The organism is Leptospira mtsangambouensis, assembly GCF_004770475.1.
GTDB lineage: Bacteria > Spirochaetota > Leptospiria > Leptospirales > Leptospiraceae > Leptospira_A > Leptospira_A mtsangambouensis.
The window spans coordinates 230,687-288,357 of record NZ_RQHK01000003.1 but is presented as its reverse complement, the minus strand read 5'-3'; the positions used below and the strand labels follow the sequence as shown (position 1 = coordinate 288,357).

The following is a 57,671-nucleotide window of genomic DNA, read 5'->3' as shown; positions in this document are numbered from 1 at the left end:
TTGGAAGACATAGAGTATTTAACAGATATTTAGGGTTACAACAAACCCCAGATGTTCCAGATAAATATGGCTTTATGGATACAAGATTTGGACTCCGTTACAAAATCCTAGACGAGTTCGATTCGAAATACCGATGGATGCCCACAATTTCTCTTCGTGTTGGAGGAATCAAACGAGGAGATTATGATCGTAACCCGCAATCACTTGGAGATGGTGCAAGTGGCGGAGAAGTAAATCTCTATTTAGCAAAAGATTTTGGAGTATGGGGACTCGGTTCTTTAGGTGAATTTTCCTATCGTAAACGTGAGAATCCAGTTCCAGATGATATTCTTTACTACTCTGCGATTTATAAACGATTTTTCGAATCGCTTTTTTTAACGGTAGGACTTCGTGGACAAGTTGGACAAGGAGGGTATGCGTATGCCGATCCAAGGCAACAGCCTCCATTGAATATGGTTCGTTATCCGCAACCATCCATCTACGGAATCAATCCATATGATCTTTACGTACAAAATGAACGGCCCGCATGGGGAAGAAAAGAAGATTTCCATAATGCTGAAGTTGGTTTGAGTTATTCAGACAGTTTTGGAAATTTTTATACCCTATTTTATTCGGAAACAATCGCCGGCTATAACACAGCTAGACTTAAAACTGTTGGTTTTGCTGCGACACTACCATACAATCTCTGAGGTTATCAATGAAACTTAAATACTTAGCTATATTCACTGTTTTATTCATCCAAATACTTGGTTGTAAAGGTCTGCCAGAATATCTGTTTTTACCACAGAGTATGAAACTAGACTTAACTCCTTTTTTATTTCGAATTTATTCACCTGGAGAACTGGCAACTTTATCCAATTCTGATTATAATGCAAATGAAAGTGGACTCATTACATCAACTAAGTTCTCTCGTTTTTTATCCAATTGGAGTAACAATCGACCTGTTGGAGTATCTGGAAATTTGATTGTTTTTCAGGTGCAAACATCAGGTGTCGCAAGTGGGCGTTATGTTTTCTTTGATGGAAAACAAAGCTTCGCTTATCCAATTGCAAATTTACCTGAATTACTGACAGACACAAGAGATGACGGAGTGTTATCAATTGATGGAATTGTTCCTAAAGGAAAAAAAATATCTGATTTTTTTGCCATATATGGAATTGATCCTGCGATTGATTATGTTGTATTTGCACAAGATACATCTTCGCTAACCAATTTATCTTCTGCAACTTTTGCTTATTATTCCTTACTTTATTGGGGGTTTCCAAAAGAAAGGTTAGCCATTCTAAATGGTTCCATTGCAGATCTAACAGTAGCAGGGAGTATATTTACAACTCCATCCTATACGTATGCTAATAGCAATCGAGCAGGGAGTATCAAAACTCTTTACCGGGACCATACTGTTTTGCAACTCACAATTGGAGATTTAATTCATGCCATTAAAAATGGGAACACAAATCTGGAAGAGGTAGATCCAATTCCAACAGAAGGTTTTTTTCTAATTGATGGCAGACCAAATGCTTCTTATACGGGGACTACCAACTCGACTGCATCTGGATCTAAGTATGCAAACTGTACAACTAAAACAAATTCAACATTTGTTACGAATACTTGCGTGGTTACTTATGAAGGACGAGTGAAGTCTGCGACAAATTTGATCCCTACCGATTTGTATGACGGAACAACCTTCCAATTCAAATCCTTTGCCCAACTCCAAACGTATCTAAACAATACAGGATACCCAACGAACAAACAAATCTATGTTTATGGGGAAGACGCAAACAAAGGATCTCTAGTTTGGTTTGTGTTACACCAAATTCTTGGCAAACCAACAAGATTATATGAAGGAGGATGGAAACAATTTGGTGCCCTGGGACTTCGAACTCCGCCTTCTGGATCAAGCCCAAGTGCCATCACACAGCCGGCTTCTTATTGGAGGACAGACATTGTTACACTTTCGGAAAGTAATACAGCAAATGCAGACAACAATGTTCCCAATTACCAACTGGATATCTCAAGACAATATTCAAAAACAGCAAACAAACTGAGAACTGAAGACAAGGCATTTTTACGAGGAACTTCTACTGGTGGATCGTCTGGTGGCAGTGGTGCACCTTCCGGCGGCGGTGGAAATGCTTGCGGGGGATAATCCTTATCGTATTGTTTACGAATAGGTATGCAATATCTGAACTTCCAACTTACGAACATTCTCATTTTAGTCCCAATGTTCGTAAGTTGTTCTGACTCAAATTTTTTGGAGTCTCACTGGAACCATCCCATCCAAATACAAGGGCAACCTCCTTCGCATTTTTCTCCATTAGAAAAGAATATGGATCCAAATGCTTGTGGTACTTGCCATACGGAACAATTCCAAAATTGGCAAAATAGTTTCCACGCAAAATCCATTGGCAAAGGTTTTTTATGGCAGAAAGAAATTCTGAAATCTGAGGAATACAGATCTTGTTTTAGCTGCCACTCACCTCTTCCTGAGACTAAATCAGAACTTGCGACTGAATTTTTAACTCCTGAAATCCTCAGCTCAAAATCCCATAACTTCCCAAATGGAATTAAAAATCCTTCGATTCTATGTGCCTCTTGTCATATCAGAAACCAAATTCGATTTGGACCACCGCCAAAATCAAACTTAAAAATAGAATCAAACAAGGATATTCCAATCGAAAAACTTCCACATAACGGTTATATTGTGAAAGAAGATTTTGAATCATCAAAGTTTTGTAAATCTTGTCATGAAAGTAAAGAAGAAGGAGTGAAACTTAACGGGAAAAAACTGATGGAAGTGTATTCCGAATGGGAAAAAAGCCCTTTTGCAAAACAAGGAGTACAATGCCAAAACTGTCATATGCCAAACAGGGAACACTCCTGGAAAGGGATTCATGATAAATCCTTTGTTCAAAACTCGATTTTGCCAAGTTGGAAAATCATAGAACATAATGGACTTTATTCAGTAAAAGCTGAAATCAAATCCATCGGCGTTGGTCATATGTTTCCTACTTATGTAGTTCCGAAGATCTATTTACGTTTTTATGCAATCACAAAGGAAAAAAATAGAATTCTTTTGGATGAATCGATTGTGGGTAGATATGTGAACACCGATTTGAATGAAGAATACTTTGATACAAGGATCAAACCAAATGGAACTCTAATGGTTCAGTTTGATTATTTACCTAAAAATAAAATCCAAGAATTTCTTTGGGAAATTGAAGTAAATCCCGATGAACAATATGTTCGTAGTTTTGAAGAGCAGTTGGTTACAAAAGCTGACATCATCTCCAAACAAACTAAAAAGATGTTGCAAGAGTCCTTATCAGAAAAAAAGAACTCTCGTTATCTATTATTTACTTTGAATTGGCGAGTGCCTGCTTCACTTCCGCAATAATATCGTCAATATGTTCTAAACCAACAGACACTCGAATGAGTCCAGGTAAAATTCCTACCGCAAGTCTTTCCGCTTCCGTTAGTTTAGAATGAGTCGTTGAAGTCGGATGGGTCACAGTGGTTCTTGTATCTCCCAAATTGGCAGTGAGAGAAAACCATTTTAAAGCATCTAAAAATTTTCTTGCTCTATCTACTCCACCTTTGATCACAAAGGAAACAATTCCTCCACCCGATTTCATTTGTTTTTTTGCAATCGCATAACCAGGATCATTCGGTAAAAAAGGATACCTAACTAATTCCACATCGGGTGATTGTTCTAAAAATTCGGCCAACTTCATTGCATTTTCAGAATGTCTATCCATACGCACAGCAAGAGTTTCTAAACTTTTCGAAATGATCCATGCATTCATCGGAGATAAAGATGGGCCAGTATTACGGGCCATATAACGAATCGGTTGGATGTATTCTTTTTTGCCTAAAATAATACCTGCGATCACACGGCCTTGCCCATCCAAATATTTAGTAGCAGAGTGAACGACGATATCTGCTCCAAAATCAGCAGGCCTTTGGATATAGGGAGAACAAAAACAATTATCAACTATAAGAATTGCTTTTTTCTTTTTACATAATGCTGCAACCCATGCCAGATCTACAATATCAAGGCCTGGATTAGAAGGTGTTTCTATATAAACGATTTTAGTATTCTCTTGGAAAGCAGGTTCCCATAACTCTGGTTTGTTGATATCAACGTAAGTAGTTGTCACTCCAAATCGTGGCAATATGTTCGCAAAAATCTGATGAGTGGATCCAAAAATGGCGCGAGCAGATACAATATGATCCCCTGACTTAACCAGGCCAAACACAGAAGTAAAAACAGCAGACATTCCCGAAGCCGTAGCGATTCCGTCCTCTGTGTGTTCCAAAGAACATAACTTATCAATTAACTCGGTTGTATTCGGATTAGAAAATCTTGTGTATTGATTGCCGGTCACTTCTTCTGCAAACAGCGCCCTTGCATGTTCTGCATCATCAAAAACAAAACTAGAAGTTAAAAATAGTGGGGTGGAATGTTCTTTTTCCCCGGTTCGTTTGGTTTGGATGCGGATGGCGTCAGTTTCAAAGTGTTCAAACATACTTCTACCAAGTTTGGCGATGAACGCTCGAAAACATCATTTTTTTTAGAAAATATCTGCTATAGAATCGGAAATAAACCAATATAGCAGAATTTTTAAGAAATTTCTGCAATTTTACCATCAATCATATGAACACGACGGCTAGCAAGGCCAGCATAATCAGGATCATGAGTGACAAATAGAATGGTGGTACCATCCACCTTGTTGATCCGTTTGAATATTTCCATCACCTTATCTCCATTAGCTGTATCTAAATTCCCCGTTGGTTCGTCAGCAAAAAGAAACTTTGGTTTTTGAACGAGAGCACGTGCGATGGCAACCCGCTGGCCTTCCCCACCAGACATTTGGCTTGGAAACTTATCCTTACAGTGTAATACGGAAAAACTTTCCATCAAATGCAAAGCATACTCTTCGATCATTTTATGTGATCCAGTTTTTCTTGCAGGCATGGTTATGTTTTCAAGGCCGGTGAGTTCAGGAAGTAAGTAGTGAAATTGGAAGACAAAACCTATCGATAAATTTCTTAAAGTGTGAATTTCTTTACTTCCCATACCCACTAGGGAACTTCCATTCAATTTTACATCGCCACTTGTTGGATTGTCTAAACCACTCACGATATAAAGTAAGGTTGATTTTCCCGATCCAGATTTTCCAGTCAGAGCCACAAAATCTCCAACTGCAATCTCAAGTGATACATCTTTCAATACATCTTGAGGTGGTTCTCCGAAAGATTTAAAAATATGTGTGGCTTCGATTCCTAACATTTAAGTAGCTCCTCGAATGATATCTACAGGAGAAAGACGACTTGCCATACGAGCAGGAATATAACTCGCAATCGACGCACTAAGAACTGCGATTGAAAAACCCTTTATATAAATCATCCAGTCCCAAGAAATCATCATTGTTTTCATCAGGGCTTTTGAATTGTGTTTTGGATCTCCAATTGGAATTCCATCAATATAATAACATCCTAAAATTCCTACAAAAATACCGATGATGGCGCCAAGTGTTCCTAAAAACAATCCTTGGAAAATAAAAAGTTGGATTGTATCTTTTTCATCAAAGCCAATGGAACGAAGGATGGCCACTTCCTTTTTCTTTTGATTCACAACCATATTTAGAATATTATAAATTCCAAATGCTACAACGAGAATAATAGTAAATGTTGTTGAGTTTCGCACTATATCCTGAGTCCTAAAGACTTGAAGTATACTTGCGTTAACTTCATCCCAACTTTCCACTTTATCTTTGCTAAAGTAACGAAAGTCCTCGGCGATTGCTGCTGCAGACCGAATGTCTTTAATTTTTACAATTATTTGTGAGACTTCACCACTTGATTTGGTAATACTTTGGACAGAGGATAAAGAAGAATATACCGTGACATCATCAACCAATCGGTTCCCGGTACTCAATACTCCTACAACTTTCACAGGGATCAAATCAGTTCCAGGAATATAAACAGAGATAGTATCTCCAATTTTTGCACCTAGTTTATTCAAAACTCCTTCTCCCATTATGGCAAGGGAAGTTCCTCTAGATAAATCCGCAAGTTTTCCCTCAACAATGTAATCACTCAAATTGGTGACTTTGGGTTGGATAGTCGGATCAACTCCAACAAAACGAGCCGGTGCTGTTGCTTTCCCATTCACAAAAATTACTTCTTTTGTTAACTGTGGTGCAAAGGATACAACTCTGTGGTCATTCGAAAGTTTATCCATCCACCCAAGAACATTGGTTAAACGAGAATTATCAGTCCGCCCCGATGGAGGAGATAACCAACGAACCATTTTGTTTTGAAAAAAAACATCTTCAAATGTTCTTTCCGTAATGAGTTCGTCTTTCGGAGAAATTTTAATTTGACCATCCGAATTCACCAATTGGTCAGTAATGACTGCCTGGAATCCTAACATAATTCCAGAGAATACAATATAACCTGCAGTACCCAAAACAATCCCAATCAATGTTAAAATTGATTGTTGGGGTCTCGAAAGAATTTGTCTAATGGCAAGAAACAACATATTAGTTCTTAACCAATACTTCGTCGCCTTCTTTTAAATCCCCTTGGATGAGTTCCCCAAACTCAGAATTGATTGCCCCAATTCGAATTTCTATCTTATCACGTTTCCCATCTCGAAAACGAGTTAATTTCCCTCGATCCACGGCAACTAACGGAACCAATATGACATTTTCTTTTGAAGAAACCTCGATGGCAACATCGGTTGTCATATCTGGTAAAATCCCTTGCGGGAGTTCATGAGGTTCAATGCGTACTAAAAACTGGCCATTGGATGGATAAATTCTTTCCACTTTTCCTTTATAAACGTTTCCACGAATGGATTCAAAACTAAGTTGGACTGCCTGGTCTGGTTTGACTCTTAAAGCCGACTCTTGGTCCAATGATACTGAAATATATACTTCTTTTAAATTCTGAATCTCCAAAAGAGGAAGTCCAGGCATTGCTGTTTCATTTTTAGCAACATTTAACTTTGTTAAGGTGCCAGTAAATGGAGATCGAAAGGTGATTCCTGAATCGTTGGTCAGAAGGGCTTGCCCTTTTGTGACCATTTGGCCTTCTTCCACAAAAATTTCTCGAACGGAAGCAGCAATTCCAAACTTTAAACTAAAACTTTCCACTGGTTTCACAGTTCCCAAAGCATAAACGGCTTCTACCAAAGATCCTTTTTCGATTTTCAATCGATTGGATTGGGAATTTCTAAAAAAAAGGTAAATTGTAACGATTAGAACCATTACAACGATAAAACCAATGATAGATAACTTTTTGCGGTCCATGATGACCTAATAGTCAATGATCGAAAGTTTTTGAAAATTCTTTTTCTATAAAAAACTAAAGGGACAAACCGAAAACGAACTCACCTTCTTTGTCTTTGGCGGGTTTGTATTCCAAGCACCTAACATCAACGAATTGGCCTTTTTGTAGAGTATGAAAGATACTGGAATTTTCCAATCGTCCTTTCAAATAATTATCAGTCACTAATCTGCCATCACTTTCGAGAATGGCTTCATAGGTTTTCCCTATGACCGATTCTGCATATTTTGTATGGAGTGTGGAGCTAAGTGACATCAAATCTAGCACTCTGCGTTTTTTCTCATCACCAGGGATTGGATCTCCAAAGGTTTCAGCAGTAGTTCCTTTACGAACTGAATAAGGAAATACATGTAACTTTGCAAATCCAAGTTCGACCAATAAATCCTTTGTTTCTTGAAACTCTAATTCGGTTTCCGATGGAAATCCAACAATTACATCTGTTCCTAAAAACAAGTTTGGGAGTTTTTCTTTGGCAAGTTCGATCCTGGTACGAAATGCATCAGGATGATAAGTCCTTCGCATATCCTTCAAAACCTTACGACTCCCACTTTGGATGGGAACGTGCAAAAATTTACAAAACCGTGGATGTTTCATTAAGTCCAACAAACCGGAACCCACATCTGGTGGTTCAATCGAAGAAAGGCGAATTCTAGAATATTCTAAAATCTTTAGAATATCTTCCAAAAGATTGAGAAATCCTTTTTCGCCATTTTCCAACCGGTACCAACCCAAATTAACACCTGTTAACTGGATTTCCCCAACCCCATTGTCTTGGAGATACCGGACCTGGTCTAAAACATCATTATAATTTCGGCTAACACCAATTCCACGAGCCGCAGGTATTTTACAATAAGAACATTTCCGATTGCATCCATCTTGGATTTTTAGATAAGAACGAGTATGACCTTCTGGTAGAACATCGGAATAAGCAAAACGATCGAGTGTTTTTTCTGGATAACTATCCTTACCTTCCCAATCTTCTAAGATTTTGTAAGGAAGGGCACTTTTTTCGGAATTCCCAAAAACACCGAATACTCCGGGGATATTTTGTAAAATTTCTTTATCAGTCTCCGCATAACAACCAGTGACATATACCTTGGCACCAGGATTTGTACGGATGGCATTGCGGATGATATTTCGATTTTTTACATCAGCTTTATTTGTCACAGTACATGTATTCACAACAATGTACTGAGCCTCTTCCTGTGCTTCCGCCAGAGAAAAACCTTTGTCTTTTAATACAGAATACATACCATCGGTTTCAAAAAAATTCAACCGACAGCCAAGTGTATGAAACTTAATTTTCACAAGTCGTTCAGTGCTACAATCCGTTTAGAATTTTCTTTGATTGTATTACTTTCGCCATTTAAATCAGAAGCTTTTCGGATACAATCCTTTGCTTCCGCCAAATAGGTGTTCGCCTGTGATTTTTTTCCCAACTTTTTATTAGTTTTAAATAATGATTCTTGAACGAGAGCCAAGTTGTTCCAAATTTCAGCTGAATTTTGGTTTAAAGAAGATGCCCATCTCAAACTAACATCTGCTTTGTCATAATTTTTTAGATTATAATAAATTTTCCCTTCCAACTCTAACATTCGAAAATCATTTGGGCTTCCTGCCTTTGCTTTTTCGATTTGAGAAAGTGCTGTTTTGGACGCACCTTTTTCGGAAAGAGCTAAGGCATAAAAGTATCTAACTTCTGGGTTTTGTGGGTATAAAGGAATGGTTTTTTCAGCAAGTTCAATTGCTGGTTTCCATTTTTTATGGCGTGTTAGAATCGCAAGACTTGCTTGAAGAAGGTCTTCATCGTCGACTTTTCGTTTTCTTGCTTCCAACATATTTTTATAAGAATTTTCAAAGTCGTTCAACTTATCATAGTTAAATGCAAGCAATGCATAAAACTCATAAGAAGACTTCCCATCAGTCAAAAGGCTTTTGACTAGTTCAATCGACTTGTTATAATTTTTAACCTTATATTCATCCACAGCTTGGAAATAAGCGGAACCAACTTGTTCTTTTTCTTGAGAGTAAAGGGATGTTACGAGAAGACAGGTAACGGCAAAAGCATAAATCAAATGTTTCATAAAAGGTCCGATGGAACTGTAATGGAGTTCAAATTGACCGAATCAATCCTGGAATGGTAAGGTTCGATGGGGTCCAGGTATAGGAAAACGCTTCCCCCCTTGGAAAGCAAGTAATGTTCGATATGTTCTTCGGTGATGATTTCGGTATCTGCGGTGTAAAGAATGGGGTTTTCTCCCGGACCCATATGGACGTGGAATTCCTGGTGGGAGAGGAAATCCGAAAGGTTGAGATACCCGGACCCAAAATAGAGTCCCGACTGGAAGTAGTATTTATAATAGACTTTTACTTCGGGAAGGATGAGATTCGGGCGAATGAATCCCAATTCAATCCGTTCAATTGTGCCTACAGTACGGATTTTTCGGAGTTGGAACCAAATTTTGCGGATAAAAAAATAAGAAAACAGAAAGACGAGGGGAATGAGGATTGCCATTTCCGTTCGCCTTTCCGAAAGGCTCTCTAAACGAGAGCCAAATCTTTTTCCTCTGTGTTTGGAGAAGAACCATCGTCTTTTTTCGGAATTTCTTTGTAATCAGACCAAGGAGTTTCTGAATACACTAGTTTTCCTTCTGCAAGATCAACGAAGATCTTTGTTGGGTTGTCATAAACACCTTTCAAAGATTGTACTGCCATATAATCTTCCAATTCTCTTTGGAACACACGTCGGAGTGGTCGTGCCCCATAGTTTTGGTCGTATCCAATGGTAGCAAAATGTTCCTTTGCCAATTGAGAAAGGTCCACAAGAACTTTCTTCTCAGTCAAACGTTTGTTAAAGTCTTTTAACATGATATCCACAATGTTTACGATCTCTTCTTTTTTGAGAGGAGAAAAGTAAACTACCTCATCCACACGGTTGAGGAATTCTGGATTAAAATGTTTTTTCAACTGTTCACGAGCTTGTTCTGCTTTATAAGTTTCTCTCTCTTCTGCGAAGTCTTCAAAACCCAATCTTCCACCTTTCGAAATTTCTTTCGCAGCGATGTTCGATGTCATGATGATGATGGTATCGCGGAAATTTACCTTACGACCTTTCGTATCAGTTAAGTTTCCTTCTTCCATGATTTGGAGTAGGATGTTAAAAAGATCATGGTGTGCCTTTTCGATTTCATCAAGAAGCACCAAACTATATGGTTTTCTTCTGACAAACTCAGTGAGTTGGCCACCATCATCATATCCTACGTAACCTGGAGGAGCTCCAATCAAACGGGATACTGCATGAGGTTCCATATATTCCGACATATCAATGCGGAGCATATTGTCCTCTGACCCAAACAACTGTTCTGCGAGTGCTTTTGCAAGTTCCGTTTTTCCCACACCAGTTGGCCCAAGGAAAATAAACGATCCAGTAGGACGTTTTTCACTTTTGAGACCGGTCCTTGAACGTCTGACGGCACGAGCCACTTTTTCGATGGCATCAGTTTGGCCAACAATACGATTTTTGATGTCTTCTTCCAAATTGAGAAGTTTTGTGTTTTCGGACTCTTCCATTTTTTTCAATGGAATTCCTGTCCAAAGGCTCACAACGGAAAGTATGTCCTCTTCTTCAATGGAAACAGCATACCCTTCCATTCGTTCTTGCCATTGTTTGGTTTTTTCTTCCAACTGGCCTTTTTTACGATTCACTTCATCGCGAACCGCTGCCGCTTTTTCATACTCTTGGCTACGAACCAAATCTTCTTTTTTAACAGAAAGGCCTTTGATTTCTTCTTCGATCTCTTTGATTTCGTTTGGACGTTGGCAATTTGCAAGACGAGCCTTAGCACCTGCTTCATCAATGATATCAATGGCTTTGTCTGGTAAAAAACGATCGTTGATATAACGGTGAGATAACTTCACAGCTTGTTCGATCGCTTTTTCCGAATAACGAACCTTATGGTGAGCTTCGTATGCTTTTTTCAAACCATCGAGGATAAGAACCGCATCATCTACAGAAGGTTCTAAAACCTTCACCATTTGGAATCTTCTTTCCAAAGCAGAATCTTTTTCGATGTATTTACGGTATTCGTTGTTAGTGGTGGCACCAATACATTGTAATTCCCCACGAGCAAGCGCTGGTTTTAAAATGTTTGCCGCATCCACAGCTCCTTCAGCAGCACCGGCTCCAATGAGAGTGTGCAACTCATCAATAAAGATGATGATGTTTTGAGAAGTAACGATTTCTTTCATGATTTTTTTCAATCGTTCTTCAAACTCACCGCGGTATTTTGTACCTGCAATGAGACTTGCTAAATCAAGAGATAACACTCGTTTATCAAAAAGTAGATCAGGAACCAATTTTTCGATTACAGCTTGCGCAAGACCTTCAACGATTGCCGTTTTTCCCACACCTGATTCTCCCACAAGAACTGGGTTGTTTTTGGTTTTACGAGAAAGGATTTGGATGACTCGTTCAATTTCTTTGGAACGACCAATCACCGGATCCAATTTTTTCTCACGTGCGAGTTGGGTTAGATCCCGTGCAAACTCATCCAAAATCGGAGTTTTACTCTTTTCTTGTCTTGGAGCCGCTTGTTGTTGTGTTTGGCCTTGGGTTGCACCTTGTGTTCCCGTATTTCCACCCACAGCACCAGAAGGCGGAGCTCCGAGAAGTCGTAAAATTTCAGATTTAATAACGTTATAATTTACGCTAAAAGATGATAACGATCCGCCTGCGATATTATTATTATCACGTAATAATGCCAATAGAATGTGTTCGGTTCCTACATAGTTATGTTTGAGGCGTTTTGCTTCCTCTTTAGAAACTTCGATCATTTTTTGATATTTGTCTTGTCCTTGGCTTACATCCAAAAGCAAGGCACCCGAACCCTCACGAGTTCTTTTTTCGACTTCTTTACGAAGTTCGTTTAAATTGATATTTAGATTCGTTAGAATCTTGATCGCGACAGAGTCCTCCTCCCGGAGAAGCCCAAGTAGAATGTGCTCAGGACCGATAAAATCGGAACCCAAACGTTTTGCCTCATCTTGGGCGATTTCGTTGATGACTCTTTTTGCTCTTTTTGTGAATTCCAACATGCCGCACCCTGCCTTTTTTAATTAGACGAACGTTCTTTGTTCCCATCACGACCGTACCGGTTTAATACGAGCCTAGTAAACCAAGAATTTTGTAAAACTGACGTTTTTGAACCACTGAGGCGTTCTTCCACGAGATTTTTACGATAAGAACCCGGTCTTTTCCGATGTTCCTGAATCTATGATCGGAGGAAGGAGCAAATTCTATACCAAATTCATACAATGTTTGTAAATTTGAAAAAAACCCAATCGCCAGTTCGGGATCCACTCCGAGTAGGACAGAATCTCGCCTTCCCATTCCCAAATTGGTGGGGCAGGAAGAAACAAATCCCCATTCAGGAACATGTGCCCAGTAAGATTTTTGGAATAAAAAACGAAAAAGGGAAATTTTCTTTTTTTCTCTTAGGGGGAAAAGAAGCGAATTTTTCGGTGGGAAAACCCAGATGGATTCCCAGCGGATATGGTCTTCCGATCCCAAATAAAAACCCATTGTCCGTTCCGGTTCCGCAGTCCTTGGGGGATTCGAAAAAATACCATCTGGATACAGATAAAAATCCATTTTATTGTCAACTAACAACCGTTTCAACTTATCTTCATAAGTTTCATAAAAAGGGAAAAGATTTGATTTTAGATTTCTTGTGATGCGAGTTCGAAAAGACAATAAAGAGAGATGGTTCGTATTTTCTTTTACAAAATTTTCCAAATCTTCACTTAAGTTTTTTGGGATGATTTTGTTTTTTTTTGGTTTTGGGAATTCAAAATTGGAAACACAATGAACACAACCAAACTTGCCGCTTTTACGAAACTGAATTTCTGTGGTTCCGCAAAAACGACAAAAGCTCATCTCAGGTAACGGACGTTAGCTGCCCAGAAACAATTCGATTTCGTTTGTGAGCCATAGAGGCAAGCTCCAAGTCGTGAGTCACAAGAATCAAAGAGAACTTAAATTCATTCTGCAGTTCTTTGATTAAATCCATCAAATGGCGAGAGTTATCCCGATCCAAGTTTCCTGTTGGTTCATCTGCCAAAATGAGTTGCCTCCTTCCCACAAGTGCCCTTGCCACACCGACCCTTGCACTTTCTCCACCGGAGAGTTGGGATGGGAAACTATCTGTCCTTTCGCCAAGACCTACCTTTTTTAAAATTTCAGTGGCCTGTTGTTTTGCCAAACCTGGATTCATTTTTGCAATGAGAAGTGGCATCATTACATTTTCTAAAGCGGTAAAATCAGGTAACAGAAGATGTTGTTGGAAGATAAAAGAAATTTTTTCGGCACGAAAACTTTCTCTTTGTTTTTCGTTTAGATTTTTTAGACTCACTCCACAAACTTCCACCTCACCGTCGTCAAACGAATCCATAGCACCAAGGATATTGAGAAGAGTGGACTTCCCCACTCCCGATGCTCCTTCTACAGAAACAATTTCGCCAGGCAAAACTTCAAAATCTAGGCCAGAAATGATATGGTATCTTTTATCAACAACTTGATAGTATTTTTCTAATTTGCGAACGGAAACAGTTGGTTTTATATTCATATCAGTCATTTCGGATTGTATCCACAGGGTTTAGATTCGCAGCCATACGTGCAGGGAAATAACCAGCAAGACCCGAAAGAATGGTCGCAGCCGTTGTCACCATAAAGATAAAAGAAATATCAATGTCCACAGGGATATGATCAAAATAATAAATATCTTTTGGTACAAGTTCTACTGGATCCCAATCCCCAGGGTTTAATAGTCCACCAATTCCATTGATGATCTCAGAGATTACGTTGATGATGACTTCTAACTTAGTCGCAATAAAGATCCCAGCCATTCCACCGACGAGCGAAGACAAAATCCCTACGATCATTGCATTTAATGTAAAAATCAAAAGAATATCATTGGAAGCAAGGCCAAGAGCCTTCAGAGTTCCAATGGATCTTCTTTTTGCTCGAATCAATGAATGGACAGTAGCAACCATCCCAAGTGCAGCAAGGACAATAAATAAAAATACAATGATGGAGATGATTGTTTTTTCAAGCCTTAGTGCAGCTAAAAAGTTTTCTTGTTCTTCAGCGATCGTTCGAACAGACCATGATGTTTCATCTTGAATTTTTTTGTTCCAGTTGTCTTCGTTTAACCTTGATAAGATTCTATGTTTGGTTAGTTTTAAATCATCCAAGGAACGAACCTTAATAGCAACCTGATTGACTGCTCCACTCATCTTAAAAAATTCTTGAGCTTGCGGAAGAGACAAAAACACAAACTTAGAATCGTAATTATAATAACCTGTTTTAAAAAGTCCGGTCAATCGAAAGGTTTGGACATTGACTTGGACACCACGTTCCACAGTGAATCTTCCACCGGGAACAGCCATTGTGATTTCACGACCAAGCCCATACCCGTAGATGGCACTCATTTCTTTTCCCACAACAACCAATTTCTTCGTGTTGATCGATTGGATCTCATCCCGATCGTATTGCAAAATGCGAGGGAAGTTTGGTAACCCATTCTCCACTAGTTTTTCGACAAAGTCCACAGGGACTGCTCGAATCATAATGGGGTTAAAGTTGTTATTACTTTGAATGAGTCCATGACTCGTTATGTTTCCTTCGACAGAAACAAAAGACTCTGCCAATTTCGGATCTGACTTTAGGTGAGCGATAACCTTTTCATAATCATAAATCGCTCCAGACCCATATGAGTTTTCGATCGTGATATGTGGTCCCCCTTGCCAAAGAGATTCTTTCACTTGTTTTTGGAATCCGTTGAAAATGGAGAGGACAACCACTAGGAGCCCCACTCCCACCGCCATAACAATGAACGACAGCCTGGATTTGATGGAGAGGAATCCTAGTACTCTGGACCCTCGGATGTAACGGATAGTGATTAAAGAGACAATTCCCATGATGACCTAATCTTTTTGACAGCTTTATTCAAAAGATGGATACTGTCAAAAAAGAACCTTATGCCTGAGACACCAAACTATTATTCTGTCAAAGTAAACCTTCGAGACGAAGCCAATATGGTCTACACCATGATTGCGGCTGTCATTGACCCGGTTGAAACCAAATCGGTGAAGTTTGAGGGAGTTTCGTGTACAAGCCCACTGTCCCTTTTGCCAGTTCGGTCCACATTTCAGGACTTTTATAACCGAATGCAACGGGTGATTTACAAAGGGGAACAACAAAAAAACATCACAAAGTCCCTCCAAGAGCTGATCAAAACAAAATTTGGATCAGAAAGTTTTTTGGAAGAGATCCTTCACTACATGGATCACAACCTAACAGACCGTTTGGACTTTGTTTTTAGCGAAATTCACAAAAGAACCTCGGGAAACACAGAACCAAAAGTGGAAATCCATTTTGAACTCATTGACCCGAGTGAAGTTTCAAAAACCACTGTGGACGAGGAAGAAGTTGCAAAAAAAGAAGCACCTCCTCCAACACCAGTTCCCCAAGCCTCCGGTTTTTTAATCCCAGCTGACAAACAAATTGTTCAATTTAAGTTCCAACTTTCCCCAGTGAATGGAGTCCCTCTCGTTGAACTGAAAGCAGGCGACAATGTGTACATTCGTTTGGTTCCTGGTGATGGAATCACAGATTCCATCATCAATACTCTGGAACTCAAAGAAGAATCTGGTGCAATTAAACAAATTCCCGCAAAAATTGTAAACATCTCGAATAACAAAAATTTTTCTGAAGTTGTCATCAAAATCAATGAACAAATCTACGGAAAAATCATTGAAGAAGAGAATTCTGTTAAAATCAAAACAACAGATGCACAACAAGGGGCAGCCAATATCATAGGTTCAGTTGCTTCTCCCACTGCAGCCGTAACTAAAGCAAAACAGAACCAAAAACTTTCTGCTGATGAGAGTTTTCATTTAATGCCTTATATCATTATGTTAATCGTTCTTGCGATTGGTATGATGACTATTTTTGTAATCTTATAAACTTCTATGGAAAAAATAAAAAAACGACTTCCGATCATCACTTCGGCATTTATTGCCATCATTCTCATTCATTCCCTCTTTGTTGATTATACGGTTCAGCTTCCCGATTATATCGCCACAGAAAATTCCGAATCGGCAATGGAATCAATGAAACCTCAAGTAGTTACTGAGAATGGAGTTCTGAATCGAATTTCCTATTTGGAATCATTTTTGGTTGAGCTGGAATCAAGAGAACTTCCTGTCGATACAGAGCAGGAAGATACAAAAGAAAATATCAAACGAGTCTTAGTTGGTCAAAAATTATTACTCGGACTTTCTTTGTTTTATTTGTTATTAGCATTTTCAACTGCAGTTTCCTATGCCTACCGAGCGTGGTTTCATAAAACATTGGCAAATGTTTTTTATCCTGTGTCTTTTGTTGTTTTGGCACCAAAAGTTTTTTACCAACTCAACCTGGCAATGCAGCAGGAAATTTTATCCTATTTTTATTTCGTTTTTATAATCATCACATACGGAATCAGTGTAGTTTCCTATCGATTGATTTTAAAAAATAAAGAACTAGCAGAAGGATTCCAATCACTACAATTTTCCTCTTCCTTAGAAGAAGAAGGGAGATCACCAAGTAACACAAAAACTGGGTCTATTTTTGCTCCCGTGTTTCATGTGGCCATCATCATCTTAATTGGGATTTTAATCGGAAACTTAATTTATATTCCGCTTTTCCTATTACAAAAACACTATGTAACAGAGTTTAGTTACTTTATTTTCATTTTACTTGGGATTTTATCTTTATTTTATATCTTCAATTACAAAAAAGTGGGTGGGGAACCAAACAGTAGCAATTGGAAAAATCTGACTGTTAGTTTTGCTTATTTACAATTTCGTTTTTTAAGAAATGGGTTTTTGTCTTTATTTAGTACAATTCTTATTGTTTTCTTTGTAACGTTTTTGTTTAGTTTATTACTTTTTAATATTGATTTGATCCAAAATCATTTGGGGCTTTTTGGAAAAGCCACAGAATTTTGAGTGCCTAGCTAGTGGCACTCCGATTCTTTTCCTTTGCGCACCAAACACCAAACCTTTCCATTCGGATAGAATGTAGATCTTGAAATCAATTCTCCTTCATTGGAGTAGATTTCAGATGCTTCTTTTGCACCAGTTGGGTAGTAATAAAACCACTCACCCACCTTCTTATCGTTTTCGTAACTACCCTTTTCTTCTACTTTTGTATCTGGATAATAACGAACCCAATCGCCTGTACGCAAACCGCCATCAAAAAAACCTTTTTCGTTCACCCGACCACTACGAAAGTATCTATGGTAAGAGCCGGTTTCATTTCCGAGTTCAGCAGATCGAATCCATAGCTGTTTTTTGCGATTCCCTGCTTGGTAATTTTGTTCAATGTATAATTTACCATCTGAGAAATAAAACTTCCAAAGTCCATCTCGCTCACCGTTGATCATATTCCCTTCCATGATGGTAATCCCAGTGAGGTAATTTAACTTTTTACCATATCCATTGGGTTGGCCAAGAGCATCAACGGGCACTTCAGTGATTAAATTTCCATTTTCATACCATTCACGGTAAAACCCATCCCCTACCAAAAGGTAGAGATTTGTTTTTTTTTCGTAGTTTGCATCTTTAGGAATAGAACCAGGTCTTGCGGCAGTTGCTTTACAAGGACCGAACAACAAACCGGAAACTAAAACCGCAACTAATAAGGATACAAAGACCCAGATCGAACTGTCTTTAATGTGTGTGGATGTAGATGTCATTTTCATTTTTGAACTTAGTTAGGATTTCTTTCGAGATAAGAATTCGATTGAGCCTCTTTGACCGAATGGGAGTTAAATAACGTAAACACATCAGGATAGTTCCTTCAGGTTCTAAAGAAGTGTATACGATAGGAGTTGTTTTGCCAAGTCGAACCAGATAGTTTTTAGACATCTCTCGAATTTTTGATTCTACCAATTCAGGAGCCAAAACCAATTCTTCATGAAGGATTTGGGAACAAATTTTTTCTGCTTTTTCCCAATTGGAATTGATCTCAAGATAAACCTTAAACTCATCCCAAACAAAATCCATAGTTTCCGAAACAATAAAGAATCGATACAAAACAATATTATAGTTTGGAAAGTGAATGAGTCGATTTGTTGATTGTTCAAATCTTGGGTCTGAAGCAATTTCTAATAGAGTGAACTTAAAAAAACCTATATTAACAACATCACCTTTGATATTATCCAGTTCAATCCGGTCTCCCACCTTAAATCCATTGGCACCCATAATCATAAACCAACCGACCATATTCAACCAGACTTCTTTCAGTGAAATGACAATCCCGGCACCAGCAAGACCAAGCACCGTTGGCAAAAGCGACAAACTTGAAAACACAATGGGAAGGTAAGCAATTCCAAACACCAAAAGAAATCCCATACGGGCTACTTTTCTACGATTGTATTCATGAACCGCATCGGGAGCTGGTTTGATCCTCTCCACAAGAATCATGGTAATTTTATAACAAAATATAGCAACAATGACCATGTATCCAAACAGAATCATGGTTTCCGCAAAATCACGGTTAGCACTACGAAGTAAAGTTAATGGATTTAAATCCAAATAGAATTCTTTTAGGCTTCCCCTACCCATTCTATAGTTTTCCTTTTTGGCGTTTTAAAATTTCGAGGATCATCTTTCTTTCTACAGGAACACCAAATTTTGGTTTTCCAAAATCCTCTAAGAGAACAAATTTTAAGGAACTACCTTCCTTTTTTTTATCATGTTCCATATGTTTTAAGATTTCTTCCGGTTTTTCTTCCAAACGAGTGGGAAGTTCCAGTTTTTTCATAAGGGTGATAGCCTTTTGAAAATTTGATTCTGAAAATCCAACCAATTCTTTCGATAACAATAGAGCAGTCACAAGGCCCACAGAAACCGCTTCCCCGTGAGAATATTTTTTGTATTGGGTTAACGATTCAATGGCATGACCAGTTGTATGCCCTAAATTTAGGACCGCACGAAGACCTGATTCTTTTTCATCTTGGCCAACAATCCCGGATTTAACTCGCACAGACTCCTCTATCGCATAACGAAGAATTGGTGAATCTGCAGAGTATTCTGAACGTATTGAATTGGATATTTTTTCTAAAAAATCTCCACCATCGAGAAATGCGTGTTTTGCGATTTCTGCCAAACCACAACTCCATTCTTTATCTGGGAGAGTGGAAAGTGTAAAGAGGGGAGCAAAAACAAACTCTGGTTGGTAAAACGCTCCAACCATATTTTTACCGGAATCAACATTTACGGCAACCTTTCCCCCTACTGAGGAATCAACACAAGCTAGTAGTGTTGTCGGAACCTGTACAAAACGTACGCCTCTTTGGTAGGTAGCAGCAATGAAACCCGCGAAGTCACCTACCACTCCACCACCAAAGGCGATGACAACAGCTCTTCTATCTGCATCCGTTTCAATGAGTTGGTTGTAGACTTTTTTTACCCGATCGATATGTTTATTTTTTTCACCAGGTTTTAGATAAATAAAGGAAAATGGGAAGTTTAAGGACTTTAATTCTTTGGTAATGTATTTTTCATAAATTCCCGCTATTTCTCGGCTCGTGAGCACATAGATTTTTGAAACCTTGGGAAGTGAATTTAATTTTTCAGTGAGGCCTTGGAAGTCTTCGTGTAACTCAATTGGGTAACGAAATCCCTGTCCAATAATTTCACGTTCTGACAACTTCATGGTTCATTCACCCATGGGCTGGAAATATATCTAGGTTTATTTGTTGTTTTTGCCCGGAAGTAATGTTTTATATCGGGACGAATGTCCATAGACAAAATTTCTTTGGTAGTAAAATATCCAAACCCAGAAATTGCTTTTTCTTTCGGATTGAGAACGGGTAACAGATCTTTGACCTTGGTTAAAAAAACAATTTGAATGAGATGACGTTTTTTATTTGGATCGATGGATTCATTTAGAAATAAAAAATCCATTTTACTCACTTCCAGAGACAATTCTTCATTCAGTTCTCGTTTGAGTGCTTCTTCTCCCGACTCACCAAATTCAATCCCACCACCGGGAAGTAACCAATACCCCGACTGTTTTTTTTGCTGTTGTACAAGCAAAATTTTACCCTTGGGGTCTTGGATGAGAGCGGCAACCCGAACTCTCATCGATTTGGATTTTAATAAAAAATCGATCATAGTATTTTTAAAAAACGTAAGGCCGCTTTAGCTGCCATCTGTTCTGCCCGACGTTTGTTTTTTCCTTCCCCATTTGTTTGGAAATTTTTATCGCAAACAACAGAAACGAGGAACTCTTTATCGTGGTCAGGACCCTCTTCTTTCATAACAGAATATTCAGGTAATTTTTTCCATTTCTTTTGGCAAAATTCCTGCAAAATGGTTTTATAATCTTTTGTTTCTTCGGCATCTTCCACTGCCTTTTCCATCGTTTGGAAATGAGGAGTGAGGAACTTGCGACAACTTTCTAATCCTTGGTCCAAATACAAAGCACCAAGGAAAGCTTCAAAACAGTCTGCTTGTAAATTGGCATTGGCTTCCCCTTTGTCCCTTTCGCCTTTGCCGAGGAGTAAATACTCAGGGAACCTGTACACACGCGCTAATTTCGCAATGGCGGGCGCAGAAACCATTTTGCTTTTTAGTTTAGCAAGTTTCCCTTCTTTACCTTTGGGTAAGGATCGATATAAAAATTCGGCAGCGAGGATTCCGAGGACCGAGTCACCAAGGAACTCCAAACGTTCATTGTCAGATAAATAACGATCTGAGTCTTCGTTTGCGAATGACCTGTGAACAAATGCTAGGTGGAGAAGAGAAATATCCTTAAATTGGGTCTTTGTTAAAACTTGGAGTTCTTTAAGAGAGGAAATTCTTTCAGGTGGGAGTTTGATACGAATCGAGTCGGACAAGGGTTCAAAGATCCGGGTTCCTCTATTCGGGGAACCCGGTTTTTGGATTGGGAATTACCCCTTAAGTTTATCGATGAATTTAATTACATCGCCTACGGTTTGGATTTTTTCTGCGTCTTCGTCAGAAATTTCCACACCAAACTCTTCTTCAAGAGCCATTACTAGCTCAACTGTATCAAGAGAGTCAGCACCAAGATCATTGATGAAGTGAGCTTCAGGTGTAACTTCTGACTCATCAACACCAAGTTGTTCTACGATGATTGACTTAATTTTTTCGAAATCTGCCATTTTATATCCTCCAGGCCACTGTGAACAGTGGGGCAAGTGTTAAATCGTTTTCCGCCAGGTATATATGTACGCCTAGCGTTTTTTTAAAATGAAATTGTCGGAATTTTTGGCAAGTCTAAATAGATTATTTTCCTCTTGAAACCTTTGACATCATTCTAACATCACCTAACGTAAATTAATCTAAAGAAATTTCCTTCGATTTGTTCAGAAAACCCAGTCCACACCCCAAAGGACCATGCCAATTCCAAAATCCTGACCTGATTTCCAATGCTTTGTTCCATTTTAACAGATTTACTTTCTGTTATAGCGGAATTGACTTCCCCCAATCCCTTCTATTTACGAAAACAATCCCAAGAAAATAAATAAAGGAGAATTCCATGACTCAAAAATGGATCCATTCATTCACCACTTTCCTCCTACTTTCCTTCTCGATATCTTGTGCAGAAAAGAAAGAAGACAATAACACACTACTCGCGGGCCTACTTCTCTTTGCCGCAAACCAAGTGAAAGTGAATACGGCCACTGATTTAGCGAACGAATCGGCAGCGGACTACAACCAAAACAATTGGGGACTCATCACTCCGCAAACTTTGGCTCGATTTGTAAACAATTGGCAAACAAACAAACCAAGCCACATCACAGGAAACCTCATCATCTTACAAACAGATGCAGCTGACCGTGTAGCGGGAGGTGCTGCTTCCCCCTACATTGCAGAAAATCCAAGCCAAGGTGTCTACGTATACCTATTAGATGATTATAAAACTGTCGATTTACCGAGTGGAGGATTCCGTTTCAATCAAACAAGAGACACGGGCTTATTCTCCAATTCCGTTCGTTACCAAGCCAATGGACAGTTTGTCGATGATTGGCTAAAAACTTTTGGAATCAATCTCTCTAAAGACTTAGTTGTTTTTACCGTTGGTACAGGGAATGGAATCTCCGCAGGAGCTTATCCAGCAAAAGCAGTGGGCGCCGGAGCCGTACAAGATGTAACAAGAGCCGTATATTGGTTACGTTATTGGGGAGCCGATATCAAAAACTTGGCAATTCTCAATGGAAACCTGAACAAAAAAGCAACTGGTGCAGGGATTCCGCTTTCTGCAAGTCGGTCAGGAATCAACTTAGAAAGGAATGCAGGATTTTCAGTGAAACAACTACGAGTTGATAATACTGTGCTTACCCTTGGATTGGAAGATATTTATGAGATCGCAAAATCTGGGGGCACTGCAAATCTTCCTGGCCTTACCGCCAAACAGCAGATTATCGATGCAAGGCCAGCCACACAATACAATGGGACAGCGGATGGTTTAAATGTAGCACGAAATGCACTTCTAACAAACCCAGGAAACCAAGCCTACATCACAACTTCCTTTCAATCATCAGGTGCTCCTTCTGCCAGTGCAGGGAACCAAACATTTGTTCCTTTCGAAGGGAATATCAAATCTTCCAAAACATTTCCATGGGCCGACCTACTCAAAGACAATGCGGATGGATATGAATTCTTAGACAAAGCAGCCATCAAAACATTGTTTGATACAACAAGAGCTGTTTACTCACCAGGTACCACAATTGTCAGCCAATGCCGTACAAACTTTGAAGCCCAAGTCAATGGATTTGCCTCGTTGAATATCCTTGGATACCCAACAGTCTATTATGATGGATCTCTCGTGGAATGGACGGCACTAGTAGCGGGACATGGAACAAATTCCGTCAACCAAGTGCCAACTGACTTCAAATGGAGAACGGATACTTCCAATGTATCAACTTTCCTTTGGTACAATGAACCAACCCATGTGGTTCGCCCTGTTGTAAATCTCACGGCAACGACTACAAAAAAATTCATCCAAGAAGATAAGGCTTATAAGTACTAATCTCTTTCCCAGTTTACACTTCGTCTCCCTGCGAAAGTAGGGAGACATTCTTTTAGAAATTCCCTTTCCAAGAAAGTTTTTCCTAGTCAGTTTGTATTTATGGCAAGGAACGAAAAAGAAGAATCCATCCACATTGGGTTTCGTGAGACCATTACCTTAATCCTCCCCTACTTTCAAAAAAAAATTTGGGACCAAATCAAAGCCGTCATCTGGATTGTTCTGTATCTTGCTCTCTTTCAATTATTCATTTTGCGAATTCCCATCAAAGAAGCAGGTCTCATTGCCTTAGGAATCTCTGCAGTAGTTCTTGGTTTGGCTTTCTTTTTGGAAGGACTGTTTTTGGGCCTTATGCCCTTGGGTGAGGCATTGGGACTTCGCCTTCCGCAGAAATTAGGAATTTTTAGCATCATTCTGTTTTCCATATTGATGGGAGTTGGTGCCACCCTGGCAGAGCCAGCCATCGCCATCCTTCGCGCCTGCGGGAGTAAGGTGGCGCCTTGGGATGCTCCCCTACTGTATTTTTTGTTAAACGAAGGGTCTTTTTTTCTTTACCTTTCTATTGCCATAGGTGTTGGGATCTCCGTTGTCTTTGGGATGTTACGATTTTTATTTGGATTTTCCTTAATGCGAATCCTTGTGCCAACCATAGTGATTCTGTTAGGTGTAAGTATATATGCATACTTTGATGAAAATTTAAAATTTATATCTGGCCTTGCTTGGGATTCGGGAGCTGTGACAACGGGACCGGTCACTGTCCCCCTGGTTGTGGCACTGGGGATTGGGATTTCCAAAGTAGCAGAAAAAAATGACCAAAGTAGTGCTTATGGAGTCGTGACCCTTGCTTCTCTTTTTCCCATCCTCTCTGTGTTTTTAGTTGGAATGTATTTTTCTGGAAAACTACCCAAACCAATGTCGGAAGAAGTTTTTTTTAAACAAGGAATCAAATTGGAAGAAGCCAAACTGCTGCTTGGTGATTCATACAAAGTCCCTTTCACAAAAGAAGTATCATTGCCAAAAAAAATTAGCCCACCTGAATTTTTCAAAAAGGCAAAAGAAAATATTTTTGATGCTTTCGAATTAGCAATTCGGGCCATTTTACCTTTATCGATTTTTTTACTTTTGTTTTTGGGATTAATTCTTAAAGAAAAAATATCCTACCCCGAAGAAGTATTTTTGGGGATTGGATTTTCTATCATTGGCCTTAGCATTTTTAACTTTGGAATCATCTTCGGATTAAATAAACTGGGGGACCAAGTAGGTGGAAAACTTCCCTCCACGTTTCGTTCCATTGAACTCATTGACTCTACAAAATTTATTCCTAACTTTAACCCAAAATCTGTTTTGAAAGCAGTCAATGAAGATGGAAAGGAAGAAAAATTCTTTTATCTAAAAGAAAGAAAGTCCTACACAGGAATCCCATACCATGAAGAAAACTGGAATCAAAAAAACAAAGTGTATGAATATGTTCCCATCCATGGACCAATTTTTGGGAAAGAAGACAATTTATTAGGTTACTTAGTAGTTCTTGTATTTGCTTTCTTTTTAGGATATAGTGCCACACTCGCCGAACCAGCATTATCTGCCTTAGGAAACACGGTAGAAGAAACAACTGTTGGTACATTTCGAAAATCATTATTAATTCAATCTGTGGCGGTTGGAGTGGGACTTGGAACTCTCCTCGGTATGTTAAAAATTTTATTAGAAATCCCTTTGGTTTGGATTGTTGTTCCCATTTATCTTTTACTTCTTTTTTTAAATACATTTAGCAAATCAGAATTTATTGATATAGCATGGGATAGCGCCGGAGTAACCACAGGCCCCATCACTGTTCCACTGATCATCGCCATGGGACTTGGGATCGGCAACCAAATGGGAACTGTCGATGGATTTGGAATTTTAGCCGCAGCTTCTGCTTTTCCGATCTTATCTGTTTTGATTATGGGTATGTTTGTTGAGAACTCCCGCAAACTTTCGTTACGTGATTCGGAACTAAAAGAGAAATAAAATGCATTTTAAACAAAAAGCGATACGAATCACTGCAATCGTTCATAGAGATTTAACCGACCTTGTTGTTTCGGCCTTAAAACGAAATAATATCCACTATTTCCATATGGAACCAGGAAGGTATCCAGTCCTTGCCAAACGAGGTTGGCTTCTTTTTGATTTTTATCAAAATCATTCTATCATTGATACACCTGTTACGATCTTTGAAGTTTCCTGTGAGGCCTCTGCTGAAAACTTTTTACTTTCTCTTTTCCGAGATGCGGCCGAACTAAACATTCCAGGCCACGGCAGTGTGTATTCAGAGACGATTGAATTCCACAGTCCTCTCCCAACCGACTACATTGTCACAACAGAAGAAAAAACCAAAACTGTTGGTTTTTCAGGACTCACTGGAATTTTTTGTATTTTACCTCGCGGGTCAGCAGAACCCATTGCTCGTTTGATTTTACAAAACGGTGTGGCCGTTCCTACCATTAGTTATGGAACAGGGACAGGATTAAGGGATCAGTTGGGGCTTTTAAGAATCACAATCCCAAAAGAAAAAGAAATTTTAAAATTGGTTGTCCACTCATCGGATGCGGAACATGCGATGGACTTTATCATCGAGGTGGGTCGATTGGATTTACCAGGCAGAGGATTTATTTTTGAATTCCCAATTGGCCGCGGTTTACTCAATACAAAAGTCAGTTTGGAAGGACCCAAACAAGCAGCCAGTATGGACCAAATCATTTCCGCATTAGATCAGTTATATGGAAATATGGAATGGAGAAAAAAATCCAATCAATTCAGACAATCGGCTCGTCATAGAAATTATTTTGAAGGGGTAAATGTTGTCATCAACTGCAAAGAGGAATCTATTGAATCAAGCCTAGCCAATCTACGAAAAGTGGGAGTTTCCAGTTCCACAATCTCCCTCAATAAATTGCTTCATTCCCAAAATGAAAAAAACGCATTTACACCGGCAAGAGAGGCAGCCAACATTCTGATCCCTAAAAAAAATCTTTCAGAAGTACTCAGCGTATTGGAAGAAACTGGTTTTTTTGGAGAAGAAACAGAAGGGATTGTTTACACAATCGAAATCCCAAGAGCCTTCTCTTACCAATCGAAACTCGGTAAAAGAAAATAAAAATCCCCTCATCTCGAAGTATCGAAATCAGGGGATCTGTTATCACCAAAGGATGGTAAGATGGTAAACTTAAGATCAGTCTTCAATAAACCAGAGTGAAAACTGATGAAAGTCTTAAGTCCTAAATCTTAGTGACCGCCACCTGGTAAAAATCCACCACCATTGATATCAAGGATATGACCTGTGATAAAAGAAGATGCATCTGATGCAAGGAATGCGATTCCGTTTGCGATGTCTTCAGGAAGACCAGCACGTTTGAGTGGAATTGCTTGCACCATACCGTGTCTGATGTTTTCAGGGATTGCTTCTGTCATTTCTGTTGCAATAAAACCTGGAGCGATTGCGTTACAACGAACCTTTCTAGATGCCATCTCAAGAGCCACAGCTTTTGTGAAACCAATCACTCCTGCTTTAGATGCAGAGTAGTTTGTTTGTCCAATATTTCCGTTTTCACCAGAGATAGATGAAAGGTTGATGATGGACCCACCATTTTCTTGTTTCATCATAACTTTGATGGCTGCTTGTGTACAAAGATAAGTTCCAGTAAGGTTTACTGCGATGACCGAATCCCACTGCTCTTTTTTCATTCTCATAAGGAGAGTGTCACGAGTGATCCCAGCGTTGTTCACTAGGATATCAACAGATCCAAATTCTTTTTTTGCAGAATCAATTAGTTTTTGAGCATCTTCTTCAACAGAAACGTTTGCTACAACTGCGATTGCTTTATAACCTTTGGCTTTTAATTCTTCAGCGGTTGCATTCGTTGCTTCTGGGTTCATATCCGCTACAACGATATTGGCTCCAAGAGAAGCAAGTTTCAAACAAGTTGCTTTTCCAATTCCTCTTGCTCCACCTGTTACGATGGCTGTTTTTCCTGATAAACTAATCATTTGGTTTTTCCTCTTTTTTTCTAATTCCTAAAAACATTTTTAAATCTAAAATCTATTAAAATGAATCCTTCTATTTAAACCGAATCACTAAGGATCGTTTTGTATTCACTAAGTCTTGTCCGAATTCTATCGTTGATTCCGTGTTTGGCGCACTCTGAAATGACTCTGACTGCATTTTTAACTGCCAATGCATTGGATGAACCATGACCAATCATACAAATCCCTTCTACACCGAGTAGAAGAGCACCACCGTATTCCGCATAGTCTAAACGTTTTTTCACAGCGTTAAATGTTGATTTTAAAAGTAAGGCACCAGTTTGTGCAAGACTGGATTGTCTGATGGAATTTTTTAAAACATTAAAAATAGATTTTGCAAGGCCTTCTGTTGCTTTGAGAACAATGTTTCCTATAAAACCATCACAAACAACAACGTCCACTTCACGGCCACCACCATAAAGATCACGACCTTCCACGTTTCCTACAAAGTTAAATGGTATTTTTTTTAAAAGATCGAAGGTTTTGACAGAAACCGTATTTCCTTTTTTGTCTTCTTCCCCATTGGAAAGAATACCAACCTTAGGATTTTGGATTCCAAAAAGTTCACGGGAATAAATTTCACCCATCACCGCAAATTGTGCTAAGTATTCGGGTTTACAATCCACATTGGCACCGGCATCTAACAAGAGTACAGGTGGTCCTTCTTCTCTCGGAATATGCGCAGCGATGGGTGGTCGTAAAACGCCAGGTAGGCGGCCGAGATGTAATAAGGCGGCGGCCATAGTTGCACCAGTGTTTCCCGGAGAAAACACACCGATACATTCTTTATCTGCCACCAAACGAACTGCTTTGACTACGGAAGAATCCTCCATAGCGCGGACTGCTATCGAAGGAGAATCATTCATACCGATGATTTCGGAAGAATGAATGACACGGATTTTCTCTGTGTCATAATCAAATTTTAACAGGATATCAAGTAACTCTTGTTCGTCGCCAACGAGATACACAGACAGCCCGAATTCTCGAACTGCCAGTACCGCGCCCTCGACGATACCTTCAGGGCCGTAATCTCCGCTCATCGCGTCCACGGCGACCCACATAATGGTTAGTTATCTTCGGTCGTTTTTTTAACTTTTTGAGCGACTACGAGTTTTCCCTTATAAAAACCGCAATAAGGGCAAACACGGTGGGATAGAACAAATGATCCACAATTGGAACACGGGTTTAAGTTAGGTTTGCCAATCGCGTGATGGGCTCTTTTCGTTCTAACTTTCGATTTTGATTTACGTCTCTTTGGGACTGCCATGGCTATCCTCTATGGAATTATAACTGGTTTTTACTATGTTTTGGAAAACCAATGTGAAAACAATATTTTAATTTTCTAGGCTCTCGATAAGAGACCGTAATTCGGTGTGTTTGTGATAAAAAGAGGAGCGATTGCAGACCAAACGGGCTGTACTGTATAAAATCGACTCAAATTCCTTGAGACCATTGGCTTTTAGTGTGCCACCAGTGGAAACTAAATCCACGATACAGTCAGATAGACCTACAATTGGTGCCAGTTCAATCGAACCATAAAGTTTGATGATTTCGCAGGAAATCCCTTTGGAAAAAAAATATTCCCTAGTTAGGTTGGGGTATTTGGTCGCCACTCGCACTTTGGAGCGTTTGGCAAAGAGATCAAAGTCAGGAAAAGAGGCAAGAGAGAGCCTACATGCCCCTAATTTTAAATCCACAGGAGCAATGAGGTCAAATCCCCCTTCTCGGAGGATGTCCCAACCGACGATTCCGGCATCAGCCGCAGCTTCTTCCACATAGGTGCAAACATCTTGGGATCTGACAAATAAAAGGCGGAGGCGTTTGTCTTCCGAGACAAAGGTGAGTTCTTTGGAACCCTCGGATGGCAATGTTTTTAACCATCCTTTGGATAACAAAAGAACCGCAGTTTCTTCGGCAAGCCTACCTTTCGGAAGAGCCAAAGTTAACATAGGTTAGTTTTTCCCGAGTTTGAGGAGTAAATAACTAGAGAGAAGTTTTACATCTTCCCCAGATTCTGCCACGTCTAGTTTGACTGCTTTTTCTAGATACTCTTTGGCACCCGCCTTATCTCCGTTAAGGTAAGACAATCGACCTGCTTGGTAATAAGACCATGCTTTAAATCCATTGAGTTCTCTTGCAGGTTCGATCACCGTAGCAGCAATCTTATAGTTTTCTAAAGACTTGGCATTATTTTTTTCACGTTCTCTATAGTTCCCAGCAACGTAAAAATAAAGTGCTTTGATTTCTTTGGGCGTATCAATTTTTTTAGCAGCGTCTTCTAAGTATCCGGCAGCTTTTCCGAATTCACCTTTTTCAGCATAAAGTTTAGAAAGATCTTTCCAAACTCGAAGTTCCATCTTTCCGGTACTTTGGTTTTGTAAAAAAGCTTCTAAACTTTGGATCTGAACATCGAGACCCACTTTTGATTTTTGGTGGGTGAGTTTCAAATCTTCTAAGGTTACCGTTTCTTTCTCAAAAAGATATGCACGGTATTCAAAAAATCCAATGACACAAGCTAACACAACAATGGCGGAAGAAAGGCTGATAAATACAGACTTACGATTGCGCGCTAAAAAATGTGTGAACTTTAAAAATGCGAGTTCAGCTTTAGAACCTTCAAAATCAGCGAACTCATCCTTTTGGATGAGTTCTGCTTGTTTCTTTTGTTCGATTTGGTTTTTTTTATGAAACTTATCCATGGACCTATCGGTTTTGGTTTAAATTCATAAAAGAACCGATGGATTCACGTGAAGGTTGGTTGTCTTCCTTCATGTATTTTGCCATCTCTTCACGTTCTACTGCTTTATCAAAATCTTTGATAGAGAGAGAAATCTTTTTGTTGTTAGGTTCAATTTTAACGACAACTGTGCGAACAGAATCGCCCACTTTGTAAAGATCTTCTAACTTAATGTTACGGCCATCTGGGATTTCGGAGATATGAACTAGGCCTTCGTAACCTGGTTCCACTTCTACGAAAACACCAAAACTAACAATCGACTTCACTCGACCTTCTACAAGGGTACCCGGTGGGTATTTTTTGCGAAGAGCTTCGTATGGATGTTCAGAAAGTTGTTTTAATCCACAGCTGATTCGTTGTGCATCTAAGTTCACATCTAGGATTTTGTATTGAACCGCTTGGCCTTTTTTAAGGAGGTTTAATGGATTCTTTTCTTTTTCATCCCAAGTGATGTCAGAGATATGAATGAGTCCTTCGATTCCACTTTCCACTTCTACGAAAGCACCGTATTTAGTGATTCCTGTGATTTTACCTTCGAGTACATTTCCGGCACGAACGTTAGCAGAAAGAGCTTCCCAAGGGTTAGGAAGGAGTTGTTTGAGTCCGAGAGACAATCGTCTGGCTTCGAAATCAATGTCTAAAATTTCAGAGTCAACTTCTTGGCCTTTTTTCAAAACATCTTTTGGATGAGGTGGTTTTTTTGCCCAAGAAAGTTCAGTGGTATGAATCAGACCTTCGAGTCCTTCTTTGAGTTCTACGAAAGCACCGAAATTGGTAAGGGAGGTAACGATTCCGCGAACCACCATTCCTTTTTCGAGTTCTTTCTTTGCCCAAATCCAAGGATCTTCGTAAAGTTGTTTGATTCCAAGAGAAAGTTTATTGTTCTCTTTATCTACTTCCAAAACAACCACTTCTACTTCGGCACCGATGTTGAAGTATTGTTTGAAAGGAGCAAATTTTTTATAAGAAATATCGTTTTGGCGGAGAAGTCCAACCACTTCGTAAACAGAAAGGAAAACACCAAAATTGGCAATTTTCACAACCTTACCGTTCACTTTGTCCCCAACTTTTACTTTGCCGAGGAGTTCTTCCCACTTCTCTCCGTTGATTTCGTCGAGGAGAGTTTTACGAGAAACCACACCGGTTCTTGTTTTTTCGTTGAGTTCAATGATTTTGAATGAAAACTCTTTTCCACCTTCGGTGGATTCTTTGAAACGAACCCCTACATGAGATGCAGGAAGGAAAAGTTGGATGCCTTCGCTTTCCACAAGGTATCCCTTGTTTTTTACTTCTCCAACAATTTTACCAGAGAGAGGATATCCGTTTTGGCTTGCATCTTTGATGGTTTCCCAACCAACTCGTTGGTCCGCTTCTTTTTTGGAAAGGACACAATATCCGTCGACCCGCTTTTTGATGATCGCACTGACTTTTTCACCGCGTTTTGGCGTTTCAGAAAAGTCTTCACGTGAGACACGAGCTTCCAATTTTTCTCCAATATCAAGGAAAACAGTGTCACCAATGACATCGACTACAGTCCCTTCGATGAGGGTACCTTTTCCTGCGGAGTTTTCTTGTTCTTGTGCTTGTGACTGCGATTCCCACTTCTCTAATAATTCGCCGAAGGAAGTGGTCTCATTTTTGGGGGAGGATGGGTTGGTTGAATTCAATGGTTACCGGGATACAAAACCTAGATTTGCCCAGAGGATGAAACCTTGGACAGGATAGTATTTAGGACAGTTTCCGTGTCGAGGGTGCTCGTGTCAATCAGGATTGCGTCGGAAGCCTGCTTCAGGGGAGCCACAGTACGAGTGGTGTCACTTTCATCCCTTGCCACAATCTCTTCTTTGATGTGGTCTAGGTCGGCTTTGAAGCCTTTTGTTACTAATTCATCGTATCGGCGTTTGGCCCTCACTTCCACAGAGGCGGTCAGAAAAAATTTAAATTTGGATTTGGGAAAAACTTCTGTCCCAATGTCCCGGCCATCCATCACCAATTGGTGGGTTTTTGCAAATTCTCGGATATGGTGGTTTATAATTTCGCGAAATGCACGCCTAGGGGCAATGTACCGAATTTTTTTAGTGATCTCTGGATCGCGGATTTCCAAACTTATGTCCCTTTCGCCCAGGAACATTAAATTTTCTCCCGTGGAAGAAAGTTCACAATGTACGGGAATTTTAGCCACAGAAATACCGAACTCTGCTTCGTCTTTTTCTAAAAGAGTGGCATCAGCAAGTTTTTCCGTATAAAAAGGAAATTTAGACTCATCCTCTTTTGTTTCTAAAAACTTTTCCCATATAGCAAGAGTTAACGCACGATAATAGGCCCCCGAATCCAAGTAAAGATACCCGATTTTATGGGCGATCATTCGTGCAAGTGTACTTTTTCCGGAGCCAGCAGGCCCGTCTATGGCAATGACTTTTTCTATGTTCGATAGACTCATGGTTTTATATTCTAAAATTAGAACAGGAATTGATTTCGTCCAGAGGAATTCTGAATGGAAGGAAAGGCTAACCGAGGGTAAACGATTTTCCCTTGACATAAGTTTTTTTCCTCCTTAGTGTAACGACACTCGGGTGGGATGTTCGTGAAGCTTAGAAATCGCAATCTTGATCCAGAACGAATTGCCGACTTTGAATGTTATCGAAGTGGGATTTTAGAACTCATTGTAGGAAATGCTCCGCTCACCGATGTACTAACCGAAATTGTATTGGGAATTGAAACTTTAAATCCCACAATGTTATGTACTGTTGTTCTCATCGAAAATTCTAAAATTAAAATTGGGGCTGCCCCTTCTCTTCCCAAAATTTATAATGATTCCATTGAAGGCGTTACCATTGGACCTGAGGCAGGTTCTTGTGGCACAGCGGCATACACTGGCAAACGAGTTGTGGTTGAAGATATAGGAACAAGTCCTTTATGGAAAAATTATAAAGACATAGCTTTGAGTGTGGGTCTGTCCTCTTGTTGGTCTGAACCCATCCGCTCCCATACAAACGAAATCATTGGTACCTTTGCCATTTACCATCATGAAATTGCAAGCCCTACAGAATTTGATATCTTTATCATTACGGAAACAGCAGATCTTGTGAGCATCGCGATCGAAAAATCCATTGTTTCCGAAAAACTAACAGAAAGCGAAAGAAGGTTTCGGGATTTTTTTGAAAAAAATTCATCTGTAATGCTCATCATTGAGCCAAACTCAGGGGATATCATTAGTGCCAACCAAACAGCAGTTCAATTCTATGGTTATCCTCATGAAGTTTTAACAAAGATGAAAATTGAAGAAATCAATATTTTACCTCCTGAAGAAGTAAAAGCAGAAAGGCTGCGTGCACTTGCAGAATCGAGAAGTTACTTTGCTTTCTCGCATAAACTTGCCAGTGGGGCCATCAAACAAGTAGAAGTTTACTCCACTCCAATTGAAACAAGCAACCGCCATCTTCTTTTTTCCATCGTTCATGATGTCACAGAAAGAAAAATCGCTGAAGAAAAAGTTAAGTCCCTACTTTCGGAAAAGGAAATGATTTTAAGAGAGGTCCATCATCGGATCAAAAACAATATGACCATCCTTTATAATCTTTTGGATTTACAAGCAGGGTCACAGGAAAACGAAGAAATCCGAAACTCATTAAAGGATGCAACCAGTCGCATCAAAACCATGTCCCTTCTCTACGACAAATTGTATTTGGGGAAAGCATTTCACGAATTACTTTTAGATGAATATCTAATCCCTTTATCAGGGGAAATTATTTCTTTATTTCCTTACCCAGTAAAACTGATTACGGAAATTGATAGTCTCCAATTGTCCGCAGAACAACTCCAAGCCATTGGCATCATCACAAACGAACTGCTCACCAATAGTTTAAAGTATGCAAGAGATTCATCCAAAGAGTTGGAAATTAAAATCAAAGTCTGGGCAGAAGAAGAAAATTTCTTTTTACTCATCAGTGACAACGGAAAAGGATTTGATCCGGAAATATCAAACCCAGATAAACTGGGTTTTGGATTGACCTTAGTGTCTATGTTAACCAAACAACTGAATGGTACGATTACCTTTCAAGGTGCCTCTGGCGCAGAATATAAAATCAAATTCCCGATCCATAAACCCCATCCTTAACAGCGGGGAAAGTGTATCGAAATCTTTTTTTAGAATTACCTAAATAAGCAAATTCCATACGGATGGTATCAATATGGCTGGCATCATTACCGCCATCCAAATACAATCTCACTTCTTTCTCCATCGTTTTACGATAAAAATAGTTATCCTTAACGTAATTGACCATCTGAAGGTATAAAACTTGATTTTCTGTTGAAAGCTTAGGGTTTACTTTGTCTGCATTTTGGCTGGCAAATTTCAACTTCCCGTTCAAAAAATGCAAGTTAGATGAAAACAAATAATTCATTGGGTTTGTTTGGTCCATCTGGATGATGAGTGGGAGTTTAACTGAATTACAATTCCAGTAAAATCTTAGTGTAGGTTCTTCTAAATTCACTTCCTTCCAATAGAATTCTAATTCATTCTTTTGGCCGCAAAACTCATTTGACTTTTCATCTGAATTGGAAAGCCGAACCGATGATTTTGGAAATACAGAAAATACAGACTGGTTTTTGCTTAATTTCGAATACACTCCATGTGGAATCCAAACTTTTGATTCTAATTGCATGGCCAATGATTTTGCTTGTTCTTCTCCATTTCTCTTTTTTACTTCGGTAAAGAGAGAGTCAGAAAGTGTATTGATAAACTCCGGAAAAAAGCGATCTCCTGCGTTGGTTTTTGCAATTGCCTGAAAAATGGTTACATCTGCTAACTCACTTCCCACCAAAGCCCGATACTGCCATAACAAAGAAGGAATAAAGGCGAAATCTTTTTTAAAATCGGATTCTATGTTTGCGTCATAAATTCCAATTTCTTTATCCAATCGAAAAGCAGAAACAATCAGTTGGCGTTTGACTGCCTCACAAGTTTTGTGCGTATACAATTCAGGATGATCCAAAAGAGATGCTGCATAATAATCAGATATCCCTTCTGCAAGGGAACGACCTATGGCATTGTTCCCAAGATACTTTCCTGTGATCAAATGAGTGTATTCGTGATAGATGGCATCAGGACAAGAAGCTGTATCAATGATTCGTTCAAATGCAAATGTTCCAAAAACAGGTAAATCCCATTTAGGAGCAAACCACAATTCACTGTTCCAAGTTCCGTTGGATTCAGCTGGTGGGATGGTCAAAGCAGTGTTTTTTAATGAAACTTTGGAATCATAATAATCCGTAGGTGAATAAGCAAATGGGGCATCCACTCGGATTCGAACCTTGGGATTAAATTCTGTATTTTTATCTTTTATTCCTGCATTTGTTACGATTGTTTTAAATCTAGATTCAATTTTCCGAAGTTGGAATCCTAACGTCAGTAATTTCAAATTCCCTTCTACTTGTTCAAGTGGAATAGGTTCTTGTTCTAACTTAGAATAAATGGAAAAATTTTCTAATATATAATTTGTTTTGGATTTGAGACCTAGGTCTTCAAATGTTATATTCTTATGGACAAACTGTTTACGGTTCCCATCCCAATCCAATACTTGGTTTTCTTTTTTTACTTCTGCTGATAGGTTCACACCGAAGAGGAATGTAAAAAGAGAAAGTAAGATGTAACATTTTTGTTGCCAATGATTTTTATGAAACTCTAAACTCTTCATTTTTTATACTCTATGGTTCTGTTGTAGGAAAAAAGGGATCTTGTTTCTTTTTGCCACTAAGAGTGGATAGAAACAAGATCATTAAATTTGTTTTATAGTCAGAAATATGGATTAGAACCCAAGTCCTACGGAATCATACATTCCGCCAGAAACCACGTTACCAAATCCACCACTATGAATGACCAAACCAACAACAGCGACTACAGTCACAGAAGCTAAAACGTTTTCAAAAACTCTGAAGTTTGTTCCGTGTAAGTAGTTACCTGTTGATTTTTTCAATTGAATAGAAGAAACAATTCCTTCTAAATCTTGGTCAAGAGTTCCTGCGAATTCAGCATTTTTAATTTCTCTACTGATTCTTACAAACTCTTGCGGAGTGATATGAGCTTTTAGATACTCATGTGCTTCTTTGTTTGTCATTCCATTGGTTACTAATATTTTCGCTGCTTCCTTTACGCTCATTTGGTTAGCGGGTGCTGCAAATGCTGCTTGAGTGGCAAACGCGATAGCGAGTACTAAACTGATTTTCTTTTTCATGGGATTATCCTTTCGATCAAATTTGTTCTTAGTGGGATTTTTTTGAACTCCCCTCTCAAACTTGAATCCATCCTACTACGAAAAAGAATCCAGATCGTCTGGATCGATCGAATTGGATTGAAAACTACGACCGACTGGATCGAACTGGATGTTTTTTCAGAATTTTTTCTCTATATTCTCTTGGAGTGGTTCCCGTTTCTTTTTTGAAGGCTTCATTGAAGGTAGATTTGGACCCAAATCCTACATCATAGGCAATGGCAAGAAGGGACCGGTCTGGTTCTTTTTCGATTTTTTCCTTTGCTTCACTCACTCGGTAAAAATTTGTATATTGGTAAAAGCTTTGTTTGATTTCCGTATTTAAAAATTCGGAGAGTTGGTGCGAACTTAAGTCCACTCTTTCTGCTAATTCACGTAGGCTTAGTTTTTCTTCTCGGTAAATCTTTTCTTTTTCGAATAAATTCACGAGTTTGTTTCGCACTTCATTGTGGTCTAGTTTGGAAATCTGTGAGATCTTGGCCTTTTTTTCATCTTCCACAATTTTGCGAACTTCCAAAAAGAAATCCGGGTAAGTTTGTCTCAATACATACAAAAAACACAAAAAAAATCCAATGGCAATCCCTGACAATTGGTGAGCGGTTTGTCCACCTCTTGCCAAAGTGATGAGTCCATGAAAAGATAAGGCCAAACAAAATCCAACAATGAGGATTCCAATTCGTAATGTATAATTTTTTCGGAACGTACTCCATCGAATTTGTTTGGATATCCTTCTAAAGATTCGAAGCAAACACCAAATATAGATTAGAATGGTGGGCAAAACTAAAAACAAAGGTCTAGATAAAAATGGATTCAATCCGAGAGCTTGGATTTCGAGGTAATTGGTTTTGTTCCAAATATTCCAAAGAACAATCAAAACAAATAATGAAGTTAAGGGAACAATCCGGTAAGAAAGCCTTCGAAACGATCGGAATTTTCCTTCTAAAATCATAAGAAAGTATTCATCCAATAGGACCCCAAGGCAGGCAACAATGGGTAAATCGGTTAAGAATAAAGGATAAAGCCCCTTGATTTTTCCAGAAGATATTAGGTAAAAGTTAAAAAGTAAATAACTAGTTCCAAGGAAGATGATTCCTAAAAGAATTTGTTTTCTATTTTTATGATAACTAAAAAATTCTCCGATTGCATATAGGAAACCGAGAAGAGAGGAAAACAGGAGGAAAAAATTTAAGTATTCACTGAAATATTGGAAGGGAGAAGCCATACATATACCACGCTAAAAAGCCGAAGCACCACTTGATTGTTACAATTAGACGAGAAGTAGAATTGATCAATCATTACTAATGACTGATTCCGGAAGAAACAGAAATATTTTTCCATTTGCTTCAGAATGATTTTAGAATTTCAAAAAATCCAGGGAAACTGGTATCAACCCAACTGGTATCATCAAATGTTAGTTCTACGCCCGAAAGTTTAGAGAGAATCGCAAAACTCATAGCAATCCGATGGTCCATAAATGTTTCGATCGCAGAAGTTTTGATTTCTTTTACTTCTCCAAATTCATATCCATCTTTGGACTCCATAACTGTTACACCAAGTCTTTCTAAATTGGATACCATCGATTGGATTCGATCAGATTCTTTTGCTCTCAGTTCTTCCGCATGCGAAATTTGGAATCCCCCTTCGGAAAACAACCCAGCAATGGTAAGGATCGGAATTTCATCGATGATGGACGGAATCAAATCTTCTGTAATCACTGATCTTTTTAATTTGGAAGGATAAACAAGTAAATCTCCGATTTCTTCACCACATTCTTGTCGTTTGGCGGTAACTTCTATTTTTCCACCCATATTTCTAAGAACTGTGATGATCCCCACACGTGAAGGATTGAGTCCAATGTTACGAATGAGAAGAGGTTCTGTCCCACCCGCACAAAGTCCAAAAACAATATAAAAGGCAGCACTGGAAATATCTCCAGGGATCACAAACTTTGCCCCTTCAAAATGATAAGGTGGCTCAACAGTAAAATGAACTGGGGAATGGTGTTTGATGTTTCCTCCGAGGAATCGAATCATATTTTCTGTATGATCGCGGGAAACTTCCGACTCTTTGTAATCAATAGAAATCTCAGAAGCAAGAGCCGCAAGCACCAAAGCACTTTTAATTTGTGCCGAAGCAATGGGACTAGTATAAGAATAAGATTTGAGTTGTTTTCCCGTTACGCGAAGAGGAGCCCGATCATTCCCTTCGACCGATACAATGTCTGCTCCCATTTCACGAAGTGGATTCATAATCCTTGCCATGGGGCGTTTGCAAAGAGAGGCATCCCCTGTTAGAGTGGCAGTGATTTGTGGAAGTCCGGCAAGAAGTCCTGCAGAAAGGCGGATCCCCGTTCCCGCATTCCCAAAATCTAGAACACCCTTGGGAGATTTTAAGTTCTGTTTTCCTGGGCTTTGTACGGAATAACTACCTTTCCGTAAGGGCTCCACCGAAAGCCCTAAACTGGCAAAACAATTTAAGGTATGAAGGGGATCTTCTCCTTCTAAAAAACCATGAATTTCCGATTTTCCTTGGGAGAGTGCACTAAAGAGTACCGACCGATGTGAGATGGACTTATCTCCGGGGACATAAATTTCTTTTTTTGCACTTAATTTAATTTGGGGCTTCAACATGATGTATTTTTCTAAAAAGTATTTTGCAATTTGGTGCTTCTTTAGTAGGTTTTGACGGAAACCAAAGTTTCGCAAAACGAACAACCAAATGCCTCTAGATACCAGTAAAAATAACCAAAAGATCCCAGTCAATCCAGGTGAAGTCCTTTTCATTGGAGGCAAAGCCTCAACTTCCATGAACATCCTCCATGAAGGATCGGTTCGTATTGAAACCACTTTGGGAGATACAAGCATTGTTCTCTACAGTTTGGACGGTGCCAATCTCACTCCCGGTATCTTTGCACTCCTTGAAGGGACACCATACCCATATACCATCCGAGCCAAAACCTCTTGTGTGATTTCCACTTATGTGATGAACCAAGCCAATGCAAAAAAAACTCTTACTTCCAAAGTTTCTGTGGGAGTGATGGCTGTTCGCACTCTACTCAAAGAAATTGGAGAACTCTACAAACGAGTGTTATCGATCAAAGGTCTTGCGGCTAAGTTCGAACAGACCATGGATAACTTAGGAGCAGTGTATTATATTTTAAATCCTTCTATCTTTTCAGATGTCAGCCCAGGGGCACTCATCACACGAGATGAAAACATCATTGATCCAGTGATGAGACTCATTCGAAACAACTTGGCTGGGTTCCAAGAACATGGAGGAATTTTACCAGACAAACCTACGGTTCATTTTTTAGAAGAAGACCATGGCGAATTTTTTGAACGTAATTATAGTGAATCCATAGAATGGAATGATGCCGAATTTCATTTTATTCGAAAAATTCTTTCGGTGAACCCAAAAATTTCACAAGCCTTATTTGAGTCCGATCCAAGCCTACTTCAAAGTGCCGCAGAAAGTTATGTTAAAACCTATCGAGAGTTGTTCGAAATTCTAATCAAAGAAACAAATGAACTCTCTGAGATGATGAACACTATGTTTGTGGGAGAGAACGCCCTTGTTGAAAAATTCAACTTAACATTGGATTTGTTTAACACTGGATATTCTACAATCCCATCTACAGTGTTATTGCCGATTACAGAATGGGCACTTAAAAAATCCAAAACACTTTTAGATGAATACAAACAAATTTTTGGTTCTCCTTATGCTTCCCTTGGGAACAATCTAGACAAACTAGAAACCAAACAGACCGAACTCACAAACAAATATGGCCATGAACTTGCTGCAGGAAAAAACAAAGAAGAAAGTGCGCAAGGAAGCGGAACCATTCATGCAGGAATCGATACCAAAGCTCTCAAAGTAGAACTTTTAAACTCAGCAAGCCAAATCCTAAATTATTCACAAGCAGATCCAGAAGCCGTAAAAGAGTTTTCTACACTTATGGTAAAACTCAAATCCTTCAAAAACCCCTTGGATCCAGAACCAGACAATCGTAAAATCAGAAGGACCATTGCAAAAACCTATTGGGAAGTATATAAAAAATCTTTTACCAAATGGTTACAGGCTGGCAAACAAGCACCAAAGGCCGTTGAACTCATGTTACGATATGGATACTTTGATGAAAGCCTTTTGGATGAAGGCCATATTGTTGAACTCGTGGGTAGGTTATACCAAGGAGGGGGAAACCCAAGTGCTCCCATCCATTACGGAACCGATTGGTTAGAAAAAATCTATTCAAGGGAAGTCCCAACTTCTGTGGATGAGTTAGGACAAACGTTTTTTGAAAAACTCAAAATGGATCTAAAAGATTCGGGAATCAAATCTGAAAAAGACATTCCACCTGATTACGATACGGGTGAAGCAAGACTTGGTTCAGAAATCTCCTCCATGTATGAGCCAAACGTTCGTTTGACGTCTGGTAATATTGCTAGCCACTTTCCAATCTTAACAAAATACCATATCACAATTCCTTTAGAAAAATGTTTTGTATCCAAAGAAGATGTAGAAAAGGCCCTACAATATATTTTAGGAGTTGATTATACTGCCTTCAACCGAGAAGTCATTTACCGAAACGAAGAAATTGGAATCAAAAACGAATTTGTCCAAAGGTCAATCATTCCTGACTTTATCTTAGTTCCTTCCATTGGACCAAAGATTATGATGTGGCAGGATCTATCAGTCTTTCGTGGAGCCGGTTCAAAAGAATCAAGAGGAAGAATTTGTATTCCTCACTTTGTCACCGGAGACCTAAAAACGTTTATGTTGGAAGCCATTGCTGCATTCCGTTGGGAACTATGTAAAAATATACTTGGTCCGGATTGGAATAACGTGGGAATTCCTTCTATCACGGCAGATTACACGGATTATGTGCAGTTCTATAAAAAGAGCAAAGATCTTTCTCCAGAACTCAAAGAAAAAATTTCCTCTGAATTCAAACGTTTCCGAACGGACAGAGATAAATTTGCTTATGACTACTCCATGTGGATTCGGTATGAAGCTGAAGGAGTACAGCGGGTCAACCGAGTGGTGCGTTCCATCTTCTATCGTCATATCCCTTTTCACAAAAATATCAGAGAAAAGGTCAGTTCACAACCTGCGTATTCAGAACTTCACAACCGGTTCAAAAACATTCGGACACGCCAACACAAAGAATTCGAAAACAAATACAAAAAGTATATGGATGCCAGCGGGAATCTCCCCAAAGAACTTTACGAGAATTTAACTTTTTACGAAGTTTAATCCTTGCTTAATTCCATAGATGCAACATAATTGCATCTATGGAATCCATTCAAAATGTCGAAGTAGCCATTATCGGAGGAAGTTTTTCGGGACTTTCTGCCGCCCTTTCCCTGGTTCGTTCCCTTAGAAAAATCATTGTCATCGATTCTGAAAAGCCATGTAACAAAAACACTCCTGCTTCCCATAACTTCATCACACATGATAGAGAATCTCCCAGTGAAATTCGTTCTAAGGCCCTATTGAATTTAAAAGAATATCCAAACTTTAAACTTCAGTTAGGTGAAGTAACAACAGTTCAAAAACAAGGATCGGGATTTTTAGTGCAAGGGAATGGATTTTCTCCCATCCAAACAGATAAAATTATTTTTGCCACTGGTCTGAAAGATGTTTTACCGAAAATTCCTGGTTTTGCCGAGTCTTGGGGGAAATCTGTCATCCATTGCCCGTATTGCCATGGTTATGAATTTGTTGGGAACCAAACTGGACTTTGGATGAACGAACCGGGAGTATTCGAACATTCTAAATTTCTAAAGCACTGGACCAAAGAATTGACTGTATATACCAATGGTCCCATTCAGTTTTCCAAAGAAGAACAAACTAAATTAGAAAATGAAGGGATTAAGATTGTTACGGAATTGGTAGAGTCCCTGGCCCATCAAGAGGGCCAAATTTCTGCCATCAAATTAAAATCAGGAAAGGAAAATCAAATCGAAGCACTCTACACTAGATTGCCAATGATACAACATTCTAAGTTACCTGAAGAAATTGGATGCAAACTATTACCAAGTGGTCATCTAGAAGTGACAAACTTTTATGAAACGAATGTTCCCGGCGTGTATGCAGTCGGCGATATGTCGTCAATGTTTCGTTCGGTGGCAAATGCCGTCCACTCTGGAAACATCGCCGGTGCTATGCTCAACCGTGCGATGATTTTGTCTTAACTAAACTTCTTCTACAAAATATGGTCTTGTGTATTCTCTCACAATCTCTACCACAAAACGGCCCCAGGATTTGGGGTCTTCTTGGGAGATATTCACCTGTTTGATTTTTGGGAAATAAGCAGTGGGTTTAAAAACAGAATGCGTGAGTTCCAAGGTTCGAAGGTAATTGTCCAATCGTTTTACTTTTACAAAATTGATGATTTCGTTTTGGATTTTTTCTTTGGGAAGGTATCCCACAATGATCATTCGAGGGAATAGGTTTTTTTTGAGTAGTCCAATGAAGTCCTCGAAACTATCCACACGGTCAATAAACCCTTCGTAAGCACCACCACCTAAGTTCATAATCTGGGTTACAATGTCCATAGAAAAGGAAACCCCTTCCATTGTGGACATATCGGAGATGATGACAAGGCCCTCATCCGGTTGGAAGACCTTAAACATATCCACACCCTTAAAATGGCGCCTAAGGAGTTTGGCAGCGGACACATCGATCTCTTGTGCTTTGGCGAGGAGAACCTTTCCTTGAGGGTCAAGGATGGGATCTCGCGTGATGAGATACCGTTTTTTCACGGCATTTTGGTTCATGACTCGAAAGGCCTTTACTTTTTCCTCGATTTCATCCAAGGTTGAGTAACCAATCTTAAGTACATTTTCCCGTTTGCGTTTCCCGATGTCTGTTTCTTCCATGAAAGCTTGGTGCCTAAATCTTTGTATTGCTTATCCTATGGTAATTCTAGCATTGTATAGCATATTTTTGTCTAAGGAATAGAATGCGATTTAATTTTTCCCTATTTCCCCTACTCTTACTCGTAATTGGATGTTCTACGGTGGATTTTATCCCAGAACCCGATTACAGGCCAAATGATTCGCGTTATAAGGTGCAATCCTGGGCGGAAGTAGAAATCCTCCGTGAACGTCCGAAACGTCTTTTCCAAATTGTAGGCGAGGTCATTATTCGTAATACGGAAGATCTCACTTGGGAAGATTATGAACCTCGGGTCAAAAAAGATATGTTCCGACGTAAAATTGATGGAGTTTGGATGACTGAAAAAAATCAATCCACCATTGACTCTGCAACCATTGAAACTATGGACCAAAAGGGACGCTCCACCAATTCTTACTTACAAAAATCAAACCTTCCTTATTGGAAAGGTTATGCCTACAGGTATAAATAAAAATCATATGCCAAGAATATTTGACTCTGAAATTTATGTTTCTCCAACAGACGAATGGATCTTTCGTGAAAATCGAATCGATAAAGAAGAAATTTTACAATATTTCCGAAACAATCTGCACGGTAACGAGAAGGGAGTTTACATTGAAAATCGGTTTGGAGAACTTTCGGAGCATGGATACATTCGAATTGATGGTTGCCCCTGTCATGTCCTGCATGTAGAACCAACTGGTTCCGAACTCATCTTTTATACGGACGATGGAAGAAACTATCCTTTTGGCGAATTTGAAATTTATGAGACAAGTGATGGTGGACTCATTGGTCTACGTGCGACAGAAGAAAAAATCAAATACCGATTCACTTGGAATGCAGCAAAAGAACTTTCTGATCATCTTACAGAAGAGGAAGAAACTACTTATCTGGAATGGAACGGAGTGAAAATGGAAATACCCAAATATTTGGGAGAAATTCCAGTCCCTCTCCCAAATGAATATTCTTAGTCCTTAGTTGGAAGGTGCTTCTTCGTCGGACTTTAATTCCCTCCAAAGATCATTTGCCTCTGAAAAATCTTTTTTAAGAGTCAAAGCTTTGTGAAGGTATTGTAAGGATCTTTCAGGTCTATTCCATAACTTATACAAAGTAGCAAGGTTAAAATAAGAAATATGCGGAGCATCGTTTCGTTCACAACGAACGGATTTTTTCAACCAATACACTGCTTCTTTATCATTCCCCATACGGAGCAATAGAACACCAATTTCATTACATGGATTACCGTATTCGTGGTTTAAACTGACGGCTTTGTAATAAGAAGCCAGAGCATCGCTCCATTGGCCCAGAGCGTTTTGCACCAAACCTAAATAAAAATAGGCTTCATCGGATTCTTCCAATTCCAAACTGGAACGAAGGTGGAATTCAGCTCGGTCTAAATCACCGACTTTAAAATGGTCTTTGGCTAAATCTAAAGAAAGTTGGAAAGAACTAGAAGACAATGAGATCCTCGCATTTTCTTTCATTTTCGGAAGACTTGAAAAATATCTGTAAAACTAATTTATTTTTTCAAAGATAGAATCAACTCTTCGGCAATTTGCGAAGCGGTCAGTCGATAATGGTCCAAAATTTGATTCCTTTCCCCATGGTGAATGGGTTCGGGTGGCAATGCAAAGGTCTTTAAAAACTTTCCAAGAAGATCCGAAGGAATTTCATTCAAAAGAAAACCAGAAGCACCTGCATGGATATAACTTTCGTCCAAAATCACAAACCGTTTGTTTTTTTGAATTTGCCCATGCACAAGATCCGTATCATAAGGGCGTAACCAAAATAGATCCACAACCGAAACAGAGATCCCTTTTTGTTTTAAAATATCCCCAACAGTTGTGGCAATCGGTAACATAAACCCAACGGAAAGAATGAGTAAATCCTCTCCCTCACTTACCAAACGAGCCTTTGCCTTAGTGATCGAAAGAGGAGAATCAAACTTTAACTCGCGTAAGTCGCCACTATCCTTAGGGAATCGAATGGCAATGGGATGTTCTGTATAATCCTTCATAAAGTGAAGGCTATCAATGATGTCTTGGGCCGAACTAGGAACAATGATGTCCATATTAGGGAGTCCCGCCAAATACCCAAGATCAGATAGACCTTGGTGGGTTTCCCCATCAGGACCTACAATCCCTGCACGATCGATCACAAATCGAACTGGCAAATTCATAAGAGAAACATCTTCCACAAGTTGGTCCATTGCCCGAGTGAGGAAGGTGGAATAAATACACATATAAGGAATGGCGCCGCCACTTGTCATGGCACCTGCAAAAGCAACGGAATGTTGTTCTGCAATTCCCACATCAAATGTATGGGCAGGATAGGCCTCTTGGTATTCTCTAAGTCCCGAACCTTCAATCATCGCAGGGGTGATGACAGCAATTCGTTTGTCTTTGTCAGTTAAATCGGTAAGTGTTTTTCCAACAATTTTAGAAAGACCAATTTTATTGGAGTCAGATGAAGCCATTTTCCCCGACTCTTTGTTAAACGGTGTGACACCATGATATTTGATGGGATCAGCTTCTGCAGGTTTATAACCTTTTCCTTTTTGCGTTAGAACATGCAAAAGGATGGGGCCTTGGATTTTTGAAAGATTTTGTAACATCTGAACCACGCGGTTCACATCGTGACCATCAATCGGACCAAAATAAGTAAAACCCAAATCCTCAAAAAGGCCACCAGGACGCATCATAAAATGTTTAAACGAAGTTTCCATATTATGAGCAAGCGCCTGTAAGGCGGGCCCGATGAGTGGAATCCATTTTAAAAATCCATAAAATGCCGTTTTACCCCTGTTATAGATTTGAGAGGAAATGATACGGTTGAGATAATTTGAAATAGAACCTACGTTTTTGGAAATCGACATATAGTTGTCATTCAAAATGACCAACATATTCGGTTTGACATGACCACCATGGTTCATGGCTTCGAGAGCCATTCCTGTGGCGATGGAGGCATCTCCAATCACGGCAGCCACTTTATAGTCTTTTCCAAGTAGATCACGGGCGCAGGCCTCACCAAGAGCTTGGGAAATCGAAGTTCCAGCATGACCAGTGTTGTACAAATCGTATTCGGATTCTTCTCGTTTGGGAAACCCAGAAAGTCCTTGCCACTTACGAACAGTGGGGAGTTCTTTTTTTCGACCTGTAAGAATTTTATGAGGGTAAGTTTGGTGTCCCACATCCCAGATGATTTTGTCGATTGGGGTTTGAAACACATAATGCAACGCGACTGTGAGTTCCACAACGCCTAGGTTACTAGCGAAGTGCCCTCCCACGTCTGAGAGGGTGTCTATGATGTATTCCCGAAGGTCATGGCAAACCTTCGGGAGATCCTCTTCGTTTATCTTTCTTAGATCTTCCGGAAATTGGATTTTGTCGAGATAGGGATATGATGGCATGTAAACTTCATGTTGCCGCCTTTTGGAGAGGCCGCTTCATTTTCTCCATATCTTCTGGGTTTGTGATTCCAAGCAATTCGTAAATCCGAACAGGTTGGGTTTTTCCTTTTACTCGCACTAAATCCAGTTCCCGAGCGACCACTCGGTCTTTCACTTTTTCGTATGTGTATTCAGAGATAATCACATTTGTGGTGTACATTTTATTGGACCCTTCCAAACGGGATCCAAGGTTGATCGTATCACCCATACAAGTATACTCCATCCTGTGAGAAGATCCCATGTTTCCAACAACTGCAGGACCGGAATTCAGACCACAACCAATATCGATCACCGGAACATTTCGTTCTGCCCATTTTTGTTGGAGGACTTTTAGATAATCCAACTGAACAAGTGCTGCCACACAAGCATAGTAAGCATGGTCTTCCAAAGGAACAGGTGCTCCCCAGAATGCCATAATCGCATCCCCCATGTATTTATCAATGGTTCCCTTGTATTCAATAATGATATCTGTCATGGCTGATAGATATTCGTTCAGTAATTTCACCAAATCTTCTGGTCCCAACTGTTCGGAGATGGTTGTAAACCCGCGAACGTCAGAGAAAAAAATTGTGATCTCTCGTTTGGACCCACCAAGTGCCAAGTTATCAGGGTGTTTGAGGAGTTCGTCCACAACGTCTTTGGATACGAATTTAGAGAAAGTTTGACGGATGTATTTTACGTTTTCTTCTTCTGTTAAGATTCTAAATCCAATGATGGCAACAAATACCACAATCTGTTCGATGGTAACAGATGGAAGAACCGTGATGAGATTGAAGGCTTGGAAAATATATAACGTAGCCACTACATAAAGTAAAAGCTGAGTTAACATAATCACAAAACCAATATGTGTTTTTACCCTTGGTTGTAAAAATCCAATCATCACACCAAGAGCTACGTAAATTAGGAAAATTCCCCAGTTTGGTACTGTAGACAAAAAGTCCTGGTTTAGGATGGTATTGATCGCATGTGCGTGATGTTCAATTCCCGACATATCACCAAACGGAGATAAGTGGGAGTCTTTCGAAGCCCCACGGCCTGTTGCATAATACATTGCCACAAGAAAGATTTTGTTACTGATTTGGTTTGCTTCGAGTAACTCAGCATCCCAATCATTAGTGACTTCGAAAATTTCATTTTGTTTGAAGGAATAACGCCCACCTACGAAGTTGATTTCCATTTGTCCTTCCCAATCAATCGGGATGACCACTTCTCTTTTTTCGTTCGGGACTTGCATCACATCCCTTTCTTCAAACTTACGTTCTTTGATGTTAAACTCTCTGATGATTTTTTTGGGAATATTGGACAATTTTACATAATGCCCCATGTTGACTTCCACATCTCTCTGCACATCGATACCGTAATATTTACAAACAATGAGTAAGTCGATGGAAGGGAAATATTCTGTTTCTCTATCTCTACCTGAGTTATACACTTTTACCACAAGTGGCATCTTACGATTCAAACCAGATTCGTCTTTTTTTACGTTCGCAAAACCAAGACCAGCTGACAATTCGCTGATGGGTTCAATCGGTGGTTGTGGAAACTTAACCCAAGAAATCCCCGCATCGTTTTCATCGATGACATTTTTCAATTGGAACTTACGAAGGATATCAATTCGTTTTTCCAAATTGAGAACTGCTTCTTTTGATTCCGCACTGACTTCCATAGGGTAGTCAAAGAGGACATTCCGGTTCTTTTGAAGAGCTGCTGTCATCTCTTCTGTTTGACCGGGTTTATAATCTACGAAGAAAATATCGAACATGAGAATGTTATTCGATTCTTTGAATGTTTCTATGATATCAGCATAATAACTCCAAGGAAGAGGCCAAGTTCCTTGTAATTTTTCGAGTGATTCTGTTGTGATACCAATGATATTGATATCCTTACGAGCCTTAGCTGGTGGTTGGAACTGAATGTATTCAATTCGGCCAGTATCCCCTTCACTTTCTGTTTTGGTGTTGGAGCCGCGTAAAAATTGGAACCGTGTGGAAACAGAATTTTCTTCCAAATCCTTAAGTGGTTGGAAGGTGTTTACCAATGTATACATAAAAATGGCGATCACATAGGACAACCAAATCGCACCTGACTTCTGTTTGTCTTTAGAAACCTTTTCGATGGTTTTATATACAAAATAAGAAGAAGTAAGTAAGGTGAGTAAACCGCCAATGAGGAAGGAAAATTCGTATTCCCACCCTGTCATGACGACAGAAATGATCACACCAAGTGATCCTAGTGCGGCAACGGTAACACTGAGATAGTCCAAAATCGAAAGCGATTTTGATTCTTTGTCGGACATAGAGCCTCTTTATTCGTTTGGGAATTTCCGACCATTTTCCCGGAATTTTTAAAGAGACTCAAATGTTTTTGGAGGATACAGGAAAAAAATTTAGGAAATCGATGCCCTGATCTTTGAAATGTAATCCGCCAAAGCCGAAACTGCTTTTGTACGGTCTAACCCGTTTTCTTCAATGATCCTTTGGATCGCAGAACCGATGATGATCCCGTCCGCATACTGTGAAATTTGGTTGGATTGTTCCGGGGTGGAAATTCCAAACCCTGCACAAATTGGCAACCGGATGGTATCTTTCAAAAACTTAATTCTTTCCTTTAAATCCACCGAGAACTCCCTTCTTTCTCCAGTGACTCCAAAAGAAGTTACATAGTAAATGAACCCAGAGGAAGTTTTGGAAAGGGCTTGGATTCTCTTTTTTTCCGAGGCCGGAGTGACCAAATGGATGAGATCCATATCCCGAACTTTTAGTTCTCGAAACAAAGTTTCACTTTCTTCTGTATCAAAAGGTAAGTCAGGAATCACAAGGCCGACAATTCCTGATTCCTTGGCTCTATCCAAAAACTTGGTGATCCCACAATGGTAAATAGGATTGAAGTAAGTGAGATAGACAAGAGGAGTCTCAGGTTTGTGATCATGGATGGCTTTTGTGACTCGGAAGATTTCCTCAAAAGAAAAGGGATTCTTCAAGGAACGAGCCACCGCCCTTTGGATGACGGGTCCATCTGCAACAGGATCAGAAAAAGGAATCCCGAGTTCCAAAATATCTGCCCCATTGTCTAAAATGGTTTTTCCAAATTCGATGGAGTCATTATAGTTTGGATCCCCTAAAGTGAAATAAGGGATAAAGGCTGACTTAAATCTTCTGCTCTCAAATAAAGATTTTATTTTACTCATTTACTTTCTTTCACCTAAGAGTCGCAAAACTTCCGTTACATCTTTATCGCCTCGACCAGACAAACAAATGATGAGATCCTTTTTCTTTCCAAGGTCTTTTGCCACATCACGAGCTACATGAAAGGCATGAGCTGTTTCTAGGGCAGGAATGATTCCCTCCACACGAGTGACTTCCAAAAAAGAATCTAATGCTTGTTCGTCTGTCACCATTCGATAATCCACCCTTCCCGTTTGGGACAGGTGAGCATGCTCTGGCCCTACCCCTGGATAATCAAGTCCTGCAGAAACTGAATGTGCTGGTACAATTTGGCCAAACTCATCTTGGATAATTAAGGTTTTTGTACCATGTAAAAATCCAGTTTTCCCGTATGTCAAAGTTGCCGAATGTTCTCCTGGTTTTGGTCCAAGTCCACCAGCCTCCGCGCCATAGATGGCAACATGTTTGTCTTTTAAAAAGGCATGGAACATTCCAATGGAATTGGATCCTCCACCCACACAAGCTACGATGGCGTTCGGAAGTTTATGATTTCGTTTTTTAAACTCTGCTCTTGCCTCTGTTCCGATAAAAGATTGGAAGTCACGAACGATTGTGGGGAACGGGTGAGGTCCGATCGCAGACCCAACAATATAATGAGTTGTAGATACATTGAGGGCCCAGTCTCTCATAGCTTCACTGGTAGCTTCTTTGAGAGTGGCTTCTCCTGCTGTGACAGGGAGGATTTTTGCACCTAACATCTCAATCTTTTTAGCATTGAGATTTTGTCTTTCCACATCGACGGCACCCATATACACTACGGTTTCCATTCCAAACATTGCACCGACAGTTGCCGTCGCAAGGCCGTGTTGGCCAGCGCCAGTTTCAGCAATGATTCTTTTTTTTCCCATAAAACGAGCGATAAGCGCCTGTCCGATGGCATTATTAATTTTATGTGCACCTGTATGATTTAAATCTTCGCGTTTGAGCCAAATCCTAGCACCTCCCCATTGTTTGGTGAGACGTTCAGCATAAGTCAGAGGACTAGGTCTTCCGACATAGTTCTTTAAATAGTATTCGAGTTCTTTTTTGAACTTTTTACTTTTCTTTAACTTTTGATAGGTGGATTCAAGCTCTTCTAATGCTTCCGTTAGAATCTCCGGAGAGTAACGGCCACCGAATTCACCAAAATATCCAGGTAGGTTTTTGCCCATATATCCCAAAATACGGGAATGGGGGAATATGAAAACTGCTTCTTTTGTGGGGGGTGGGGGTTTTTGGGTATACTCTCCCCGCCCTGATCGAACTGGGTGGGGTTAACCACCCGCCACCCAATGGCTACCTTCTATCACAACTCTCTCATTCTTACCATCGCTTCTCCCGATTTTAAAGAAAAAATCGTAAGAAGTTCATGTTCCCGCACGTTCCACTTCGGCTTGGAGGGTAGCATGAAGGTTCTTGATTTGATTTTGTAAGCGATTAACCAAATCTTCATTTGTGGTAAAGTTAACGGTCTCTTCTGCCATCGATTTTCGGTCAAGGATGGTAATCTCACCCTTTTCCAAAAATCCTTTTCCTAGTGTCAATCGGATGGGAAATCCTATGAGTTCGGAATCTTTGAACTTAAAACCAGGACCAAGGTCCCGATCATCCCAAAGCACTTCAATTCCTGCCGCCACAAGTGCTTTGTAGATGGATTCAATTTTGGCAATGTCCTCTGGGTTTTTTGCAATGCTCACCAAACAAACAGTAAACGGTGCAATGGAGACTGGCCAAAAAATCCCTTTATCGTCATTACATTGTTCGATGACAGTGGCCATACAACGATTTACACCAATCCCATAACAACCCATAGTCGTTGTGGTAGCTTTTCCTTTATCATTTAAAACAGTAATATCAAATGCTTTGGAATACTTTTGGCCTAACTTAAAGATATGACCTACTTCGATTCCTTTCTCTGCAGTGAGACCAGTTCCACAGTTAGGACAAGGATCTCCTACTTTGGATTGCGATACATCGATCTTTGTGACTTCTTCTTCTTTGAAAAAATCACTGAGCTTAACCCCTGCTATATGGTAATCCACTTCGTTCGCACCGGATATATATCCAAAATTCCAGTCGATCAGAGAATCAATAATGATTTTGAGAGATTCTGATTTTGGAAATCCAGGTCCGATGAATCCAGGAACAAGACCAAGTTTTTCCATTTCAGCCGGGCCCATAGGTCTTAGTTCATTGCAACCCAAATGGTTTTTTAGTTTGTTCTCATTGAGTTCCCGGTCACCTTCTAAAAAGACAAGGACATAGGTTCCGTCCGCCCATAAAGCCACTGCCTTTAGGAGGTTTTCTTCCTTCGTCCCCGTAAACTCAGCAACTTCTGTAATTGATTTTTTAGATGGAGTATGAATTTTATCTTTTCCGACAAACGCTTGTTTTGTTAGCGCTACATTTCGAATCACAGGAGTTTTTTCAATATTCCCTGAATATTGGCAAGAAGGACAAATCGTAAGTGTTTCTTCTCCAATAGGAGACACTACCATAAATTCCTCAGAAGCAGACCCACCCATATTTCCAGAGTCTGCTTGTACTGGGATCGTAGAAAGACCCATTCCCGCAAAAATCCTTCGGTAAGTTTTACGCATCGTTTGGTAGGTTTTGTCCAAAGACTCATCATCTAAATGAAATGAATATGCATCTTTCATTGTAAATTCACGAGAACGAATCACTCCGAATCTCGGACGAATTTCATCTCTAAACTTTGTATGAATTTGGTATACGTTGATCGGTAGATCTTTATAAGAACGAACCATTGGTTTCACAAGTACACAAAAAGATTCTTCATGAGTGGGACCAAGGCAACTTTCATTGTCATGACGATCTTTCAAACGAAACATCTCTTTTCCCATTTTATCCCAACGGCCAGACTCTTTCCAAATTTCACTCGGAGTTAAAATGGGAAGTTGGAATTCCAAACCACCGGCCCGGTCCATCTCGGAACGAACAATGCCTTCAATTTTTTTTAGAACTCTTAACCCGAGAGGAAGATAAGAATACAACCCGGCTGCGGATTTACGAATGAGTCCCGCCCTTGTCATCAGTTTATGGGAAGCGACAACTGCATCTTGTGGATCTTCTTTTGCAGTAGGAATCAAATAGGAACTAGCTTTCATCGATCTTTTCTCTTTTACTTATATAAAACTAAACGTAACAAAAATTAAAAAATACGCATCACATCATTGAATGAAACATAAAGTCCAAGGCCAATGAGAAAGAAAAATCCCAACCGAAAAATAGCTTCGATTGCTTTTCTTGGGAGTGGTCTACCAGTAATGGCTTCATAGGCATACAGTACAATATGTCCGCCATCAGCCATAGGAATCGGTAATAAATTCATCACCATAAGGGCTAGGGAAATTTTGGCAACAAAGTCAAGGTAAGTCACCCAACCATATTCCAAACTAATTCCTGCTATTTGTACAATTCCAATGGGGCCTGATAAGTTTTCTTTTGGAGATAGAAGCCCAGAAAACAACATCCCAATCCCTTTTAAGGTAGTGGATACATTTTCATACACTTTAGAGGAAGCACCCACAAACGAAGAATAGACGGTTGTTTCCTTTTGTAACTTCTCTGCTTCAAATTTCATCGAAGCACGAAATCCGAGAAGCCCAATGGGTTTTAAATTGACATCGGCGGAATATTTCATATTTCCAATCCAGATATCTTTTCTACCCGAAGATTGTTTTAAGTATTCGCTGATTGCATCGGCTTTTTCGAAGGATTTGTCTTCAATCTTTAAATTAGAAAGGCGATTTTCAATTTCAGAATCATAACTATCCAATCGGAAATAAGGAATTCCTAGTTCAGAAAATTTAGGATGTCTGATATCCCAAAATTCAAATACATTGGCACCTAACACAGGAATTTGAATCGTTACAGTTTCAGTCGCCCAAGGTGTGAGGAGTGGGTATGTTTTTCTTTCCACAACAACAGGAATGGTTTTTCCCTGGTGTTTTCCGAGCTCCGTTTGCAACTCAGGAACAGTATGAACATCCACTCCAGCCACTTGCAAAATCATATCCCCATCTTTTAAAAATGATAAGGCACGCCTACGGAGGGATTTTTCTCGTTCTTGGATTTCTCTTTGTTTTAAGAGTTCTTCTGGGATTTCATCTTTTCTTTCTTCGATTTTTTCCTGAAAGTAAACAGAAGATTTATCTTCGCGATCGAGTAAGTTGGCAATGAAGTGGCTCAGTTGTTCCCCGTAAGTAAAAGTTGCCACAACCCTTCTTTCTCCAAATGGCATCACTCCAATGGTGGGATGTCCTCCAGCAGAATATAAATTCGGTACAACTTGTACGGTTTTTACATCCTCTCCTCGTTTGTAAGAAACTTCTACAGGATCTCCCGTGGTCAAACTTACATTGGTAAAAATATCTTCAAAACTTTCTGTTTTTTTCCCATTGATGGATACAATTTGGTCTCCAGTGCGAAGGCCTGCAGTATATGCAGGACTTGAAACCTTGTTTGCATCTTCGATAAAAATACGATTGGAAGAAGGGCTATCTCCCGAAAGCTCCAATATAAACAATAAAACAAAACCTAACACCAGATTGGCGAACGGACCACCAAGAACAGGAATCATTCGGCGGAGTGGAGGTGTGGAAAGCAAATCCCCTTGTTTTGGTTTTTTATTTTTAGAATAATCATCTCCACGAAAAAGTACATACCCGCCAATAGGAATGGCTGTGATTTGGTAGATGGTTTTCCCAATTCTTTTTTTCCAAATCCCTTTACCGTAACCAAGAGAAAATATCCGAGCTTCCACTCCGACTAACTTTCCACATAGGAGGTGCCCCAATTCATGGATAAAAACAGAAACAGCTAACATGAATACGGCGCCAAATATCATTACGATCATATAGTCACTCCCCCTCTTAGAAATTCATTTTGAATTAATTCACGTGTTTTCCGGTCTTTTTCTAAATACCCTTCCAGATCACTCGGAAAGGCATTTTCCATTTTGTTCAATGCCGATTCGATTAACTTTGGAATGGCGGTAAAAGATATTTTTTCATCTAAAAATAAAGCAACAGCTTCTTCATTGGCAGCGTTAAACACACATGGTGCCGTTCCCCCTGCCCTCCCCGCTTGGAAAGCCAAACGAAGTCCAGGATAACGACTTAGATCAGGAGGAAAAAATTCCAAAGTCTTCCAAGTTCCAGGTTTTCTTTCCATTAGCATCTTTGGAGTTGGCGTTGGATAAAATAAAGAATGTGCAATGGGATAAATCATATCAGGGTGGCTTGTGTATTGCAAACAAGCACCGTCCATAGTTTCAATGATTCCGTGGGTAAGAGATTGCGGGTGGATCACCACTTCAATTTCGTCATAAGAAAACCCAAATAAATAATGTGCTTCAATCACTTCGAGACCCTTGTTGATCAATCCCGCAGAATCCACTGTGATTTTTGGCCCCATCGACCAAGTCGGATGGTTTAGCGCCTGTTTTACGGATACATGTTCCAACTCTTCGATAGGTAAGGTTCGAAAACTCCCTCCCGAGGCAGTGAGAGTGATAGCACGAATATTGGATCTTTTTTCTCTTTCAATGAGCTGAAAGAGTGCATTGTGTTCGGAATCCACAGGAACCATCAATGTATTGTGTTTTGCCACCAAACGGTTGATCAGTGGTCCAAAGGTCACAAGTGTTTCTTTATTGGCAATGGCAATTTTTTTGCCAGCTTCGATGGCGGCGATGGTAGGTTTTACCCCACGTGCACCAACAACGGCTGTCACCACAACGGAAACTGAAGGAAGTCGAACCAAATCCGATAGAGAATCTTCTCCATAAAGAATGGTTGTAGATTTGTATTTGGATCCGAGTTTACCTTCTAACTTCGGATCGGTGACAGAAATCACTTCCGGAGAAAATTCATCCATGAGTGATTTCGCAAGATCTAAATTGGAATGAACGGAAAAACTACATAAAGAAAAGGAATCTCTAAATTGGCGGAGTACCTTCACTGTAGAAGTGCCAACAGAACCAGAAATTCCTAATACGGATACTCCAACCATCTAAGCCTTAGACCGATCCGGAACTGAGAATCAGACCGCGTAACCGAGAATTCCCTTAAATAGGAAATAATAATAAATCACAGGAACTGTAAATAAAAGGGCATCTGCTAAATCTAAAACCCCACCATGTCCGGGAATCAAACTTCCTGAGTCTTTGATTTTTGCATCTCGCTTCATGGCAGACTCTGCCAAATCACCCATCACAGAAATAATGGATACCACAAAGGCAACTAGGATCGATTCCAAAACTCCGATTGGCAACTTCACACCACTGAAATGTTCCCAAGTGGCGTTGAGAATTTGGACACCAACAACAGCCGTGATATTTCCTGTGACATAGCCTTCCCAAGTTTTTTTAGGAGAGATCTTGAGTCCCGCAGGATGTTTTCCAAACCAACGACCACCAAAATAAGCACCGGCATCACTCATAAAAGTAATCACAGATACTAAAAAGATATAATAAGCACCAAAAGGGAAAGCGAGTAGAAGTAAAAAATGTCCGATGGGAATTGCTAAATAGATTGGACCGAGTATTGTAGCACTTGCCGAAAACAATGCGCCATCTAACGGGCGTTTTAGAATTTGTAAAATCCAAACAGTGAGAGATAGGGCAACCAGTAAAAAAGGAATCGGATGAAATCCTTCTCGGAGGATCTTAGAAAGTTGCAAAACAAAAGCTGGAGGCGTGACTTCAAATTGAAGCCCTAAAAACTGAATGTAGTATACGGAAAATATCAAAAGGGAAAAGATAAGGCCAGTTCCAAAAAAAGGTTTGGAATCTTCTCTTCTGCAAAACGCATACAATTCTTTTAAACCCAAATAAATCGTAATACAACCAAAGGCATAGAACTCCAAATAGTAAAAGGAACTATGGAAGATCATAAACACATAGACAAAAGTCAATACGATTGCAGATAGAATACGGAGTGTTGTCTCACTCATAACAAACCACCAAATTTACGTTTTCGGGAATCAAAAAAAAGAAGGGCTTCTTCCAAAGAAGTTCTTCCAAAGTCCGGCCAAAGTGTATTTGTAAAATACATTTCAGCATAGGCACTCTGCCACAAAAGAAAATTGGAAATCCTTTGTTCTCCCGCAGTTCTGATCAATAAATCTACTGGCGGCAAAGGGAATGTATACAAATATTTTTCAAATTCTTTGGGACTAATGGGTTTGTCCAAAGATTCTTTTTTGGACTTACGCACAGCCATGATCCGAGTAAAATTACTGAGAATCTCTTCGTGACCACCATAGTTCAAACAAAAGTTGGCGGTTAGTTTTTTGTTCTTTTTTGTGACCGCCATCGCATGGTCAATTTTGGTGAGGACAGTTTTAGAAAGTTTATTACGTGCTCCACTGTGGTGGATCCGAATTCCCTTGGAATGAATGGTATCAAGTCTGGTTTCAATAAACTCAACTAACAAACCGAAGATAGCTTGGATTTCCGTAATCGGACGTTTCCAATTTTCTGTAGAAAATGCATAGAGAGATATATTGGGGATTTTGTATTCCAAAGCCACATCCAAAAGACGATCGATTGCGTTCGCCCCTTCTCTATGGCCTT

52 protein-coding genes (2 of these 52 running past the window's edge) are annotated in these 57,671 nt (G+C 39.6%); 13 read left to right on the top strand and 39 right to left on the bottom strand.

Features of this window, described 5'->3' with window-relative positions:
• The 3 genes in view from EHR01_RS07945 to EHR01_RS07935 are tightly spaced (at most 27 nt apart) and all read left to right on the top strand, a layout consistent with a single transcriptional unit that may run on beyond the window.
• Nucleotides 1-689 carry the 3' portion of a hypothetical protein gene (locus EHR01_RS07945; protein ID WP_135694147.1) on the top strand. The gene continues 268 nt to the left of window position 1, outside the view, so 689 of the gene's 957 nt are visible here — the last part of the coding sequence; its start codon lies beyond the left edge, outside the window; it ends in the stop codon at nt 687-689.
• A gap of 8 nt (nt 690-697) precedes the next feature.
• Nucleotides 698-2,146: a rhodanese-like domain-containing protein gene (locus EHR01_RS07940; protein WP_135694146.1), complete on the top strand. Its 1,449-nt coding sequence runs from the start codon at nt 698-700 to the stop codon at nt 2,144-2,146.
• A gap of 27 nt (nt 2,147-2,173) precedes the next feature.
• A complete protein-coding gene (locus tag EHR01_RS07935; RefSeq protein ID WP_244310022.1) occupies nt 2,174-3,394 on the top strand; it encodes a multiheme c-type cytochrome in 1,221 nt (406 codons plus the stop codon).
• On the opposite strand, the gene EHR01_RS07930 is transcribed toward EHR01_RS07935, so the two are convergent.
• The 11 genes from EHR01_RS07930 to EHR01_RS07880 form a co-directional block, all read right to left on the bottom strand.
• Nucleotides 3,354-4,526 (bottom strand): trans-sulfuration enzyme family protein, encoded by a 1,173-nt coding sequence (locus EHR01_RS07930; protein WP_135694145.1) that lies wholly within the window; start codon nt 4,524-4,526, stop codon nt 3,354-3,356. The genes EHR01_RS07935 and EHR01_RS07930 overlap by 41 nt on opposite strands.
• A 95-nt stretch (nt 4,527-4,621) precedes the next feature.
• Nucleotides 4,622-5,290 (bottom strand): ABC transporter ATP-binding protein, encoded by a 669-nt coding sequence (locus tag EHR01_RS07925; protein ID WP_135694144.1) that lies wholly within the window; start codon nt 5,288-5,290, stop codon nt 4,622-4,624.
• Complete coding sequence (locus EHR01_RS07920; RefSeq protein WP_135694143.1) at nt 5,291-6,544, bottom strand: ABC transporter permease; 1,254 nt, start codon at nt 6,542-6,544, stop codon at nt 5,291-5,293. It lies immediately after the preceding gene.
• 1 nt (nt 6,545) lies between these two features.
• A complete protein-coding gene (locus tag EHR01_RS07915; RefSeq protein ID WP_135694142.1) occupies nt 6,546-7,316 on the bottom strand; it encodes an efflux RND transporter periplasmic adaptor subunit in 771 nt (256 codons plus the stop codon).
• A 55-nt stretch (nt 7,317-7,371) separates the two neighbouring features.
• Entirely contained in the window at nt 7,372-8,661 is a 1,290-nt protein-coding gene (gene mtaB, locus EHR01_RS07910; RefSeq protein ID WP_135694141.1) for a tRNA (N(6)-L-threonylcarbamoyladenosine(37)-C(2))-methylthiotransferase MtaB, read from the bottom strand.
• Nucleotides 8,658-9,437: a tetratricopeptide repeat protein gene (locus tag EHR01_RS07905; RefSeq protein ID WP_135694140.1), complete on the bottom strand. Its 780-nt coding sequence runs from the start codon at nt 9,435-9,437 to the stop codon at nt 8,658-8,660. Before EHR01_RS07905 ends, mtaB begins: the two co-directional genes overlap by 4 nt.
• The gene (locus EHR01_RS07900; protein ID WP_135694139.1) at nt 9,434-9,868 is read right to left on the bottom strand and encodes a hypothetical protein; all 435 of its coding nucleotides are present in this window, start codon (nt 9,866-9,868) and stop codon (nt 9,434-9,436) included. Before EHR01_RS07900 ends, EHR01_RS07905 begins: the two co-directional genes overlap by 4 nt.
• A gap of 26 nt (nt 9,869-9,894) precedes the next feature.
• Nucleotides 9,895-12,447, bottom strand: a complete 2,553-nt coding sequence (locus EHR01_RS07895; protein WP_135694138.1) for an ATP-dependent Clp protease ATP-binding subunit — start codon at nt 12,445-12,447, stop codon at nt 9,895-9,897.
• Nucleotides 12,448-12,508: 61 nt separating this feature from the next.
• Nucleotides 12,509-13,288: an ATP--guanido phosphotransferase gene (locus EHR01_RS07890; protein ID WP_135694137.1), complete on the bottom strand. Its 780-nt coding sequence runs from the start codon at nt 13,286-13,288 to the stop codon at nt 12,509-12,511.
• Between the two features lies 1 nt (nt 13,289).
• The gene (locus EHR01_RS07885) at nt 13,290-13,985 is read right to left on the bottom strand and encodes an ABC transporter ATP-binding protein (protein WP_135694136.1); all 696 of its coding nucleotides are present in this window, start codon (nt 13,983-13,985) and stop codon (nt 13,290-13,292) included.
• A complete protein-coding gene (locus EHR01_RS07880; RefSeq protein ID WP_208721751.1) occupies nt 13,978-15,330 on the bottom strand; it encodes an ABC transporter permease in 1,353 nt (450 codons plus the stop codon). Before EHR01_RS07880 ends, EHR01_RS07885 begins: the two co-directional genes overlap by 8 nt.
• 60 nt (nt 15,331-15,390) lie before the next feature.
• On the opposite strand from EHR01_RS07880, the gene EHR01_RS07875 reads away from it, so the two are divergent.
• Together EHR01_RS07875 and EHR01_RS07870 are read left to right on the top strand one after the other, a co-directional pair.
• On the top strand, nt 15,391-16,377 hold the full coding sequence (locus tag EHR01_RS07875) for a hypothetical protein (RefSeq protein ID WP_135694135.1): 987 nt from the start codon (nt 15,391-15,393) through the stop codon (nt 16,375-16,377).
• Nucleotides 16,378-16,383: 6 nt separating this feature from the next.
• Nucleotides 16,384-17,403: an LIC_10230 family protein gene (locus EHR01_RS07870; protein WP_135694134.1), complete on the top strand. Its 1,020-nt coding sequence runs from the start codon at nt 16,384-16,386 to the stop codon at nt 17,401-17,403.
• A gap of 8 nt (nt 17,404-17,411) precedes the next feature.
• On the opposite strand, the gene EHR01_RS07865 is transcribed toward EHR01_RS07870, so the two are convergent.
• From EHR01_RS07865 to acpP, 6 genes are read right to left on the bottom strand one after another with little or no spacing between them, the layout of a single operon-like run.
• Nucleotides 17,412-18,152, bottom strand: coding sequence for a toxin-antitoxin system YwqK family antitoxin (locus tag EHR01_RS07865; RefSeq protein ID WP_208721750.1), 741 nt, complete (start codon nt 18,150-18,152; stop codon nt 17,412-17,414).
• Complete coding sequence (locus tag EHR01_RS07860) at nt 18,127-19,023, bottom strand: mechanosensitive ion channel family protein (RefSeq protein ID WP_135694132.1); 897 nt, start codon at nt 19,021-19,023, stop codon at nt 18,127-18,129. Before EHR01_RS07860 ends, EHR01_RS07865 begins: the two co-directional genes overlap by 26 nt.
• A gap of 1 nt (nt 19,024) precedes the next feature.
• The gene (gene aroB, locus EHR01_RS07855; protein ID WP_135694131.1) at nt 19,025-20,116 is read right to left on the bottom strand and encodes a 3-dehydroquinate synthase; all 1,092 of its coding nucleotides are present in this window, start codon (nt 20,114-20,116) and stop codon (nt 19,025-19,027) included.
• Entirely contained in the window at nt 20,113-20,577 is a 465-nt protein-coding gene (locus tag EHR01_RS07850) for an NUDIX domain-containing protein (protein ID WP_135694130.1), read from the bottom strand. The genes aroB and EHR01_RS07850 overlap by 4 nt, the downstream gene beginning before the upstream one ends.
• Nucleotides 20,574-21,302, bottom strand: coding sequence for a ribonuclease III (gene rnc, locus EHR01_RS07845; protein WP_135694129.1), 729 nt, complete (start codon nt 21,300-21,302; stop codon nt 20,574-20,576). Before rnc ends, EHR01_RS07850 begins: the two co-directional genes overlap by 4 nt.
• A gap of 54 nt (nt 21,303-21,356) precedes the next feature.
• A complete protein-coding gene (gene acpP / locus EHR01_RS07840) occupies nt 21,357-21,590 on the bottom strand; it encodes an acyl carrier protein (RefSeq protein ID WP_002974954.1) in 234 nt (77 codons plus the stop codon).
• 377 nt (nt 21,591-21,967) lie between these two features.
• Between acpP and EHR01_RS07835 the strand changes: the two genes are divergently transcribed.
• The 3 genes from EHR01_RS07835 to EHR01_RS07825 all read left to right on the top strand — a co-directional run bounded on the left by EHR01_RS07835 (nt 21,968) and on the right by EHR01_RS07825 (nt 26,591).
• Nucleotides 21,968-23,461, top strand: coding sequence for a sulfurtransferase (locus EHR01_RS07835; protein ID WP_135694128.1), 1,494 nt, complete (start codon nt 21,968-21,970; stop codon nt 23,459-23,461).
• Nucleotides 23,462-23,560: 99 nt separating this feature from the next.
• Complete coding sequence (locus EHR01_RS07830; RefSeq protein WP_135694127.1) at nt 23,561-25,465, top strand: DUF1538 domain-containing protein; 1,905 nt, start codon at nt 23,561-23,563, stop codon at nt 25,463-25,465.
• 1 nt (nt 25,466) lies between these two features.
• Nucleotides 25,467-26,591: a P-II family nitrogen regulator gene (locus EHR01_RS07825; protein WP_135694126.1), complete on the top strand. Its 1,125-nt coding sequence runs from the start codon at nt 25,467-25,469 to the stop codon at nt 26,589-26,591.
• Nucleotides 26,592-26,719: 128 nt separating this feature from the next.
• Here the strand turns inward: EHR01_RS07825 and fabG are convergent, their stop codons facing one another.
• From fabG to cmk, 7 genes are all read right to left on the bottom strand, one after another.
• Nucleotides 26,720-27,481, bottom strand: coding sequence for a 3-oxoacyl-ACP reductase FabG (gene fabG, locus EHR01_RS07820; RefSeq protein ID WP_135694125.1), 762 nt, complete (start codon nt 27,479-27,481; stop codon nt 26,720-26,722).
• A 74-nt stretch (nt 27,482-27,555) separates the two neighbouring features.
• Nucleotides 27,556-28,578, bottom strand: a complete 1,023-nt coding sequence (plsX, locus tag EHR01_RS07815) for a phosphate acyltransferase PlsX (protein WP_167482939.1) — start codon at nt 28,576-28,578, stop codon at nt 27,556-27,558.
• A gap of 5 nt (nt 28,579-28,583) precedes the next feature.
• On the bottom strand, nt 28,584-28,784 hold the full coding sequence (rpmF, locus tag EHR01_RS07810; RefSeq protein ID WP_015679024.1) for a 50S ribosomal protein L32: 201 nt from the start codon (nt 28,782-28,784) through the stop codon (nt 28,584-28,586).
• A 67-nt stretch (nt 28,785-28,851) separates the two neighbouring features.
• Entirely contained in the window at nt 28,852-29,466 is a 615-nt protein-coding gene (hisG, locus tag EHR01_RS07805; protein ID WP_135694123.1) for an ATP phosphoribosyltransferase, read from the bottom strand.
• Nucleotides 29,467-29,469: 3 nt separating this feature from the next.
• Complete coding sequence (locus tag EHR01_RS07800; RefSeq protein WP_135694122.1) at nt 29,470-30,216, bottom strand: tetratricopeptide repeat protein; 747 nt, start codon at nt 30,214-30,216, stop codon at nt 29,470-29,472.
• Nucleotides 30,217-30,220: 4 nt separating this feature from the next.
• Complete coding sequence (locus EHR01_RS07795) at nt 30,221-31,921, bottom strand: 30S ribosomal protein S1 (RefSeq protein ID WP_135694121.1); 1,701 nt, start codon at nt 31,919-31,921, stop codon at nt 30,221-30,223.
• Nucleotides 31,922-31,941: 20 nt separating this feature from the next.
• Entirely contained in the window at nt 31,942-32,694 is a 753-nt protein-coding gene (gene cmk / locus EHR01_RS07790; RefSeq protein ID WP_135694120.1) for a (d)CMP kinase, read from the bottom strand.
• Between the two features lie 144 nt (nt 32,695-32,838).
• Between cmk and EHR01_RS07785 the strand changes: the two genes are divergently transcribed.
• Nucleotides 32,839-34,371 carry a histidine kinase dimerization/phosphoacceptor domain -containing protein gene (locus EHR01_RS07785; protein WP_135694119.1) on the top strand — a complete coding sequence of 511 codons (1,533 nt, stop codon included), beginning with the start codon at nt 32,839-32,841 and terminating at the stop codon, nt 34,369-34,371.
• On the opposite strand, the gene EHR01_RS07780 is transcribed toward EHR01_RS07785, so the two are convergent.
• The 4 genes from EHR01_RS07780 to aroA form a co-directional block, all read right to left on the bottom strand.
• Nucleotides 34,340-35,950: a hypothetical protein gene (locus EHR01_RS07780; RefSeq protein ID WP_135694118.1), complete on the bottom strand. Its 1,611-nt coding sequence runs from the start codon at nt 35,948-35,950 to the stop codon at nt 34,340-34,342. The two genes, EHR01_RS07785 and EHR01_RS07780, sit on opposite strands and share 32 nt — an antisense overlap.
• Before the next feature lie 111 nt (nt 35,951-36,061).
• Nucleotides 36,062-36,487, bottom strand: coding sequence for a hypothetical protein (locus tag EHR01_RS07775; RefSeq protein ID WP_135694117.1), 426 nt, complete (start codon nt 36,485-36,487; stop codon nt 36,062-36,064).
• A gap of 124 nt (nt 36,488-36,611) precedes the next feature.
• On the bottom strand, nt 36,612-37,745 hold the full coding sequence (locus EHR01_RS07770; RefSeq protein ID WP_135694116.1) for a helix-turn-helix domain-containing protein: 1,134 nt from the start codon (nt 37,743-37,745) through the stop codon (nt 36,612-36,614).
• 121 nt (nt 37,746-37,866) lie between these two features.
• Nucleotides 37,867-39,153 carry a 3-phosphoshikimate 1-carboxyvinyltransferase gene (gene aroA, locus EHR01_RS07765; RefSeq protein ID WP_135694115.1) on the bottom strand — a complete coding sequence of 429 codons (1,287 nt, stop codon included), beginning with the start codon at nt 39,151-39,153 and terminating at the stop codon, nt 37,867-37,869.
• Between the two features lie 88 nt (nt 39,154-39,241).
• Between aroA and EHR01_RS07760 the strand changes: the two genes are divergently transcribed.
• Entirely contained in the window at nt 39,242-41,776 is a 2,535-nt protein-coding gene (locus tag EHR01_RS07760; RefSeq protein WP_135694114.1) for a cyclic nucleotide-binding domain-containing protein, read from the top strand.
• 38 nt (nt 41,777-41,814) lie between these two features.
• Entirely contained in the window at nt 41,815-42,717 is a 903-nt protein-coding gene (locus EHR01_RS07755) for an NAD(P)/FAD-dependent oxidoreductase (protein ID WP_135694113.1), read from the top strand.
• On the opposite strand, the gene EHR01_RS07750 is transcribed toward EHR01_RS07755, so the two are convergent.
• Nucleotides 42,718-43,404, bottom strand: coding sequence for a hypothetical protein (locus EHR01_RS07750; RefSeq protein WP_004787724.1), 687 nt, complete (start codon nt 43,402-43,404; stop codon nt 42,718-42,720).
• Nucleotides 43,405-43,487: 83 nt separating this feature from the next.
• On the opposite strand from EHR01_RS07750, the gene EHR01_RS07745 reads away from it, so the two are divergent.
• Together EHR01_RS07745 and EHR01_RS07740 are read left to right on the top strand one after the other, a co-directional pair.
• Nucleotides 43,488-43,892 (top strand): hypothetical protein, encoded by a 405-nt coding sequence (locus tag EHR01_RS07745; RefSeq protein WP_135694112.1) that lies wholly within the window; start codon nt 43,488-43,490, stop codon nt 43,890-43,892.
• On the top strand, nt 43,873-44,391 hold the full coding sequence (locus tag EHR01_RS07740; RefSeq protein WP_135694111.1) for a hypothetical protein: 519 nt from the start codon (nt 43,873-43,875) through the stop codon (nt 44,389-44,391). The genes EHR01_RS07745 and EHR01_RS07740 overlap by 20 nt, the downstream gene beginning before the upstream one ends.
• A gap of 3 nt (nt 44,392-44,394) precedes the next feature.
• On the opposite strand, the gene EHR01_RS07735 is transcribed toward EHR01_RS07740, so the two are convergent.
• The 10 genes from EHR01_RS07735 to EHR01_RS07690 all read right to left on the bottom strand — a co-directional run.
• Complete coding sequence (locus EHR01_RS07735; protein WP_208721749.1) at nt 44,395-44,904, bottom strand: tetratricopeptide repeat protein; 510 nt, start codon at nt 44,902-44,904, stop codon at nt 44,395-44,397.
• Between the two features lie 35 nt (nt 44,905-44,939).
• Nucleotides 44,940-46,829, bottom strand: a complete 1,890-nt coding sequence (gene dxs, locus EHR01_RS07730; RefSeq protein ID WP_135694110.1) for a 1-deoxy-D-xylulose-5-phosphate synthase — start codon at nt 46,827-46,829, stop codon at nt 44,940-44,942.
• A gap of 7 nt (nt 46,830-46,836) precedes the next feature.
• On the bottom strand, nt 46,837-49,164 hold the full coding sequence (locus EHR01_RS07725; RefSeq protein WP_135694109.1) for an adenylate/guanylate cyclase domain-containing protein: 2,328 nt from the start codon (nt 49,162-49,164) through the stop codon (nt 46,837-46,839).
• A gap of 90 nt (nt 49,165-49,254) precedes the next feature.
• Complete coding sequence (gene trpA, locus EHR01_RS07720) at nt 49,255-50,055, bottom strand: tryptophan synthase subunit alpha (protein WP_135694108.1); 801 nt, start codon at nt 50,053-50,055, stop codon at nt 49,255-49,257.
• Nucleotides 50,056-51,243 (bottom strand): tryptophan synthase subunit beta, encoded by a 1,188-nt coding sequence (gene trpB / locus EHR01_RS07715; RefSeq protein ID WP_100744373.1) that lies wholly within the window; start codon nt 51,241-51,243, stop codon nt 50,056-50,058.
• Between the two features lie 195 nt (nt 51,244-51,438).
• Nucleotides 51,439-53,199 (bottom strand): proline--tRNA ligase, encoded by a 1,761-nt coding sequence (locus EHR01_RS07710; protein WP_135694107.1) that lies wholly within the window; start codon nt 53,197-53,199, stop codon nt 51,439-51,441.
• Between the two features lie 44 nt (nt 53,200-53,243).
• Complete coding sequence (locus tag EHR01_RS07705; RefSeq protein ID WP_135694106.1) at nt 53,244-54,950, bottom strand: site-2 protease family protein; 1,707 nt, start codon at nt 54,948-54,950, stop codon at nt 53,244-53,246.
• Nucleotides 54,947-56,107 (bottom strand): 1-deoxy-D-xylulose-5-phosphate reductoisomerase, encoded by a 1,161-nt coding sequence (dxr, locus tag EHR01_RS07700; protein WP_135694105.1) that lies wholly within the window; start codon nt 56,105-56,107, stop codon nt 54,947-54,949. Before dxr ends, EHR01_RS07705 begins: the two co-directional genes overlap by 4 nt.
• 30 nt (nt 56,108-56,137) lie before the next feature.
• Nucleotides 56,138-57,049 (bottom strand): phosphatidate cytidylyltransferase, encoded by a 912-nt coding sequence (locus EHR01_RS07695; RefSeq protein WP_135694104.1) that lies wholly within the window; start codon nt 57,047-57,049, stop codon nt 56,138-56,140.
• Nucleotides 57,046-57,671, bottom strand: partial view of an isoprenyl transferase gene (locus EHR01_RS07690; protein ID WP_135694103.1) — the 3' portion only. The gene runs 88 nt beyond the window's last position; only the last 626 of its 714 coding nucleotides appear in the window; the start codon falls outside the window, past its right edge — the gene reads right to left on this strand; its stop codon occupies nt 57,046-57,048. The genes EHR01_RS07695 and EHR01_RS07690 overlap by 4 nt, the downstream gene beginning before the upstream one ends.

Excerpts from the sequence above, each read along its gene's own strand:
- EHR01_RS07940 (WP_135694146.1), top strand. The coding sequence starts at position 698 with ATGAAACTTAAATACTTAGCTATATTCACTGTTTTATTCATCCAAATA.
- EHR01_RS07935 (WP_244310022.1), top strand. The coding sequence starts at position 2,174 with ATGCAATATCTGAACTTCCAACTTACGAACATTCTCATTTTAGTCCCA.
- EHR01_RS07930 (WP_135694145.1), bottom strand. The coding sequence starts at position 4,526 with ATGTTTGAACACTTTGAAACTGACGCCATCCGCATCCAAACCAAACGA.
- EHR01_RS07925 (WP_135694144.1), bottom strand. The coding sequence starts at position 5,290 with ATGTTAGGAATCGAAGCCACACATATTTTTAAATCTTTCGGAGAACCA.
- EHR01_RS07920 (WP_135694143.1), bottom strand. The coding sequence starts at position 6,544 with ATGTTGTTTCTTGCCATTAGACAAATTCTTTCGAGACCCCAACAATCA.
- EHR01_RS07915 (WP_135694142.1), bottom strand. The coding sequence starts at position 7,316 with ATGGACCGCAAAAAGTTATCTATCATTGGTTTTATCGTTGTAATGGTT.
- EHR01_RS07905 (WP_135694140.1), bottom strand. The coding sequence starts at position 9,437 with ATGAAACATTTGATTTATGCTTTTGCCGTTACCTGTCTTCTCGTAACA.
- EHR01_RS07900 (WP_135694139.1), bottom strand. The coding sequence starts at position 9,868 with ATGGCAATCCTCATTCCCCTCGTCTTTCTGTTTTCTTATTTTTTTATC.
- EHR01_RS07895 (WP_135694138.1), bottom strand. The coding sequence starts at position 12,447 with ATGTTGGAATTCACAAAAAGAGCAAAAAGAGTCATCAACGAAATCGCC.
- EHR01_RS07890 (WP_135694137.1), bottom strand. The coding sequence starts at position 13,288 with ATGAGCTTTTGTCGTTTTTGCGGAACCACAGAAATTCAGTTTCGTAAA.
- EHR01_RS07885 (WP_135694136.1), bottom strand. The coding sequence starts at position 13,985 with ATGACTGATATGAATATAAAACCAACTGTTTCCGTTCGCAAATTAGAA.
- EHR01_RS07880 (WP_208721751.1), bottom strand. The coding sequence starts at position 15,330 with ATGGGAATTGTCTCTTTAATCACTATCCGTTACATCCGAGGGTCCAGA.
- EHR01_RS07875 (WP_135694135.1), top strand. The coding sequence starts at position 15,391 with ATGCCTGAGACACCAAACTATTATTCTGTCAAAGTAAACCTTCGAGAC.
- EHR01_RS07870 (WP_135694134.1), top strand. The coding sequence starts at position 16,384 with ATGGAAAAAATAAAAAAACGACTTCCGATCATCACTTCGGCATTTATT.
- EHR01_RS07865 (WP_208721750.1), bottom strand. The coding sequence starts at position 18,152 with ATGACATCTACATCCACACACATTAAAGACAGTTCGATCTGGGTCTTT.
- EHR01_RS07860 (WP_135694132.1), bottom strand. The coding sequence starts at position 19,023 with ATGGGTAGGGGAAGCCTAAAAGAATTCTATTTGGATTTAAATCCATTA.
- aroB (WP_135694131.1), bottom strand. The coding sequence starts at position 20,116 with ATGAAGTTGTCAGAACGTGAAATTATTGGACAGGGATTTCGTTACCCA.
- EHR01_RS07850 (WP_135694130.1), bottom strand. The coding sequence starts at position 20,577 with ATGATCGATTTTTTATTAAAATCCAAATCGATGAGAGTTCGGGTTGCC.
- acpP (WP_002974954.1), bottom strand. The coding sequence starts at position 21,590 with ATGGCAGATTTCGAAAAAATTAAGTCAATCATCGTAGAACAACTTGGT.
- EHR01_RS07835 (WP_135694128.1), top strand. The coding sequence starts at position 21,968 with ATGACTCAAAAATGGATCCATTCATTCACCACTTTCCTCCTACTTTCC.
- EHR01_RS07830 (WP_135694127.1), top strand. The coding sequence starts at position 23,561 with ATGGCAAGGAACGAAAAAGAAGAATCCATCCACATTGGGTTTCGTGAG.
- EHR01_RS07825 (WP_135694126.1), top strand. The coding sequence starts at position 25,467 with ATGCATTTTAAACAAAAAGCGATACGAATCACTGCAATCGTTCATAGA.
- fabG (WP_135694125.1), bottom strand. The coding sequence starts at position 27,481 with ATGATTAGTTTATCAGGAAAAACAGCCATCGTAACAGGTGGAGCAAGA.
- plsX (WP_167482939.1), bottom strand. The coding sequence starts at position 28,578 with ATGTGGGTCGCCGTGGACGCGATGAGCGGAGATTACGGCCCTGAAGGT.
- rpmF (WP_015679024.1), bottom strand. The coding sequence starts at position 28,784 with ATGGCAGTCCCAAAGAGACGTAAATCAAAATCGAAAGTTAGAACGAAA.
- hisG (WP_135694123.1), bottom strand. The coding sequence starts at position 29,466 with ATGTTAACTTTGGCTCTTCCGAAAGGTAGGCTTGCCGAAGAAACTGCG.
- EHR01_RS07800 (WP_135694122.1), bottom strand. The coding sequence starts at position 30,216 with ATGGATAAGTTTCATAAAAAAAACCAAATCGAACAAAAGAAACAAGCA.
- cmk (WP_135694120.1), bottom strand. The coding sequence starts at position 32,694 with ATGAGTCTATCGAACATAGAAAAAGTCATTGCCATAGACGGGCCTGCT.
- EHR01_RS07780 (WP_135694118.1), bottom strand. The coding sequence starts at position 35,950 with ATGAAGAGTTTAGAGTTTCATAAAAATCATTGGCAACAAAAATGTTAC.
- EHR01_RS07775 (WP_135694117.1), bottom strand. The coding sequence starts at position 36,487 with ATGAAAAAGAAAATCAGTTTAGTACTCGCTATCGCGTTTGCCACTCAA.
- EHR01_RS07770 (WP_135694116.1), bottom strand. The coding sequence starts at position 37,745 with ATGGCTTCTCCCTTCCAATATTTCAGTGAATACTTAAATTTTTTCCTC.
- aroA (WP_135694115.1), bottom strand. The coding sequence starts at position 39,153 with ATGTTGAAGCCCCAAATTAAATTAAGTGCAAAAAAAGAAATTTATGTC.
- EHR01_RS07760 (WP_135694114.1), top strand. The coding sequence starts at position 39,242 with ATGCCTCTAGATACCAGTAAAAATAACCAAAAGATCCCAGTCAATCCA.
- EHR01_RS07755 (WP_135694113.1), top strand. The coding sequence starts at position 41,815 with ATGGAATCCATTCAAAATGTCGAAGTAGCCATTATCGGAGGAAGTTTT.
- EHR01_RS07750 (WP_004787724.1), bottom strand. The coding sequence starts at position 43,404 with ATGGAAGAAACAGACATCGGGAAACGCAAACGGGAAAATGTACTTAAG.
- EHR01_RS07745 (WP_135694112.1), top strand. The coding sequence starts at position 43,488 with ATGCGATTTAATTTTTCCCTATTTCCCCTACTCTTACTCGTAATTGGA.
- EHR01_RS07740 (WP_135694111.1), top strand. The coding sequence starts at position 43,873 with ATGCCTACAGGTATAAATAAAAATCATATGCCAAGAATATTTGACTCT.
- EHR01_RS07735 (WP_208721749.1), bottom strand. The coding sequence starts at position 44,904 with ATGAAAGAAAATGCGAGGATCTCATTGTCTTCTAGTTCTTTCCAACTT.
- dxs (WP_135694110.1), bottom strand. The coding sequence starts at position 46,829 with ATGCCATCATATCCCTATCTCGACAAAATCCAATTTCCGGAAGATCTA.
- EHR01_RS07725 (WP_135694109.1), bottom strand. The coding sequence starts at position 49,164 with ATGTCCGACAAAGAATCAAAATCGCTTTCGATTTTGGACTATCTCAGT.
- trpA (WP_135694108.1), bottom strand. The coding sequence starts at position 50,055 with ATGAGTAAAATAAAATCTTTATTTGAGAGCAGAAGATTTAAGTCAGCC.
- trpB (WP_100744373.1), bottom strand. The coding sequence starts at position 51,243 with ATGGGCAAAAACCTACCTGGATATTTTGGTGAATTCGGTGGCCGTTAC.
- EHR01_RS07710 (WP_135694107.1), bottom strand. The coding sequence starts at position 53,199 with ATGAAAGCTAGTTCCTATTTGATTCCTACTGCAAAAGAAGATCCACAA.
- EHR01_RS07705 (WP_135694106.1), bottom strand. The coding sequence starts at position 54,950 with ATGATCGTAATGATATTTGGCGCCGTATTCATGTTAGCTGTTTCTGTT.
- dxr (WP_135694105.1), bottom strand. The coding sequence starts at position 56,107 with ATGGTTGGAGTATCCGTATTAGGAATTTCTGGTTCTGTTGGCACTTCT.
- EHR01_RS07695 (WP_135694104.1), bottom strand. The coding sequence starts at position 57,049 with ATGAGTGAGACAACACTCCGTATTCTATCTGCAATCGTATTGACTTTT.